Genomic DNA, 55,559 nt, shown 5'->3' with positions numbered 1-55,559 from the left:
CCTAGCTGAGCCGTCCCCCCGATATTCGGGGGCTCGAAACCTCCCCGGACGACCGATACGACTCGAGGGCCTACGCCGATGATCGATCGCTCCCGCTACCGTGCCGACGTCGCCACGCTCTCGCTGTGGAGACGGGGCACCGCAGGCCTGGAACTGCTGGTCGTCGTCGCGCTCGTCGGCCTCGAGGCGCTGTGGGTCGACGGCCCGCCCGTACCGTTCCTGATCGCGGTCGGCGCGACCGTCGGTCTGGTAGAATCGTGATACTCGGAACGGCCGCTCGAGCGCGTCAGGCAGCCGGAAAACGACGTCTTACACTCGCGACATGGGTGACCGTGACACGGGGTGCCGCACTGGCCGTGCTCGCGGGGTTCGTCCCCCTCGGCGCGTCGCCGGCGGGTGTCGACCTCGACGTCATCCCCTGGCACCCTCCAGTTCTGTTCGCGCTCGCTGCCGGCCTGGACGCGGTCGACGGTCCCATCGCGCGGGCGACCGACGCGGAGACGGAACTCGGGGCCCGGCTCGACCTCGAGATGGACGGGCTCGTCGTCCTCGTCGGGACGCTGGCCGCCATCGGGGCGAACCTCTGCCGGTCGCCTTCCTCGCGGCGGCTCTGGCGCGACACGCGTTCGTCGCGGGAACTGGATCCGGACCGGCCGGGGGCGGTCCGTGTTCGAACTTCCGCCCAACCGGTTCCGGCGGCCGCTGGGCGCGCTGGCGATGGTCGCGGTGTTGTTCGCGCTCGTTCCGGCCGTCGAGTCGGCCTCGTCCCGGCTCGTTGGAGCCGCCGTGCTGGTGCCGTTCCTGCTGACCTTCGGCTGGGACTGGCTCGCGGTCTCGGGCCGCATCGACCCCGATTCGGCCCGGTAGCCGCCGTCACTGCGTGCCGTCGCGGAAACCGATCGAGGTCTGTTTCCCCGACAGACGGTACCGTGACCGACTCCGACCGGAAACGGCGACTCGAGCGGTGACGAGCCACGACGAAAGGCAACGGGAGGCGACGGTCGCTGGAACCGACGCGTCGCTCGAGGGCCATTCGAAACGACGAAGCAGGAATAGAGTCGATCGGGATTCGACTCGGGGAGTCGCGGTCGTCGATTACGCTTCCACTTCGTCCGCGAGTACGTCGTCGTACTCGCCGGCGTCGACCTTCTCCTTGAACTCTCGAGCGTCGTCGCCCTCGATGGTGACGCCCATCGAGGCGCAGGTACCGACGATCTCCTTCGCGGCGTTTTTCGTGTCGTACGCGAGCAGGTCGGGGTGTTTCTGCTCGGCGATCTGCTTGACCTGATCGATCGAGAGGTCGGCGACGAAGTCCTCCTGGGGTTCGCCGCTGCCCGTCTCGAAGCCGGCCTCGTCTTTGATCAGTTCGGCCGTCGGCGGGACGCCGACCTCGATCTCGAACGAGCCGTCGTCCTCGTAGTCGACCGTGACGGGGACCTCGGTCCCGTCGAAGGCCTCGGTCTGATCGTTGATCTCCTGTACGACCGCCTGCACGTCGACGGGCGTCGGTCCGAGCTCGGGACCGAGCGGCGGGCCGGGGTCGGCCTGGCCTCCCGGAACGAGCACTTCGATGGTTCCAGCCATACCCGTGACAACCCGTGCGCGAGTTTTAAGGGTTGCTTTTTCGGGCAGTCGACGTCTGTGATACACTGACGCGGATCCCCGGCCGGTTCCTCCCGACCGACTACTCCACGCTCCCGTCGCGCCAGTCGGCGAACGACTCGAGGACGTGGGCCTCGTCGAACCGCTCGATACACGGGACGTCGTAGGGATGCAGTTCTTCGACCCGGTCGACGAGGTCGTCGTACGCGTCGGCGGAGGTCTTCGCGAGCAGCGCGACCTCCTCGTCGCGGTGGACCTCGCCGTCCCAGCGGTACGTCGACGTGATCGGGAACCGATTGACACAGGCGGCAAGTCGCTCCTCGACCAGTCGTTCGGCGATCGCGTCTGCGTCATCGGCGGGGGCCGTGATGTACGCGGTCGGCATCGCCGGGAGCTACGGTCGAGCGGACAAAAAGAGCCGCGGGTCGGCTTCGGGCAGGGCTCGGGCAGGGAAAGCCGCCTGTGCGACTGGACGCGAACGTCGGTCAGGGGTCCCGGCGCTCAGGAGTCGTTCTCGGCGACCGGATTGAACGTCCCGTTGATGTCCCACTCGTGGAGACAGTGGGGGTTGCCGATCAGTTTCTCGCCATCGTCCCGGTCGAGTTGCCAGGCCTCGAGGTCGTCGTCCCATCGTTCGGCTCGGCCGCACCGTTCGCAGACGCGAGCGGTCGGCGTTCGTACGCGTGGAGTCATTGCCGGACCTGGGAACTGGACGCATATAACGGTACGCACCCGCGGCAAAGTATGCGGACCATTCACAAAATCCGGGGGTGCGGGTTGCCCGTCTCGGGCCCCGTGGACGTTCAGTACACCGCGTCCGTGATCTCGTCCCGGAGATCCTCGAACGTCTCGAGGTACTCGCGGCGTTCCGCGCGCAGGTCGGCAAGGGCTTCGTCGTAGTCCTCGACGTGGTCGGGAACGTAGTAGTCCTCGATCTCGAGGCCGGGGATCGACTCGGGAATCGTCAGCCCGGTTCGGTCGTCCTCGGTCCACTCGATCCGGCCGCGGGCGGCTTCCGTGAGGATCGTGACCGACTCCTCGACGCCGACGTCTTTCGATTGCTCGCCCAGGTAGCCCGTGTTGATGACGTAACAGTCGACGTCCAGTGAGGCGACGAGGTCGCGGAAGGCGTTCCCCTCCTCTCCCTCGGAGCCGACGATGAACGGGTTGGTCCCGACGACGCGGATCGATTCGCCCGCTCGAGAGGGGTCGCCCGCGCTGGTCTCGATCGACTCGCCGAGCATGAACGCGACCGCCGCCTGCTCCTCGGTGAGTTTCGCGACCGGCGGCATCAGGGGGTTTCGCGTGATGAAAAAGACCTGGTCTATCCGCGCCAAGTCGATCTCCTCGTCGGCGCTCTCGAGTTCGTCGCGCTGAACGATCGCCCGCGAGTTGGCAGTGTGGCGGTCGTCGTCGAAGTCGACGGTCCCGTCCTCATCGACGGCGACGTTCTCCAGGATCGCCGACTCGTCGGTCGCCGCGGCGTAGAGTTCGGGCTGTTCGTCCTCGTCCAGCCCGATCGTCTTGATGAACAGCCCCTTCCCCTCGCTGCCGGCGACGGAGCCGTCCGGGAGGAGCCCGCAGACGTCGTCCTGCAACATCGCGGCATTCTCGGGGTCCTCGAGCCAGCAGCCGTGGGAAGTCAGCGTCGACTTGCCGGTCGCGGACAGGCCCATGAACACCTGGCCGACCGTCCGCAGGTCGCCGTCGGCGTCGCGGACCCGGACGCGCTTGCTCCCGGCGTGGAGCCCGAGTCCGCCGCGTTGCTTGATCCGGTACATGAACAGCCGGAGGAACGATTTCTTGGCTTCACCGGTGTAGTCGCTGCCTAGTACGGCGGTAAAGCCCTCGTCCGGAAGCACGCGGATCGCGGTCTCGTCGTAGTCCGGATCCTGAACGGTGTAGAGGTCGGGCTCGGCCTCGGGGTCCTCGACGGGTTCGAACAGGTTCGCCCAGGCGAGGGCGATTCGCGCGTGATCGACCGGCACGAACAGGCGACAGCGGAACGTCGCCTCCGGGTGGCGGCCCATCCGCCGGTCGACACAGAGCATCTCCCGTTCGTCCGCTCGGGTAACGGCGTCGTCGACTAGCTCGCGGTCGCGACCGTCGAACTCGTGATCGACGGCGTTTTTCGTCCGATCGGCGCTGCGAGAACGGAACTCGCTGACGTAGGACGGGGAGCCGAACTCGGTGGTCGTCTCCTCGTGGGCGGCGAGTTCACGCAGTTCCTCGAGCGAGGGGTTGTACCGAACGTTCGACGCGGCGAGTGGGTCGGGAAGCTCCCGTGTGAGCGGGCGGGGCTCCGTCCCGGTTTCGGACATATACCTAATCCACCATCATCCTGATGTATAAACGTGGAGGATTTTGATCGGAGTGTGTCACTACCTACCCAGACACTAACGAGTATGTCGGGTTCAAAAGCACTTCGAGGGTCCGAATAGTCGATTCCTTCTCTGACGAAGAATGGTCATAATTCGTAGCATTGTAGGAATGTACTCGTATAAGAAATAATTTTATTCCCGGGTATGGGAGCCGTGTACGTCGATCCGACGGGGAGCAATTTTCAGTTCTGGTATTCGGAACCAAAGCTCCAAGACCGGGGTCTCCCTCTTCGAGCGCATGGTACGCGGTCTCGACATCGGACCGGACGCGATCAGGTCGGCGACCGGTGAGACGGACGCCCCGACGATCGACTCGGAACCGGCCGTCGTCGTCCCGGTCGACGACGCAGCCCTCGAGTCGATCGACCACGACGTTCGGACGATCGACCGAGAAGACGAGAACGACGAGGTGTACGCGGTGGGCTCGAGCGCAGCGACCGTCGCCGACGCGCTCGGCGAGGACCTCGAGCGGCAATCGATCCTCTCGAATGGGGTTCTCGAGAAGTCGACCGACGCGGAAGCGGCGCTGACGGCGACGCTCGAGTCGGTCTTCGGGGACGAAACGGTCGACCGGGTCCGGTACGCGACTCCGGAACCGCGGCCGTCGGATCCTGCCGCGGTCGCGGACCACCGGGAGACCGTCGAGTCCGTCCTCGCCCAGCGGGGAATCGAGGCCGCGCCGATCGGCAAGGGATTCGCCGTCGTCTACGACCAGCTTCGATCGGACAACTACACCGGGATCGGGATCTGTCTCGGACGCGGGCACACCAGCTTCTCGCTCGCGTACTACGGCGTCCCGTCGCTTTCGGTGTCGATCCCGCGAGGCAGAGACTGGGTCTGCGAGCGCGCGGCGTCGGAAACCGACCGTTCGCCGTCGGCCGTTGGGGACGTCCTCGAGACGTTCGAACTCGATCCCGAGACGACGGGCGAGATCGAGAGCGCGATCGCCGGCGCGTACGACGACCTGATCGGCGACCTGATCGACGCGGTCGTCGTGAGGGCTGACGGCGGAGCCGTCCAGGATGGCGTCGCGGTCCCGATCGCGATCGCGGGCCCCGGCGCGGTCGATGGCCTCGAGTTCCTCGTGGGCGGGCGATTCGACGCCGGCGGACTGGGTGCCTCGATCCGCGGCGTTCGGCTGGCCGACGAGCCGACGGAAAGCGTCGTCAGGGGCGCGCTCGCGGCCGCGTGCGACGACGATTTCGCCGACGGGGACGAGGCCGGGATCCGGGATGCCGACGTCGACGTGGAATCCGACGAACGACGCGTCCCCGCGGCCGATGAGGACGACGGGGAGACCCGCCTCTCGTTCGACGCGATGGCCGACGACGGCGGGAACGAGGCCGGGGGATCGACCCGCGGCGATCCCGCGACGGACCTCCTCGAGACCCTCTCCGAACGGTTCCCGGACGACGACGAACTCCGCGCGGTCGAAGCCGAACTGGACGACGTTCGCGACGAACTCGAGGGGATCGAGGAACGGACCGCGACGCGGGAACGCGTCGTCGCCCTCGAGGATCGGGTCGACGCCCTCGCCGACGAGGTCGCCGATCTCGAGGAGCGGCGGGAGTCGGACGAGGACGACGCGCTCGCGGACGACCTGGCGGACGACCTGGCGGACGACCTCGCGGCGGCGTCGGCGGCGGTCGAAACCCTCGAGAAAGACGTCGATGAACTCTCCGCACGGATAGCGGCGGTCGACGGGCTTCCGTCGGCCGTCGAATCGCTCGAGGACGACGCCGACGAGCTAGCGGACGACCTGGCTGACCTCGCCGAGGAAACGGCCGACGAACGGGACCGTATCCGGGACGACCTCGATTCGGTCCGCGAGGACTGCAAGTCGGCGACGGCCGAACTCGACGCACTCGAGGATCGCCTCGAGACGCTGGCCGCCGACCTCGACGACGTCCGGGCGGAGCAGGACGACCACGCCCTCACGAGCGATCTCGACGCGCTCGAGGACCGACTCGATTCGGCCGCGAGCGACCACGAATCGCTCGCGACGGAGGTCGACCGACTGACCGACCGGACGGACGGAATAGACGCGCTCGAGGATCGACTGGACGATCTCACGGAGCGGGTCGACAGAGTAGACGATCTCACGGAGCGGGTCGACGGGCTCGGCGATCGAATCGAACGTGTCGACGACCTCGAACGGCGGATCGACGAACTGGAACCGCTGGAGGACCGGATCGACGAACTCGAGGCCGTGGAAACGGAACTCGCGGCGCTCGAGGACCGCCTCGACGAGCAGGGTGATGACGTCGACGCACTCGAGCGCCGCCTCGAGGATCTCGAACGCGTCGAAGAGCGCCTCGAGGAGATCGCGGAAGTACGGGATCGTCTGGAGGAACTCGAAGAGCAAACTGCTCGTACCGACGACCTCGCGGACGTCGAGGAGCGGTTGGCCGACGTGGCCGATCTGGCGTCGACCGCGGCGGACCGCGAGGCCGTCGAGGAACTCGCGGACGAGATCGACGCTATCCGCGCAGTCGAGCAGCGGATCGACGAACTCGAGGCTCTCGAACAGCGCGTCGATACCCTCGCCGATCTCGAGGATCGGACGGTCGACTCCGGAACCGTCGACGGACTCGAGGATCGGCTCCTCGCGCTCGAGGATCGCGACCCGACCGTCGACGACCTGGCTGATCGGCTCGAGACCCAGAACGCCCGCCTCGACGGCGTTTCGGGCCGCACCGAGGAGGTCGCCGAGCGCCTGGACGCTCTCGATCGCGACCTCGACCCCGGCCTCGAGTTCGACCCGGCGCGCTCCGAGGACGTGGACGGGCTGGCCGACCGCCTCGACGGCCTCGAGTCCTCCCTCGAGACCGTCGAGACGCGCCTCCGGGCGCTCGAACCGGACGACGAAAGCGAGGCCGACGGCTCCATCGTCGAATCCGAACTCGCAACCGCGACGCTCGCGGGCGGCGGGGGTGCCGGGCTCGTCGCCGGAGCCGTCGTCGCGCTCGCCGGCGACGGGACGGTCGGAGCGGGTGCGGCGGCGCTGGGCCTGGTTCTCCTGGGCGTCGCGGTCGTCGCGGGTCGCTGACCGACGACGGACCTATCGGTCCTCGAGGATCGCGTCGTCGGCGACGTTCGGCGCACCGACGACGAGCACTCGACTCTCCTCGATCGCCCGGATCTGTCGCCACGATTCGGGCGACACGACGAGGACGTCCCCGGAGGTGAGTTCGACCACGTCGCGGTCGTCTCCGTGTTCGATCGTCACGTCGACGGTCCCCTCGAGGACGACGTACAGTTCCTCCTGTTCGTCCTGTCGGTGGTAGGTGTTCTCCTCGCCGGCGTCGTACTCCCAGACGCTCGGCCGCATCCGCTCGGGCCGGAGTTCGGGTCCGATCGGGAGCAGCGTCGGTTCGATGTCGTCGAGTTCGTGGGGCTCGACGTTCTCGAGGTCGACCATCGAGTACATAGCAGGGGGTTCCACGATCGGCAGCAAAAAGCCGCGGCGCTCGTGTTCGTGGTCTTCCCGTCGTCAGCGTGGGCCGGCCATCGGCTCCCGCACCGGATGGACTGCGGAGACACGAGATACAGTAGCTGGGACCGAACGTGACGCGCCGAAAGGTGGCCCTACTCCCGGCCCAACTCGGGGTTTCGGTTCCGTCACCACGCGGCCGACGGGTGCTGTCGAGCGCGTCGTCGATCGGTTTCCGCCGACCGTAGTGGATCTCTCCGTACTCGAGCCGTTCGCGGGTGGCGTAGTCCCCGTTACTCCTCGGCCGCAATCGACCCGTCTCCAGTCAGCCGTCGTCCGTAACCAGCAGGAGGAGGGCGAGCAGGGCACCCAGCGCGATCGAGGCGGCGAGCAGCCGGAACGAGGTCCGAAATCCGGCGACGTCCGAGAGCGCGCCGACGATCGCCGGCGCGACGGCCCCGCCGCCCATCAACAGCGTGCGGACGACGCCGAGCCCGCCGCCGGCCACGTCGTCCGGGATCGCCGACATCAGGTACGCACTCCTGACGGGCCTGAACCCGTGCAGACCGAGGCCCGAAGCGACGAGCGCGCCACCGAGCGCGATTGGACCTGCGGAGCCGGTCAGTGAAACAAAGGCGACCAGCGCGGCCGCCGCGAGCCCGAGCGTGCCGACGACGATCGGAAGCCGGCCGATCCGGTCGCTGAGTTCCCCGGTGACGAGCTGGACCAGGCTCGCCAGAAAGAGCGCGCTGTAGAGCAGGCCGGCCGTCGCCTCCGAGACCCCCGCGGTCTCGGTCAGGTACAGTGGGGCGAACGCGACCAGCCCGTTGTAGGTGAACGAAAACAGCAGAGTCACGGCCACGAACGTCGTGAGCCGGCGATCACGAAACAGTCCAGCGTACCGGCGGACCTCGTCGGCGTCGATCCCGGTCGCCCCGGTGCCGTCGGCGTCGGCGGCCGCTTCCCCGGGCACTCGATCGGGGACTCGAGCCAGGAACGCGCCAGCGAGGGCGAGCCCCGCGACTCCCGCAAGGAGGAAGATCACGCGCCAGCTCTCGCCGAACGCGTAGGCGACCCCGCCCGCGGCGACGATGGCAGCCGGGGCGACGACCCCGCCGAACGCGCCGAAAGTATCGAGCACGCCCAGCGCCCGGCCCGTCCGTGCCGGGTACGCTCGAGAGAGCAACCTGACGGCGACGGTCTTGTGGGCGCCGGTGCCGGCACCCATGACGAGCATCGCCACGATCAGGATCGGGAACGGCGAGGCGACGACCAGCGAGAGGGCGGCAGCCGCGGCGACGACGGCACCGACGGCGATGACGGTGATCGATCCGATCCGATCGGCGAGGACGCCGGACGGAAACTGCACGGCGGCGTAGATCAGCATGAATCCGGTGAACGCCGACCCGAGAACGGCGTTCGAGACGCCGTAGCTCGCCTGGAACGGCCCGAAAAGCGGCGGAAAGGCATACCGGAGGAACTTGGCGAGAAACCAGATGCCGGCGGTCAGGAGCAACACGTCGAGTTCGGCGACGCGTCGTCTCGTTCCGGACGGGGACATTCTCGTTCGGGGGACTGGGTCGGCGCACCGAGAACCCTCCGATTACATCGTCGTAATCCTAGTATGCCATTTAATGCCACATGAGTGTATAGTTACTTAATCGAGAGAATTTATATTCGGGTTCGTCGCAGTACACGGTATGGCAGTGAACACGACCGCCGACTGGAGCGATCCGGCAACGTGCCCGTACTGCGGCGACGACCTCGAGTCAGCCGGGGCGGGCTTCGTCGACCACGTCGACGACAACGACCCCTGCAAACGCGAGTTCGACCACTGGCGGAACAACATCGCGGGCGACCTCGCCGGCGAGTGGGGCGGCTAACGCTCGTATCGAAGCACACGGCGAGGTAGTCGACGGTGGCCGTCCTCCGAACGAGTACGGAGATGCGGTCGCTCGGAGTTGGGACCCGTCGGTCACGGTCGGAAAAAAGCGAACGCAACGGTTCGTCTCGAGAGCGGACGGGACGCCCCAGAAACGGGAGCGAAACGTGGTCTTTCAGTCGAAATCCGGGAGGTCTTCCGGCGGTTCGTACTCGGCTTCCCAGTCGATGTACTCCTCTTTGAGCACCTCCGAGACGACCTGGCCGAACTCGGTCAGTTCGGCGTTGATCGACGAGACCGTCCCCCAGGTGTCGAGTTCGGGGTGGTACTCCCGTGCCTGCCAGTCTTCCGGAATGCCGGGTGCGTGATAGCCGACGCGGTCGGCGAAGTCGTCCCAGAAGAAGTCGAACTCCGAGAAGAGTTCGAGGTCCCGGGCGATCTCGTACTCCCGTTTCTCGAGGTCGGTGTCCTCGCGCCAGGCCTCGAACGATTCCTCCCAGGCTCCCTCCTCGAGGAACGTCTGGAGCTCCTCTCGGCGGTAGTCGACGTCGGTCCCGTCGGCGCTGATCGTCGCGTCCTCGTACTCGTTCGGATCGACGAACTCCAGTTCCGGCGGCGCGGGGGGTTCGACCTCGAGTGCCATGGGCATGGCTACGGCCGGTTCGGGGATAAGAATTCCCACCTCGGGTGCGCGCGAGGCCGAACGGCTACGGTCCGGCCCCGGGGCATCGTGACCCGCAGCGACACCGCGGGGTGGCCGATCTGCGTTCGTAGTCGCCGAGAAAATATCTACCCACTGACCATTAGGTGAGGCCAGACTGCGGAGCAAAGAGCGACTCTCTGGTTCGAACGTCGAACGCGTTCGACAAAAGTACCAAATAGCGTTTACAACGTCCCTGCGTCCATCCCCGTATGGAACAGCGCTTCCATCGGTACGGACGGCGTCGCGTACTCGGCGCGATCGGTGTCGGCACCGCGCTCGGACTGGCGGGGTGTCTCGGGGACGACTCGACCGACGACGACTCGAACGGCGGAGAGGAGTCGAACGAGGGGGCAGACGGAACCGACGAGACGTCCGACGGGGAGTCGGACTCGAGTGACTCAGGTGCCGACGACGATACCGACGACACCGCCTCGGTCGAAGAGGCCGTGGCGTTCCCGGAGGGACGGGACTGTACCGTCTGTAACATGGTCGCCGCCGACCATCCCGACTGGAACGCCCAGCTGGTACACGAGGACGGACATCGCGAGTTTTTCTGCTCGACAGGCTGTCTGGCCGCCTACTACGCGGTTCCGGAAACGTTCGACGGCCCGGAGACGGAGATCGCGGGCGTCTGGGTGACCGACTACGAGAGCGGCGACCTCGTCGACGCGTCCGAAGCGTCTTTCGTCCGGGTGTCCGATCCCGATCACGTCGACGACGTCATGACGCGCAACCCAACTCCGTTCGCCGATCGGGACGATGCCGAATCGTTCGTCGCCGAGTTCGACGCGTACGACGAGGACGACATCATCGAGCTCTCGGCGTTCGACCGGGACCTCGCGGAGTACTACCGTGGGAACATCCTCGAGGGGAACGACGGCGGCGATACCGAACACGGTCACTGACCGGACAGATCGATCTGCGGCGACCGTTACCCGGGTGTGTGACAGTGTTTCCCAACGTCGGCACACGCAACTCACCGCTCGATCCGCGGCAATCGGACGTGATAGCCGACGCGTCCGCGCTTCCGGTCGGTGACTGGCTGCCGCCGTCGATCGCGCCGCTGTTGCTCGCGATCGTCGCGGTCGCCGCGGTCGGGACCCTGACGCTTTTCGTCGTCGGCCTGATCGGGTACGCGCGGCGCTCGACGTTCCGCTATCGCGTGCTGACGATCGTCCTCGGGGCACTGGTCGTTCGTTCGATCGTCGGCGCGGGCACCGCGTTCGGACTCGTGCCGATGGTGGTCCATCACCTCGTCGGGCACGGGGCCGACCTCCTCGTCGCGTGGCTCTTGCTGTATCTGCTCTACTGCGAGCGGGGACCGGCCGTTAGAGAAACCGATATCGATGCGGCGACCGAACTCGAGACGAGCGAGACGAGTGAACCGTACAGTTATTCCGACGACGACCCTAAACCCGCTATGGGCAGCGACGGCGGCAGGGACTACAGCCCCACCGAGATCTTCGCGATCAAGTTCGTGCTGGCCGACGTCATCATCATCGCGGCGTTGGTGCTGGCCGGTCCGTGGGTCGCGGTCGCCATCACCGGCCTGTTCGTCCTCAGTTTCCTGCTCCTGTGGTATCTGATTCAGGCGGAGCCGTTCGCCGACGATGAGCCGACGGGAGAGCGGGAAGTCGCGAGCGAAGACGCCGGCGTCGACCCCGTCACGAAACTCCAGGAGCGATACGCCGCCGGCGAACTCTCCGACGCCGAGTTCGAGGCAAAACTCGAGCGCCTGATCGAGGCCAACGAACGGGCCGAGAGCGCGGGGATCGACACCGAGGAACTGGAACTTGAACTCGAGTTCGAGCGCTCAGGCCCCGAGTGAAGTTCTCGACCCGGGCCGTCGCCGCGAACCAAACACTCAATCGCCGTCCGGCCCTAATACCGCGTAATGACCGACTACGAGGGCGCGATCCTCGACGTGGACGGAACGATCGTCCGGGGCGACCAGTTGATTCCGGGGGCGAGCGATGGCCTCCGGGCACTCGAGGACGCGGGCGTCTCCCGGCTGCTGTTTTCGAACAATCCGACCCGGGGGAGCGACCATTACCGGGAGAAACTCGCGCCCCACGGCGTCGACATCGGACCCGACCGCGTGCTGACCTCCGCGACGGTGAGCGCGTCGTATCTCGCGCGGAACCACCCCGACGCGCGCGTCTACCTCGTCGGCGGAAGCCGGCTCAGGTCGATCCTCGAGGACGCGGCGGTCAGCGTGACCGACGATCCCGAGGCCGCGGACGTCGTGTTGGGGTCGTTCGACCGGGAGTTCTCCTACGGCACGCTCGGGGACGCGCTGCGGGCCTTCGAGAGCGAGCGGGTCGGCGAAAACGAGGGCCAGGCGGCGAGTTCGGAGCGTCGAGCGAACGGGGGTACCGACACCGACGCCGACGTCGACACCGACGCCGACGCCGACGCCGACACCGCTGACGGCCCCGTCCCCTTCTACGGCACCGATCCCGACGCGACGATACCCGTCGAGAACGGAACGATCCCGGGATCGGGGGCGATCCTCGCCGCGATAGAGGCCGTCGCGGGCCGCGAACCCGATGCCGTCCTCGGCAAGCCCTCCGACGTCGCCGCCGACGCCGCGCTGGATCGGCTCGGCGTCGCTCCCGAATCGGTCCTCGTCGTCGGCGACCGACTGGACACGGACATCGCGCTCGGCAACCGGGCCGGGATGACGACCGCGGTGGTCCTCTCGGGGGTGACCGACCGTACGACCCTCGAGGAATCGCCGATCCAGCCGGATTACGTCCTCGAGTCGCTCGGGGAGATCGAGCGGTTGCTCTGATACGGCTTGCTGTACCGATGTACCGGCGCAACCGTGATCCGGGCGGCGGTTGCGCCGGACCCGACGGACAGTAACCCGTATGAACCGGGCCGAATTCCGTCGTTTTCGGGAAAACGTATTTGCCGAACGGGTTGCTATGTTCACATATGAGGGACCGAATCACCAACGTGCTTCGACGGGCCCGCTACGCAGCGATCGGGGCAGCCGTCGGAGCCGCAATCGGGGCACTGTTCAGTCGAAACGCCGCGAGTACCGGGGGCGCGATCGGGGGCCTCGTCGGCGCCGTCGTCGCGGAGACGAGGGAAACGGCCGACGAACTGCTCGAGGAAGCCAAAGAACGAACCGGGAAGACGGACTGACGGGCCGACCGCCGCCGTTCCTTTTATTACACGGCCGGCCGACCGAGGGATGGATGAGCGACTTCGTTACCCCGCCGCCACTCGAGCGCGGCGATCGGATCGCGGTCGTGGCACCGGCGTCGAACCCCCGGTCGGAGTTCCCGCACGTCTACGACCTCGGTCTCGAGCGGCTCCGCGAGGTGTTCGACCTCGAGCCCATCGAGTACCCGACGGTCTCGATGACCGACGAGGAGCTATCGGGCGCGGAGGGTCCCGAAGCGCGTGCGAAAGACCTGATGGACGCCGTCGAGGATCCCCGCGTCGACGGCGTCATGGCGGTCATCGGCGGTAACGACCAGATCCGCGTCCTCGACCACCTCGATCCGGACGTCTTCCGGGAGAATCCGACCCGGTTCTACGGCTACAGCGACAACACGAACCTCGCGCTGTACCTCTGGAACCTCGGGATCGTCTCCTACCAGGGGCCGATGGTCTTCACCGAACTGGGGATGGACGGCTCGATGTTCGAGTACGGTATCGAGTACGCCGAACGCGCCTTCTTCGAGGAGTCGCTGGGCGAACTCCGGCCAGCCGACCGCTTCACCGACGAGCCCGGCGACTGGACCGATCCGAACGATATCGAGGAGCCCCGGAACACCGAATCAAACCCGGGCTGGCAGTGGGCCGGCGGCGACGACCCCGTTTCGGGGCGCGTCTGGGGCGGCTGCCTCGAGATACTCGACCAGGGGTTCCTCGCCGGTCGCTACCTCCCCGACGAGGACGACCTCGAGGGAACGATCCTCGCGCTCGAGACCTCGGAGGAACTCCCGGAACCGACCTGGGTTGCAGGGGCGCTCCGGGCGCTCGGCGAACGGGGACTGCTCGAGCGGTTCGACGGCGTCCTCGTCGGGCGGCCGCCGGCCCGCTCGCACCTCGAGGATCGGCCGCCCGAGCGCCGCGAGACCTACCGGGAGAACCAGCGAGCGGCGATCGCGGACGTGTTCGCGACGTACAACCCGTCGGCACCGATCGTCTTCGACGTCGACTTCGGCCACACGTACCCGACCGCGCCGATCCCGATCGGCGGGCGCGTCGAGATCGATCCCGGGACAGAACGGATCCGCTTCGAGTAACAGCGACGATCAGTTCCCGTTCTCGCCGTCGATCGCTTCCCGTCGCAGCCGTTCTTCCTCCTCCGTGGAGACCGTCAGTTCGGGCACCGTCGTCGGCTCGTTGTTCTCGTCGATCGCGACGTAGACGAAGTACGATTCGGTCGTCTTCTCTCGCTCCCGGGTCCGCAGGTCCTCGCGCTCGGCGATCAGCCGCACCTTCACGCTCGAGGTGCCCGCCTCGTAGACGTAGGCGGTGATGTAGGCGGTGTCGCCGACGGGAATCGGCCGCTCGAAGTTCATGCTGTTGACGCGTGCGGTGACGCAGGTCTCGCCGGAGAATCGCATCGCGGACATCGCCCCGACCTCGTCCATCCACTTCATCACGTTCCCCCCGTGGGCGACCTCGAGCATGTTGGCGTGGTTGGGCTGGACCATCTCCCGGTTCTCCACTACCGTCTCGATCAGATCGGTCATCGGTCTACGTTCCGCCAGGACGGTTTTGATTCTTTCACTCCGCGCCCGCGCACCGACCGGTTCGACACTGGTAAAAGTCGCGGCCGAGTTGAACCGCTAATGAGCGATGGAGGTGGCGTCGACGTGCCGGAGCCGCCCGACCGGCCGGAATCCGAACCGGGCGGGGACGGGAACGGGAACGGGAACGGGAACCGCGGTACCGGCTCCGTCGACGTCCTCGGGACTGCACACGTCTCGCAAGCGAGCGTCGACGAAGTTCACGAGACCGTCGATCGCGACCGGCCCGACGTCGTCGCCGTCGAACTCGACGAGGGTCGCTACCGCCAGATGCAGGGCGGCACGCCCGACGACCTCGAGGCCGAGGACCTGCTGTCGGGCAACACCGTCTTCCAGTTCCTGGCCTACTGGATGCTGTCGTACGTCCAGTCACGGCTCGGCGACCAGTTCGACGTCGAACCCGGCGCCGACATGCAGGCCGCGATCGAGGCCGCGGAGCGAAACGGCAGCGGCGTCGCCCTGGTCGATCGCGACATCCAGGTGACGATCCAGCGATTCTGGCGGCGGCTCTCGTTCACCGAGAAACTGAAGATGATCGGCGGGCTCGCGCTCGGGATCACCGACCCGCGCACGATCGGACTGGCCCTCGGCGCGGCCGCCGGCGTCCTCGCCGGGATCGCCCTCACCGTCTTCGTCGGGCCCTTCCTGGGGTACGGCGAGGCCCTGCTGCTCGGAATCGACGACCCGACGACCCTGCAGTACGTCGGCGCGGTCGGCGCCGGTGCCGTCGGCGGCGTCTTGCTCGGGCTCTTCTTCCTGCCCTCGCTGGAGACCGTCGCGGACGACGACGGTCGACTCGACGGGTTCACGGTACGCCTGCTGGGCGGTGCAGCGATCGGCGTCGCCGCCTGTCTGGGACTCGTCGCTACCGGCACGTTCGTCGGCCCGTTCTCGGCGGCGAACCTCGAGGGGGCCGGCGTCTACTCGATCCGGGGCGCGCTCGGGGCCGTCGCCGGCCTCGGGTTCGGCGTCGCCCTCGGCGGGATCCTCGGCCTCCTGCTCGACGCCCTCGGCGGGGACGTCGAGGAGGTCGAGGAGATCGACATCGAGGAGATGACCGACGGCGACGTGGTCGGGGCGATGATGGAGGAGTTCCGCCAGTTCAGCCCGCGGGGGGCCAACGCTCTCATCGACGAACGGGACGCCTACATCGCCCACAACCTCCACCAACTGCGACAGCAGGGGTACGACGTCCTCGCCGTCGTCGGCGCGGGCCACCGGGCCGGCATCGAACGCTATCTCGCAAACCCCGAGGAACTGCCGCCGATGGAGTCGCTGACGGGCACCGCGTCGGGACGGCGGTTCTCGCCCGTGAAGCTGTTCGGCTATCTGGTGATGCTGGCGTTCTTCGGCTTCTTCTTCCTGCTGATCATGGCCGGCGTCCGGAACACGTTCCTGCTCCAGCTGTTTGGCGCCTGGTTCCTGTTCAACGGCATCTTCGCGTTCACGCTGGCCCGCCTGGCCGGCGCCCGCTGGTCGAGCGCCGGCGTCGGCGGTCTGGTCGCCTGGCTGACGAGCATCAACCCGATGCTCGCGCCGGGCTGGTTCGCCGGCTACGTCGAACTCAAACACCGGCCGGTCAACGTCCGCGACATCCAGACGCTCAACGAGATCGTCGGCGACACCGAACGGCCGATCGGCGAGGCCGTCGAGGACATGTTCGACGTTCCGCTGTTCCGGCTGATCATGATCGTCGCGCTGACGAACATCGGGAGCCTGATCGCGACCGTACTGTTCCCGCTCGTCGTGTTGCCGTACCTGGCACCCGACATCGGCGGCGTCGATGCCCTGATGAACGAACTGCTGCGCGGAGCCGAGAACAGCCTCGAGTTGCTCCGGGAGGCGCTCCGATGAGCGTACGCGCCGACCGCCGGTCCCAGCCAGGGCCGGAACTGACCTTCAGCGACAAGGAACTGTTCGATCTGGCGGTCTCCTGGCTCGTCCTGAGCGTCGCGTTCGCGCTGTTGCTCAGGCCGATCCATCGGGTCGACGGGATCTCCCTCGGCTCGTTCGTGACGATGGTCGGGCTGAGTTTCGTGACGGTCGGGGTCGCCTTCCTGTTGCACGAACTCGCGCACAAGGTCGTCGCGATCGAGTACGGCCAGATCGCCGAGTTCCGCGCCGACTATCAGATGTTGTTCCTGGCGATCATGAGCGCGCTGATCGGCTTCCTGTTTGCCGCGCCGGGGGCCGTCTACCACCGCGGCCGGATCACCAAGCGGGAAAACGCCATGGTGGCGGTCGCCGGACCCGTGACAAACCACCTGCTCGCCGTGCTCTTCCTCCCGCTCATGGTGTTCGGGGGGTACCTCGGCGTCATCGGCCACATGGGCGTGCTCATCAACCTCTTCCTGGCAGCGTTCAACATGCTGCCGTTCGGCCCGCTGGACGGGAAGACCGTCCTCGAGTGGAACACGGTCGTCTTCGGAGCAGTCTTCGCTCTCAGCGTAGCGTTGCTCGCCGGGTTCGTCGTGCTGTTCGGGTTCTGGTGACGGAGCCGTCGGGGCCACGATAGTATTTCGACGCCCGCACCAGACCGTTGATGGCCGTTCCGCCCGACGATTTCAGTATGCACATCGGCGACGGTGACGGAGTACGGGCGTCGAACGGCGAGCACGAGGGAGTCATCGTCTGCGAGATCGACGAGCGCCACGACGTCGGGTGGCTCACCGACACGCTCCCGCGGTTGGTTCGGCTCCCCGGCGTGGAGTCGATCGATGTCGACCGTGACGCGTTCGCGGACGCCGAGTACCTCCAGCTCGTCGTCACCTTCTCGTCGGAACGCGCGTGGGCGCGGTTTGCGTCCGGCGACGGGTGTCGACTCGTCTCCGTGCTCGAGTCCCGGCTGGACCGACCGGAAACGTAACGATAGGGCGCGACCCCGAGACGGCTCCGGTCGCAAACCGCGAGGACCGGTGATCTTTTGCTCACCCCGGTCAGTCGTTCGAACATGACCGAGTCCGCGGACGACAGCGAACAGCAGGAGCGACTCACCTACGCCGACACCGGGGTCGACATCGAGGCAAGCGAGGACGCGACGGCGGCGCTGCTCGCGGCCTTCGGGAGCGACCTCACCACGGAGTACGCCGGCCTGCTCGACATCGGCGACCGCTACCTGGCGCTTGCGACCGACGGCGTCGGCACCAAACTGCTCGTCGCCGAGGCGATCGAGGACTACTCGACGGTCGGCATCGACTGCATCGCGATGAACGCCAACGATCTCGTCGCCGCGGGCGTCGAACCCGTCGCCTTCGTCGACTACCTCGCGATCGACGAACCGGACGAGGACGTGACGAATGGGATCGGCGAGGGCCTGGCCGTCGGTCTCGAGGAGGCCGATCTGACGATGCTCGGCGGCGAGACCGCGGTCATGCCCGACGTCGTTTCCGGGTTCGACCTCGCCGGGACCTGTGCGGGCCTGGCGGCGAAAGACGACGTGCTCGAGGGCGAGGCCGCGGTCGGCGACGCCCTCGTCGGCTTCCCCTCGAACGGGATTCACTCGAACGGGCTCACGCTGGCCCGCGAGGCCGTCACGCGCGACCACGAGTACACGGACCCGTTCCCGTACGGCGAGGGGACGATCGGCGAGGAACTCCTGCGACCGACCCGGATCTACACGGACCTGCTCGAGCCGATGGGCGAGCACGGCGTTCGGGCAGCGGCCCACGTGACGGGCGGCGGCTGGACGAACCTCCTGCGGATGGGCGAGCACGAATACGTCATCGACGATCCGTTGCCCGCGGGGCCGGTCTTCGAGTTCGTTCAGGAGGAAGGCAACGTGACCGACGAGGAGATGCACCGGACGTTCAACATGGGCACCGGGTTCGTCGTCGCGCTTCCCGAGGACCGGGCCGCGGACCTCGTCGCCGAGACCGACGGACAGGTCATCGGCCGGGTCGAGGACGGCGACTCGGTCGAGATTCGGGGGCTCTCGCTGTCCTAATCGGCTGCGCTCGAGTTCCAGCTCGGGCCGCCACCGATCACCGGCCGGCCGTCGCGTCTCCGCTCGTCCGCAAGGCGTCCAGTTCCGCGAGCAGGTCGTCGACGGCCGGGCGGTCGAACGTCGATCGTCCCTGGTGGACGTACGCGACTTCGGGATCTGCCCCGCGACGGTCGACGATGACGACTTCCGGCATTCGACCGAAAAAGTCGCTCACGCTCCCGAGAACGCCAAACCGGACGGGCTGGTCGTAGGCGTCGCCGACCGCGGCGTCCGGATCCGCGAGCAACGGATACGGGAGGTCGTACGTCTCCTGCCACTCCGCGACTCGTTCGCGCGGTTCCGGAAGGATCGAGGCGACCGCCGCGTTCCGTTCCCGAAAGTCGCCGATCCTGTCGGCCAGTTCCCGAACCTGGCTTCGGCAGTTCGTACAGTAGTAGTCGCGCTGGAAGAACAGGACGGCAAACGCCACCTCGTCCGGCAGGTCCGCGAGCGAGAACGGGTCGGGTCCCGGGCCGACGTTCGGCAGCGAGAAGTCGGTCGGCTCCGTCGGTTCGGTGGTCATACCCAGTTTTCGGCCTCGGCCGGAAAAGCTCCACCCCTCCTCGTCTGATCCTCGAGGATCAGCCGCCGTCGAACCGCCGTTCGATCTCGGCTTTCGTGTCCGCGATCACCTGCCGCTCGGCGCGTCGCATCGCCCGGATCGCCTCGTCGGTGTAGTCGATCGACGCGCTCGGGAGAGCGCCAGCGAACGGCCCGCCGAGTACGTCGCCCGGGTCGATCTCGGTCGCGAAGACGAACGCCTCCCGGTGTCGCTCGATCGGGCCGGTAAACGGGAAGACCTCCTCGGCGAGTTCGATCGCTTCCGGCGGGTCGAACGCCGCGCGGGCCGCCGGCCAGAATCGGTCCTCCGGTCGGTCGACGATCGGCGCGATCCCGTCGCCGAGACGCCGTAACCGCTCGAGGACGGCCTCCTCGATGGCCCGCCGTTTCGCCGCCGAGACCCGTGGATCGAGCGCCTGGACGTACCCGTCGCGTTCGAGCAACTCGTCCGCGAAGGCGTCGATCGGCTCGTCGCCGTCGACGTACTCGAGGACGATCCGGAACTGCTCGAGCGAGCCCCGTCGGTAGGCGTTCAGTTCCGGTTCGACGACGGCCCGCTCGAGCGCGTCGGCGTTTTTCCGGAGTCTGTCGACGACGACTCCGCCGGGGCCGAGTCCCGTCCCCTGAAGCGCGCGGGCGACGCTGAACTCCCGTCTGGTCGCCTCGATCGTGTCGTCGAGGAACCGCTCGAACCCGCTCCTCGCGGCCGCTCGCGTCATGTGGAAATTCTCAGGACGGAACCGTATTGAAGCTTCGCGGGGGGTATCGATCGATAGACATACCTTTCGACGCTCCAACCTCGCATCGACTCGTGTCCGTCGCGGAACTTCGCTCGGCGGCCGTCGACCGCGCGCCGCGACTCTGGTGTCTGTGGGCCGCGAGTCGACCGAGTCAGGTCGCGCTCGTCGTGCTCGTCTACCTCCTGGGGGTCGGTCTTTCGACTGCGGGGCCGCCGGTAGCCGCCGCGGAGAGCGCGACGGGCCCGGGCGAGGTGACCACCGAGGTTCTCGGACCGGTACTTGCCGGCGCGCTCGCGTTGCTCCCGGTCACGGTCGCGATCCACTACGCGAACGAGTACGCCGACGTCGAGACGGACGCGCTGACGGAGCGGACGCCGTTTTCGGGCGGGAGCGGCGCGCTCGAGGCGACCGGCCTCCCGCCCGCTTTCCTCCGGCGGGCGACGATCGTCGCGGTCGGTCTCTCGGCGGCCGCGATCGTCGCCGGTCTCGTCGCCGGGGCGTTGCCGCTCGAGGCCGTCGGACTGTTGGTCGCCATTTTGATTCCGGGGCTGGCTTACTCCCTGCCGCCGTTGGCGTTGATCCGCCGGGGTATCGGCGAGTTCGTCAACGTGGCGCTCGGCGGACTGCTGCTCCCGCTGTACGGCGTTGCGACCGCCTCGCGACCGACCGGAATCGCCGTGCTCGCGATCGTCCCCTTCGCGCTCGCGGTCGGCTGTAACCTGCTCGCGACCCACTGGCCGGACCGGGAGGCCGACGCCGCGGTCGGGAAACGGACCCTCGTCGTGCGGTGGTCGCCCGACCGGGTCCGGCGCGTCTACGCCGTGCTGGCCGGAGCGGCCGCGGCGGTCACCGTCGGGTTGTGGGGGGTCGACCTCCTGCCGACGGAGGTGGCGCTTGCCACCCTCGGGCCCCTGGCTCTGCTCGGTCGGGGCTGGTGGGTGTTGACCCGCCAGCGAAGCCCGTTTCCATCGGTGCTGGCGATGGTGGGCGTCGCCGCGGCGTCGACCGCCGCGTGGTGGTGGGTCGGGGTCTTTTCCTGACGGACGCGGTTCCGTACGGATCACATCCGACCGCGGACGGTTTTTACCTCGAGCGGCCGAAGGACCGACCGATGACAGACCCGCTCGACGGCCGCGACGACGGGGTCGGGAGGCGCTCGCGGGCCGGGGATCGACCGCCGTCGACCGATCCGACGACGCTGGCCCGGGAGCTCCTCGAACGCGTGGGGCGCGGGGAGCCGGCGGACGACCACCTGCGGACGCTGGCCGACCTCTCGAGGGCGGCCCTCGAGCCGCTCCGAAGCGACCGGCGGGCGGCGCTCGCGTTCTGGCTCAACGCCTACAACGCGGCCGCGCAGTTGCTGCTCGAGCGGAACCCGGAGCTATTCGACTCCCGCTGGCGGTTCTTCCGTGCGGAGGCGCTGACGGTCGCCGGCGTCGGACTGAGCCTGGACGACATCGAGCACGGCGTCCTCCGGAGCGGGCGGTCGAAGTACGGGCTGGGCTACCTCCCCCGGCTGTCGCGGTCCGGCCTCCCGAAAGCCCACCGGCTCGAGCCCGATCCCCGGATCCACTTCGCGCTCAACTGCGGGGCCGCGAGCTGTCCCCTGATTCGATCCTACGGGCCCGAAACGGTCGATGCGGCGCTCGACGAGGCGACCCGGACCCATCTCGAGGCGACGGTCGACTACGATCCCGACCGCGACCGAGTGCGGGTGCCGCGATACTGTCTGTGGTTCCTCGGCGACTTCGGCGGCCGCTCGGGACTGTACGCGTTCCTCCGGGAGTTCGACCAGCTTCCGGAGGGTGTAAAGCCCTCGCTGCGGTTTCGCAGTTACGACTGGACGAAGACGCCGCGGCTGTTCGCCTAACTCCGTTCTACCGATCGACCTCGGCGTCGGACCCCTCTACTTCCCCGTCGCCGACCGTATCGCGTCGTACTCCTCGTCGCTGTAGGCGATGAATCGGACGTCCTCGAGGGTCGCCGGGTCGTACTCCTCGATCTCTTCGCCGATTATCTCCGCCCCCTCGCGCAGGTCGAACCCGGCGACGCCACAGCCAAGCGCCGGGAGCACGAGCGACTCGCAGCCGAGTTCGTCCGCCGCCTCGAGCGCGTTTCGGGTGGCGTCCCGAATGCTGTCTTCGGTCGCCTGGCCGTCGCCGTAGTGGGGCATCGCGGCCGCGTGGATCACGTGATCGGCGTCCAGGTCGTAGGCGTCGGTGACGGCGACCTCGCCCAGTTCGACCGGCCCCTTCTCCATGGCCTCCTCGTTGATCCCTTCGCCTGCGCCACGTCGGAGCGCCCCGGCGACGCCCGACCCCATCCGGAGGCTGGTGCCGGCGGCGTTGACGAGCGCGTCGGCGGACTGTGCGGCGATGTCGCCCTGGACGACCTCGAACTCCATACGCGTGTGTACGACTGCGACCAGTTTGAAAGTGACCGCCCGCCGACCCGTCCGGCTTCGTCGGCTCGCCGACGGTCGGCGAGCACCGTGGCGCGTTCGTTTCGCTTCCCAGAGAGTTAGGTCGACCAAAACCCTTTTAGATTTAGGCCCACCTAACTCCTCGTGATGGACGTACCCGCCCGCAGGCAGGACACCGATGCCGACGAAGAACTCGAGGAGCCGGCAACGATCGTGACCAGCCACGAGACGCGCCCCGGCAAGATCGTGTTCACCGAGCGCGACAACGCCGACGGCTGGATCGCGACCGATCTCACCGTCGACCTCGAGCGGTAGCGGCGGTCCTCCCGTTCCCCGCTGACTCCCTCCACCAGCCCCCGCCCCATCCGTCTGCGCATCGTCGCCCCTCACTTTCCCCTCATCCGGTCTGTGCACCGCCGTCACCAACGCTCTGTTCTCCGTCTCCGACCAGTCGTGATAGTCGGGACCAGTCGGTCCTGTCGGGGGATACGATCGGCTCTGGACCTGAACTGAACGAGTATCGATGACGGGGCACTCTCCAGGTGCAACCGCGGCAAAAAGCGAGTCCGATCCCGTCCCGACCGATCGGGACGACACCGTTCGCCGGAAGGCGCCGAACGTCGTCGACGTTACCGGTCTTTCGTCGCTTCTTCGAGCACCAGCGTGTCGTCCTCGAGGTAGTGCTCGAAGTGATGGCCGTCCTCCTCGAGCGTGACGAGGATCTGGCGCAGGAGTTCGGCGGTGGCGTGGTCGCCGAGGTTCTCCGCGAGTTCGATGCTGTCGCGCATCGACTCGATCATGTCGCCGTACATCTCGAGGTCGTTGCGGAACATCGTGCGGACGTCGTAGACGTCCTCACCCTCGAACTCGACGGTTGCGCGGTCCTCGAGGTTCGTCGGGCCCGAAACGGGGACACCGCCCAGCGCCTGGGCGCGCTCGGCGATCTCGTCTGCGCCTTCCTCGACGTGTTCGTATGCTTCCTCGAGGAACTCGTGGAGCGGGAGGAACTCCGCACCCTCGACGACCCAGTGGTGTTTCTTGAGCTGGTGGTACAGTACGTACGCGTTGGCCAGTTCCGTGTTCAGTGCGTCGACGATCTGCTCGGCTTTTTCCTGGTCGAGGCGGAGTTCGTTCTCCTCGACGGTGTCGGCCGATTGACGGACGGTCTTCTGGGTGCTCATCGTATTCGAACAGTACACCCGCATCCAACTTAAGTGTTTCCCATCACAAAACAATTTTTCCTATTTGGAAAATTTCGAATAGTGATTCGGGCCATTTCTGTTCCGGAATGGGAAATAGTCCGGTGGGGACTATCCCTGGACGGGCCGATACTCTTCCGTTCGTACGACCACGTCGGCGACGACGCCATTACGGATTGTCCCTGCGCTCGCCGCGGGCGATGTCGTGGTGTTCGAGTCCGCGGGCGAGACCCCCGATGCCCGCGGGATACACCGGAAGAGCATTACTCCGTTAGCGTCGCCAGGGTCGTTTCTCCGTCTCTCTACCTGTTCCCTGCTCCACTTGAGGACCGCCTCCCACGATGTCGACCCGGGCGTTCCGTGCGAGCGGTAATCGCAAGCACACCACATAACATCGTCCGGTCCTCGGTTCTGCGTATGTCGACCGACGTCCGCGACGGACTCTCGTTCGCCAGGACCGTCGTCAACGGGATTCAGGACCGGAACGTCCCGTTCATGGCCGCGAGCATCGCGTACCAGGCGTTTATCTCGCTGTTGCCACTGCTCGTGCTCCTGTTTTTCCTCGTCACGCTGGTCGGGGACGAGACGTTCGCGACGCAGGTCACCGAGACGACCGAGGGCTTCCTCCCCGAGAGCGGCCAGTTGCTCGTCGAGGACGCGCTCGAGGACTCGCCCGCGACGGCAGGGTCGACGCTGATCGGCCTCGTCGTACTGCTGTGGGGGTCGCTGAAGATCTTCCGGGGACTCGACACCGCGTTTTCGGAGATCTACGGCACCTCGAGGTCGAACTCGTTCGTCAACCAGTTGCGGGACGCGGCGCTGGTCTTCGGCGCGATCGGCGGGGCATTGTTCGCGGCCGCCGCGATGGGGATCGTGTTCGCGTTCCTGCCGAACGTGCCGGGCTTTGGCCTGTTGCAGTCGCTGTTGCTGGTCGTCGTGCTCGTCCTCGCGTTCTACCCGATGTACTACTACTTCCCCGACGTCGACGTTTCCCGGCGGGAAGTGATCCCCGGGGTCGTCCTCGCCGCCGTGGGGTGGATGGCTCTGCAGTCGCTGTTTCGCGTGTACGTCTCCGTTGCCGCCGACTCCGAGGGCGCAGGGCCGCTCGGGGCGATCCTTCTATTGTTGACCTGGCTCTACTTCGGCGGCCTGGTGTTGCTCTCCGGCGCGGTCGTCAACGCGATCGGTACGGGCTACCTCGAGCCGGGGGTCGACGAGGAAGCCGAAACGGAGACCGACGAGGACGGGGCCACCGTACCGGCCGTCGGGGAGTCGATCGCCGACTCCGATCGCGACCCGTTCGTCGACGACCGCGCGCGCGAACGTGAACGACTCGCCGACCGCGCGGCGGCGCTCGAGCGCGAACGCGACCAGTTGCGCAACGACCTCGCGGCCCAGCGCCGACGGCGCTACCGGCTCGAGGACCGGGTCGACGACCTCGAGGAACGGACCCGCGAACTCGAGGCCGAGAACGGGCGATTGCGCCGGGAACTCGAAGCACAACGTGATCCCACCTGGCAGCAAGCCCTGCGGCAGGCCCTGGAACGCGTCGGCGACGTTCGGATCGGCGTCCTCGAGCGGAGATGAGGGGTGTTACGAGTTCGGAGGGGAGGATGAGGGAGTGACGAGCGACGACCGACGAGCGACGAGTGATGAGTGACGAGCGACGAGCGACGAATCACGGCCGGACGCATGCACCCGGAAGCGCGGGGTTGTAGTAGCTCGCGCGCGCATCGCCGGTCGTGTCGCACCCGATACGGGACGTGCGCCGCCGGCTGCTCGCGGACCACAGCTCCGTCGTCGCCGAGGTCGACCGCTGTGCCGACGCCGTGGCCGATCCCTGGGACACCGCCCGGACCGCGGACCGGGCGGCGCTCGTCGACGGCCTCCGTACGGCTCTCGAGAGCGAGGGCGTGCTCGAGCGGCTGCCGACCGTACTCGCCGACGCCGTCGATGCGACCGGCCACGACCTGGAGGCGAGACCGGTCCCCGGACCGCCCTACGTCGTCGTGACGAGCCGCGGCCCGTTACTCCGGGCGACGATCGACCCCGGACGGCTGGTGATCCGGTTCGACGTCTTCGAGGTGATCCGCAACGCCGAGCCGGGGCGGCGGGTCACGTACCGGCGTCGGGACGGCGTCGAACTGGCGATCGGTCTCGAGTGAACGTTTTGTCGGCGGCCGTGGAACCGCTCGATATGCACCCTCGAGCAGCCGCCTTCGCACGGCGGGCACGCGAGCGGTACGACTTCGACCCGGAGGTCCGTGAGTTTCCCGAAGGAACGAAGACCGCGGAAGCCGCCGCCGACGCGATCGGTTGCGAGGTGGCCCAGATCGCCAGTTCGCTCGCGTTCGACGCCGACGGATCGCTCGTCGTCGCGGTGACCAGCGGGGCGAACCGGGTTGACGAGGCCGCACTGGGCGATACGGTCGGCGTGCCGGAACGCGCGGTGTCGATGGCCGACGCCGAGCGCGTCAGGGACGACCTCGGCTGGTCGATCGGCGGCGTCCCCCCGTTCTGTCACGACCTGTCGGTTCCGGTCGTCCTCGACGAAACGCTGCGGTCGTTCGAGACGGTCTGGGCGGCCGCCGGGACGCCGAACGCAGTTTTTCCCGTCTCACCGGAGACGATCCTCGAGTACGCCGATGCGGACCCGGCGTCGATCGCGGAGTGAACGGTCGGCCGGGAATCGGGAGTCCCCTCGAGAGCGACACGGGCGAGTACTCCCAGCGTCACTTCCTCGCCGCGCCGCTTGGTGTTCGCTGCCCTCGCCCGGACACGTGTTGCTAACGACCCGGTCTCGAGTGCCACGAGTTATTAACTAGGTCCAATAACATAATAACACTTTTAACCGGGAGTGCGTATGCTCACACATGGAACTACCACGCCGTTCGCTGCTCCGTTCGGGGGCCGGTGCACTGGCCCTCGGAACCGTCGCTGGGTGTCTGAGCGAGCCGGGAGACGACGAAACCGCCGGTGAGCGGGAAGGATACGCCGCGTTCTTCGCGCTCTGGGACTGGGCGGACGAGGTCTCGGGCGACGCGATGGCGTTTACGAACCCGGTCGACGTCGGCGAGATGGGCCACGGGTGGGAACCGCCCGCGGACCTCCAGCGAAACATCGCCGGGGCGGACGCCTTCGTCTACCTGGATACGCCGGAGTTCTCCTGGGCACAGAGCATGGCCGACGACCTCGCGGCTGACAACACGGACGTCACAGTGATCGACGCGCTCGAGGGGGTCGAGGGGCAGTTGCTTCCGCCGGGCGGTAATCACGATCACGACCACGATCACGAGGACGAAGACGAACACGATCACGAGGACGAAGAGGACGAACACGACCACGAGGAGGAAGACGAGCACGACCACGAGGACGAAGAGGACGAGCACGATCACGAGGAGGAAGAGGACGAACACGACCACGAGGACGACGACACCGCACCCGAGTTCTACGACCCTCACGTCTGGACCGACCCCATCCTGGCCCAGGAAATGGTCGGAACCATCGCCGCCGAACTCGGCGAGATCGATCCCGACAACGCCGAGGTCTACGAGGACAACGCCGCGGCGTACGTCGAGCGGCTCGAGAACGTCCACGAGCAGTTCGAGAACCTCGTCGCCGACGCCGACCGCGACGTGGCGGTCTTCGCCGGTCACGACTCGTTCCGGTACCTCGAGGAGCGGTACGGGTTCGAACTCCACACGCCGGTCGGCGTCTCGCCGAACGCCGCGGAGACGCAGTCGGACATCTCCGAGTCGATCGCGGTCGTCGAGGAACACGACATCGACACGATCCTCTATGACCCCTTCGAAGCGCCGAGCGAGGACGACCTCCCGCAGATGGTCGATTTGCTGCTCGAGAACACGGGGGCCGACGACTACGAGCCGATCACCTCCACGGAGGGAACCACCGCGGAGTGGAACGACCGTGGCTGGGGCTGGGTAGAGCAGATGGAAGAAGTGACCATCCCCGGACTCCGGCAGGCGCTGGGGGCGGACTAACCGGGACCGACGAAATGGAAGAACTAAACCGCTCAGTAACGGAAGTGTGTCTATAGTGACGCCGGTCGTCGACGTTCGAAACGTATCGTTCGCCTACGGGGACTCGCTCGCGCTCGACGACGTGAGTCTGACCGTCGAGCAGGGCGATTTCCTCGGGCTGGTCGGCCCGAACGGCTCCGGGAAGACGACGCTGTTGCACGTCATGCTCGGCCTGCTGTCCCCGGACAGCGGCTCCGTCGAGCTGTTCGGACAGCCGGTCTCGGAATTCGAGGCGGGCGAACGGATCGGCTACGTTTCCCAGAAGGCGACCGACCGGGGCGGAACGATGCCCGTCACCGTCCGGGAGTGCGTGCGTATGGGTCGGTTCGCCCACGTCGGCCACGGACGGCTGACCGACGACGACCGCCGGATCGCCGACGAGGCACTCGAGACGGTCGGCATCGGCGACATCGCGGACCAGCAGATGAACCAGCTGTCGGGTGGCCAGCGCCAGCGTGCCTACATCGCGCGGGCGCTTGCGTCGGAGGCCGACCTGCTCGCGCTCGACGAGCCGACCGTCGGCGTCGACGCCGAGTCGCGCGACGAGTTCTATCGGCTGCTCGAGGCGCTGAACCAGTCGGGGATCACGATCATCCTGATCGAACACGACATCGGCGTCGTCACGGACCGGGCGAACCGCATCGCGTGTATCAACACGGAACTGTACCACCACGGAGACACCGAGTCGTTCGTCGAGAGCGAGGCCCTGAGCGAGGCCTACGGCAAGACGGGCGAGGTCGTTCACCACCACCACTGACGATGACGGGAACGGACACGGACACGGGCGCGACGGGGACGACGGCGGACGAGGCGCAGACGGCGACCGACGGCGGCACCGTCGAGGGCGACCCGGACGTTGAGGTCGGCGAGAACGTCGACGGGGCGCAGATAGAGTCGAACCCCGTCGATCGACGCCGGCGGATCGAACGGATCGGCGTGGCCCTCGTCGGACTACTGGCGGCCGGGATGGTCGTGTTCATCGCCCTCGACTGGCTCCGCCGGTACCCCTACGCCGACGCTTCGCCGCTGCTCGAGACGCTCTATACGGCGACGGGGATCGATCCGGCGGCCGGCGTGGCGTTCGACCAGTTCCTGATCGCCGGCGCGTGGCTCGATTACTTCCTGGGAACCGAGGTGTTCCGGTACGCGTTTATGTGGCGCTCGATCGCGACGGGCGTGCTCATCGGTGTCGTCGCGCCGCTGGTCGGCACCTACCTCGTCCACAGGCAGATGGCGCTGATCGGCGAGACGCTCGCGCACACGGCCTTCGCGGGCGTCGCGATCGGACTGCTGTTCAATGCCGCGACCGGGTGGGAGGGTTCGCTGCTGATCGTCGCGCTGCTCGTCAGTATCGTCGGCGCGCTCGCCGTCCAGTGGCTCACGGAGCGGACGCGAACCTTCGGCGACGTGCCGATCGCGATCATGCTGAGTGGGAGCTTCGCGGTCGCGACGCTGCTGATCAGCTGGGGGCGGGGTTCGATGTCGATCGCGGTGGACATCGAGGGCTTTCTCTTCGGGAGCCTTTCGGTCGTCACCGCCGGCGGCGCGCGACTGATGGCGCTTCTCAGCGTCGCGGTCGTCGCTATCGTCGCGCTCACCTACAAGCAGTTGCTGTTCATCACCTTCGACGAGCAGGCGGCCCGCGTCGCCCGCCTCAACGTCACGGCGTACAACACCCTGTTGATCGTGATGACCGCCGTGGTGGTCGTCGGCGCGATGCAGGTACTCGGCGTGATCCTCGTCGCCGGAATGCTCGTGATCCCCGTTGCGGCCGCCTCGCAGATCGCTCGCAGCTTCCGGGAAACGCTTTACCTCTCGGTCCTGTTCGGCCAGGCATCGATCCTCGGCGGGTTCACCTTCGCGATCAGCCAGAGCCTCCCCTCCGGCGGCTCGATCATCGTCGTCGCGATCGCGATCTACCTGATCGCGGTCGCACTCTCGGGCCGCTCCGGGACCGCGATTTCGGTTCATTGAGACCCAGCCGCTGGGAGCAGAGTAGCGGTTTTAACCCGTTCCGGAACGACCTCCCGAACGATGGGACGGCTAGCCGAACTATTCAGACCCGAGACCGTCGGCGTGATCGGTGCGACCGATCGCGAAGGCGCAGTCGGTCGGGCGATCGTCGAGAACCTGCGAGACGACTTCGCGGGCGAGATCGTCCCGGTCAATCCGAAACGCGACGAAGTACTCGGGCTCGAGTGTTACGAAGACGTGGAGAGCGCGCCGTCGATCGATCTGGCGGTGGTCGTCGTACCGCCGCCGATCGTTCTCGACTCGGTGCGAGAGTTGGGCAAAGCGGGAACGAAGAACGTGGTCGTCATCACCGCCGGCTTCTCGGAGACCGGCGGCGAGGGGGCCGAACGCGAGCGGAAGCTCCGGGAACTCGCCGAGGAGTACGACCTCAACGTCGTCGGCCCCAACAGCCTCGGGGTCATGTCGACGCCCGTCGGCATGAACGCCACGTTCGGCCCCGAGAACGCCGAGGAGGGCTCGATATCCTTTATGAGCCAGTCGGGTGCGTTCATCACCGCCGTCCTCGACTGGGCGAACGAACAGGGGATCGGCTTCCGTGACGTCGTCTCGCTCGGCAACAAGTCGGTGCTCGACGAGACCGACTTCGTCGACGAGTGGGGGGAAGACCCCGACACCGACGTCGTCATCGGCTACCTCGAGGACATCGACGACGGCCGCGAGTTCGTCGAGACGGCCCGCGAGGTGACCGAGGACACGCCGATCGTCCTCGTCAAGTCCGGGCGAACGGACGCTGGCGCGCAGGCCGCCTCCTCGCATACGGGGGCGATCGCCGGCAGCGAACGCGCCTACGAGGCCGGCCTCGAGCAGGCCGGCGTGATCCGTGCGGAGTCGGTCCAGGAGCTGTTCGACTCCGCGCGGGCCCTCTCGGGGCTGCCGGAACCCGAGTCCGACGGCGTCGCCATCGTCACGAACGCCGGCGGCCCCGGCGTGCTGACGACCGACGCCGTCGGCGATTCGACGCTGCAGATGGCCGACTTCACCGACGAGACGATCGAGCGACTGAACGAGGCGATGCCCGACGAGGCCAACGTCTACAACCCGATCGACGCGATCGGCGACGCGGACGTGGATCGGTTCGCGGAGGCCCTAGAGATCGCACTCGCCGATCCGAACGTCGGGAGCGCGGTGGTCGTCAGCGCGCCGACGGCGGTGTTGCCCTACGACGAACTCTCGGAGGTCGTCATCGAGAAAAGCGAGACCCACGACAAGCCGGTCGTTACCTGCCTGATGGGCGGTGATCGGGCTCGTGACGCCGAGGACGTCCTGCGGGAGTCCGGCATCCCGAACTACTTCGACCCCTCGCGGGCCGTCCAGGGGCTCGACGCGCTCGCGCGCTACCGCGACGTCCGCCAGCGGGCGGTCGACGAACCCACCGAGTTCGACGTCGACAGGGAGCGGGCCCGCGAGATCCTCGAACGGACGAAAGACCGCGACGACAACCGTCTCGGCGTCGAATCGATGGAACTGCTCGAGGCCTACGGCATCCCGACCCCGACGGGCGAGATCGTCGACGACCCCGATCGGGCGCGGGAGGTCGCCGAGTCGATCGAGGGCGACGTCGTCATGAAGATCGTCAGCCCCGAGATCTCCCACAAGTCCGACATCGGCGGGGTCAAGGTCGGCGTCTCGGACGACGAGGTCTACGACGCCTACGAGGAGATCGTCACCCGGGCGCGCAACTACCAGCCCGACGCGACGATCGTCGGCGTCCAGGTCCAGGAGATGGTCGACCTCGACGCCGGCACCGAGACGATCGTCGGGATGAACCGCGATCCCCAGTTCGGCCCGCTGCTTTTGTTCGGGCTGGGTGGCATCTTCGTCGAGATCCTCGAGGACACCTCCGTCCGGGTCGCCCCGATCGGCGAGGGCGAGGCCCGGGAGATGATCGACGAGATCCAGTCGGCGCCACTGTTGCGCGGGGCTCGCGGCCGCGAGCCGGCCGACATCGACGGGATCGTCGAGACGATCCAGCGGCTCTCACAGCTGGTGACTGACTTCCCGTCGATCCTCGAACTCGACGTGAACCCGCTCGTCGCGGGGCCGGACGGCGTACAGGCGATCGACCTGCGACTCACCGTGGACACGGAGGAACTATGAGCGACACCGATACCGAGACTGACACTGCCACTGACACCGAATCGGAACCCGAGACCGAACCGGAACCGGAACCCGAACCCGAACTCGACTCCCCCGAAAGCGACACCGACCGCCGGGCCAAACCGGACGGCGGGGCCGACACGGACACCATCCTCGTCGCTTCCCTCGAGGAGAGCACCGGCAAGACCGCCATCACGCTCGCACTGGGTCGGCTCGCCGCCGAGGAAGGCGACAGCGTCGGCTACATGAAACCCAAGGGGACCCGGCTCCAGAGCAACGTCGGCAAGACCTTAGACGAGGACCCGATGCTCGCCCGCGACCTGCTCGACCTCGACGCGGAGATGCACGACCTCGAGCCGGTCGTCTACTCGCCGACGTTCATCGAGCAGGCCATCCGCGGCCGCGAGGACCCCGACGACCTCCGCGAGCGGGTCCGTGAAGCCTACGACAGCCTCGCCGCGGATCACGACCGGATGTTCATCGAAGGTGGCGGCGAATACGACATCGGCGGCATCGTCGAACTCACCGACGCCGACCTCGCCGAACTGCTCGATGCCCGCGTCATCGTCGTCGCTCACTACGAACGGCCCGCCGACGTCGACGACCTGCTGACCGCAGCGCGGGCCTTCGGCGACCGGTTCGCCGGCGTCGTCTTCAACGACGTCCCCGACGCCGCTTACGACCAGCTCGAGACCGATGTCGTCCCCTTCCTCGAGGGCCGAGGCCTGCCCGTCCACGGCGTCGTCCCCAACGAGCGGGACCTCTCGGGCGTGACCGTCGCCGACCTCGCCGAGGAGGTCGGCGCGTCCGTCCTGGTCGAGGAAGGCACCGACGCCTACGTCGAGCGGTTCATGGTCGGGGCGATGGGTGCCGACAGCGCACTGCGACACTTCCGGCGGACCAAAGACGCCGCCGTGATCACCGGCGGCGACCGCGCGGAGATCCACACTGCGGCCCTCGAGGCACCGGGCGTCCGGTGTCTCATCCTGACCGGCGGCCACCGACCCTCGGGTGCGATCCTGGGTCAGGCCGCCGAGAAAGGTGTCCCGATCCTCTCGGTACAGACGGACACGCTGACGACCGTCGAACGCGCCGAGGACGTCGTCCGTACCGGGCGGACGCGTGACCTCGAGACGGTCGAACGGATGGGCGAGTTGCTGAACGACCACGCGGCCGTCGACGCGATCCTCGAGGGCCAGGGCGGCGACTGAGGCCCCCTCCCCCTCGTTTCTCGCTGGTCTCCTCACCGGCTCTTCTTCGATCGCTTCGATCACTTCGATCCTCACGTATCGCGATTCCGGACTGTCCCGTGACCAAGAGTTAAGAGCCAGCCACACATGGAGCCAGACATGGTAGAGCTGGACGACACTCCACAGGAGATCACGTCCCTCGTCGGCCGCGAGGTGTACTCGAACAGCGGCGTCTTCGTCGGGGAAGTCGAGGATCTACAGCTAAACGTCGACGGCGAAGCCGTCACCGGGCTCGCGCTCGGCAGCCTGAACGCCGAACTGTTCCAGGCGGAAGCCGAAACTGGGCAGGGCGTCATCGTGCCCTACCGGTGGGTTCGAGCCGTCGGTGACGTTATTCTCGTCAACGACGTCGTCGAGCGCGTCCGGGATCCGGACGAGCAGGAAAGCGAACTCGTCGCCTGAACGTTTAGTTCCCGTTCGAACCTTCCGTTCCTTCCACGCCCATCGCATCGAACAGCGTTCGCTTGACCGCCTCCTCGGTCAACTCGAGCAGCGTCTCCCGTGTGTCCTCCGAGATCTCGATGCCGGTGAAGATCCCCAGCGGAATCTCCGCGCTGGCCTGCGTCGAGTGGCCTGCGGTCTCGCCGATCTCGCCGTAGGCGTCGTCTAACACCTTGCCGATGTTGATACGGATGTCCTTCGAACGGCCGGCGAGGAAGATCGTCTCGTCGGCGATGCCGAAGACGGCCGTCGTCGTGACCCCCTCGAGGTTCAGCAGGTGGCTTGCCGCCTGAGCGAGAGCCTCGCGGTCGCGGACGAACCCTGCGTTCGAGACCAGGTGGCTTCCCTGGACGTCGCGGTTGGCGATCGCCTCCGCGAGGACGTCGAGCGTTTCGGGGGACATCGACGGCGACTCGACCTGCTCCAGGGTGTCGTGGTTCGCGAACGGGTAGAGGTAGGCTGCCGCGGTGAGGTCGGCGGGGGTAGTGTCGCGTTTGAAATCCAGGGTCTCCGCGCGGATGCCGTAGAGCAAAGCGGTGGCGACCTCCTCGGAGACGTTCATGTCGAACTCCTGGATGTACTTCGTCATGATCGTCGAAGACGAGGACATGTTCGGGCGGATGTCGACGAACTCGGGTTCGTACTCCTGTTCGGGTTCGTGGTGGTCGATGAGGATGTCGACCTCGAGGTCCAACTCCCCGGAGGTCGCGGAATCGACCAGCGTCACCGTGTCGTAGACCGAATAGTCCTCGATCTCGTCCCACTGGACGAGGTCGATCCCGAGCAGGTTGACGAACGCGCGGTTCTCCTGGTGGCCGACGTCTCCGAGGTAGATGATGTCGGAGTCGACGCCGAGGTGGTCGGCGACCGCCTGCATCGCCGCCGCGGACGCGATCGAGTCCGGATCCGGGCTGTCCTGAGTGATGATCGCGAGTCGCTCGTCGGTTTCCTCGATCAGGTCGGCGAGTTTGCTGGCGTTGTACTCGAGTTCGCCCGACTCGAGCGCCCGCAGGGCCGACTCGGCGATCACCGAGGACGGATTGATGACGACGTCCGCGCCGAGTTCCTCGAGTTCGTCGCCCGAGACCGGGTCGCTCGCTCGCGCGACGACGAACTGGCCGTCGTTTTGCTCGCGAATGTGTTCGACGGCCCGTTTGTTGGACTCGACGTCCGAGGCCAGGATGAGGACGACGTCGCGCTCGGCGACGAGGTCTGCGGCCTCGGGTTCGCGGATGTCGGCGGTTCGCGCGTCGAGGTCCTGGTCGCGCAGCGACTCGACGCGACTCTCGTCGCGGTCGATGATGAGGACGTCTTTCCCCTGTTCGACCAGTTCCTCGGCGACGGCGTAGCCGACGCTCCCACAGCCCAAGATAGCGTAGTCAGAGATCGACGAGATCGTAACCCCCGTACTCATTGAGCGTGTGGTCGGACCGACCGCACTTAACCCTCCCGAAGATTGGTACGTTTTGCAACTCGTGCCGGCCGAGCGCGGAAGTGCGGGTCTCCCGGGGGCCGTCTCGAGCCGCCGTCACGGGCCGACGGCGGGACCGGTCGCGTGTCCTTGACTGTCACGACGCCTTCCAAGGGAAACGTATTTTAACGCCCGACGAAAACTCGGAGGTGTAGGGCCGGTAGCTCAGTCCGGCAGAGCGTCTGACTCTTAATCAGACGGTCGCGTGTTCAAATCGCGCCCGGCCCGCTTTTGCCACGAACAAATCCGTGAGTGGCAAAACGGCCCTGCGATTTGAACGCAGGGAGGGCGTGCACAACGGAGTGAGCACGTCCGACCGTGTGTTCAAATCGCGCCCGGCCCGCTTTCTGACGGCGAACAAACTCGTGAGTCGTCAGTAACGGAACCGGCGGGATTTGAAGTAGACGAGTCACAGCCCGCGCAACGAAGTGAGCAGAACCGTCTCGGCGTAGTTCAACTCGCTCCCGGCCCGCTTTCCCCTCGAGAACGAACCCGCAAACGACAGGTAACGCGGCCCGCTTTTGCGACGACGATTCGGTAAGCGACGGCCCTCTCGAGTCGTTGCCCTCGAGAGTTCCTCTCCGACGATCGTGACAGCTCTCCTGACGTTTTATGTGACCGCCGCTGTTCATTCGACCCAATGGTCGAGAAAGACGTCGTCCGTCGAGGGTACGACGAGATCGCCGACATCTACGCGTCGGAGCGTACCGTCTCCGATCACGGGGTGGAGATGCTCGAGGAGTTCCTGGCGGAGTTGGATGACTCGGCGCGGGTCCTGGACGCCGGATGTGGCCAGGGAACGCCGGTTCTCCGACGGGCCGACGAAGCCGGTCTGAACGGACTCGGCGTCGACTTCTCCCGCGAACAGCTCGGCCTCGCCGGGGAGAACGCACCCGGGGCAAACCGCGTACAGGGGGACATGACGCGGTTACCGATAGCCGACGGGACCTGCGACGGCGTCGCGGCGTTTCACTCGCTGATCCACGTCCCGCTGGAGGACCACCAGACAGTTATCGACGAGTTCGCGCGCGTACTGCGCCCGGGCGGCCGACTGCTCGTCTCCGAGGGGGCAGAGGAGTGGAGCGGGACGAACCCGGACTGGCTCGAGACAGACGTCGAGATGCAGTGGCACATCGCGGGCGCGGAGCGGACCCGAGAGCAGTTGCGCAACGCGGGCTTCACCATCACCGACGAGCGCGGCATCGACATGCAGTTCGCGGACCACGAGGAACACTGGGGGTTCTTTTCAGCGCAACTGTAACGGGCGTCGAGGGAGTCGACCGATCGGCGTTTCGCAGCCGCGCCGGTCGAACGGATCTTGGTGTTCCGGACGAAAGACGACGGCTATGGGAGCCTCGTCGAATCCGACACCGAGCGGGATCCGCGTCGTCTGTCTCGCCGGACCGAGCGACTCGGGGAAGACCACCCTCGTCGAGCAACTGGTCCCGCGACTTGCCGATCGCGGCGACCGCGTCGCGACGATCAAATCGATCCACCACGATATCGAGATCGACACCCCGGGCGCGGACACCCACCGGCATCGAACCGCCGGCGCCGAGACCGTCGTCGGCATCACGCCCGAACTCACCTTCGATATCACCGCTCGAGGAAAGCGGGAGCCGCCGGAGCTACCCGCGGGGTCGAGCCCCGGCCCGCTCGAGGCGGGCGACAGCGACGACGGAGACGACCGCGACCGTCGCGAGCGCCTGGCCCTCGCCAGCACCCTCGCCCGCCTCGAGCGGCGTGGGTACGACGTCGTCCTGGTCGAGGGGTTTTCGGCCGCGCCGCTCCCGACGGTCCTCGTCGGCGACCGGGAGTCAGACGCCGTGACCGGCGATATCGTCGGCCACGGGGACGACGACCCGGCGGCACTCGTCGAGACGATCGGATCGCTCGAGCCGATTTCGTTTCGCACCGAGGGGGAGAGTTCCGACCACGATAGTCGGGACGACGTCGCAGGCCCGTCGACGAGCACCGACCGCCGGGAGTAACCCCCGCATTCCGAAAACGCAGTGACGTGCGGGTTTGGAAGGGGAAACCGTGCTTCTACTCCGATACCGTAACCGAGAGAAATCACAGGGGCCCAGCCCCAAGCGCTCCTATCCCCGCTGCTGTGGGTGACCGCGTCGAGAGTTCGTCTCGGCCGCCGGCGCGGTGTTGCTGCTTGTCCTCGGGCGATTCATCCCTCTGGGTCGGCTGCGCCCGCCGCCGGCAGCCGTTGACCGACAGCCCTCGGCGTCGTCCTCAGCCTGACGTTCGTCGCTGGGCCGTTTCTCGTCACCGCGAAGGTCGGCTTCGACGACGTCGACCCACGACTCGAGACGGTCGTTCCCATCGAGTCGCGCCGTACAGATACCTATTCGAATCCCGAAACGTATCCGATCGTTCCGATCATATTTCCCGTCATTTTACGGCGAACGAATATCCCAGATCGTGGACTATCAGGCCTATCGGTGCTAATCTCTTTGGAAGTGAGGTTAATGCGGTCCCCGTCGTATCGGTGAGTGAGACATATGACATCCATCGCAGACATCGAGCTTCCGGCCGAGGGGACCGGACTGGCGGAGCTGTTCGAGGCGGTACCGTCGCTAACCTGTGAGATGGAGCGCGTGATCGCCTCGAGCGGCCACGGACTCTGGCTCTCCGGTCCCTCCCGCGAGGAGGTCGAGGGCGCACTCGCCGAGGCGTCGGCGATCAGCGGTTACTCGCTCATCAACGGCGAGGACGACCGCTGGCTGTACGACATCGAGTTCGATCCGGACACCGTCGACCCGTTCGAGGCCGTCCTCGAGGAGAACGGGACGGTCCTCAGCGCGTCCGCGTCGAACGGCACCTGGCTGCTGAGCATCCGCGTCGTCGAGCGCGAGCACGTGAGTTCGCTGTACGACCGTTTCGTCGATCACGACGTTTCGCCGACGATCGTCCGTCTGTACGACCTGGAACAGGAGACCCACTCCCAGTGTGGGCTCACCACCCGCCAGTACGAGACGCTCGTTGCCGCGATCGACCACGGCTACTTCGAGATCCCGCGCGAGGTCTCGATGCAGGAACTCTCGGACGAGCTCGACATCTCGCACCAGGCGCTGTCCGAGCGACTCCGCCGTGCCTACCGGGCGCTCGTCACCTCGGAACTCAACGTCACCGAGGAGGAGGCAAATCCGCCGCCGATGGCCTCGACGAACTCGGACTGAGCGACCAGGCAGCCGTAACCGGGTTCTCGTCCCGGTCCAGCCGCAGTCCGGCGTCGACGGGGCTACCCGCCCTTCCTCTCCTCCGGCCTCGGCCGTTTGTCCGCGGACGCCGTTTTCGCCGATCGTCATCCGTGCGACACCTACAATTAAGAGTCGTCCACGCGACCCTCGAGGCATGCACGTCGACACGGACGACGGCGTACTCGAGATCACGTTCGATCGACCGGGGGTCCTCAACGCGATCACGCGCGAGACCGCCGTCACCCTCGCGGAGACGATCGAAGATGCCTCGCCCGAGGAGTATCACGCGATCGTCCTCTCGGGGGAAGGCGACGCGTTCAGCGCCGGCGGCGACGTCGAAGCGATGGCCGAAGAACCCGTCGCGCCCCGGGCGGAATACGAGGAGGTCGAGGAAACGTTCGGTCGCGTCGTCGAGGCGATGCTCGAGTGTCCGGTGCCGATCGTCGCGAAGGTAAACGGCGACGCCGTTGGAGCGGGACTGGCGATCGTCGCGCTGTCGGACATCGCCTACGCCGCCGCGGACGCGACCTTCTCCTGTGCGTTCGTCAAGGTCGGGTTGATCCCCGACACCGGCGGGACCTTCATGCTCCCCGAGATCGTCGGCCTGCGGACGGCGAAGAAACTCGCGTTCACCGGGGAGTTCTTCGACGCCGAGCGTGCGGCAGACCTCGACCTCGTCAACGAGGCCGTCCCGGCCGACGAACTCGAGACGCGGGTAACCGAGACGGTCGATCGACTCGGCCGCCGCCCCACGGACGTGATCGGCATGATGAAACAGGCGATGCACGAGAACCTGGGGCGACGCTGGGACGAGGCGCTCGATTACGAGAACATGCTGCAGGTCCAGGCGCGGGCGACGGAGTCCCACGAGGAGGGCGTGGCCGCGTTCCTCGAGGGGCGGGAACCGGCGTTCAACGAGTACGACGACTGAGAGCGGGCGCGAGTATCGGCCGCTCGGGACTCGAACCGGGGGGAGACGCTCGAACGGAGCCGATCGAACGGAGCCGATCGAACGGCGGTGGGACGGCGATGGTTCGCTTTGCCCGAAAGTCGGCCGAGCCCGAAACACGCCGCGGAACCGCCAGCCACAGCAAGCACCACCGTCTTTGGCGCGGTTGCCGTTAGTGGGAGCGCAATGTCACCACAGTTCACTGACGACGACATCGGCAAGACCGTCGTCAACGCGAACGGAGACGAGGTCGGTATCGTCGCGGACGTCGAGCACGGTACAGCACACGTCGAACCGGATCCGGGGATCACGGACACGATCAAGGCGAAACTCGGCTGGGGCGGGACCGACGAGCACGCCTACCCGCTCCAGGAGCAGGCGGTGTCACAGGTGACGTCGGACGCGATCCACCTCGAGAGCGACCTCTCGGGGACCGGAACGGGAACGAGCGGCCGGGAAACGACCGGAACCGGGACAGGGGCCGACACCCGAACCGAATCCGGGACCCCGGGGACCGGCTCGGGGCGAGACATGGGCACCGATCGAGGGAGCGACGTCGGCGACGACCAGGGCCTGATGGACGACGATGACGACGACCTCATCGGTGACGACGATAACGAAGGCATGATTCGCGACGATGACGACGACGACCTCATCGGCGACGACGATAACGAAGGCATGATTCGCGACGATGACGACGACGACCTCATCGGCGACGACGATGACGATGACGGGCTGATGAGCGATGACGACGACGACCTCATCGGCGACGACGATGACGACGACGGGCTGATGAGCGACGACGACCGGACGCGCGACGACGACACTATCTGAATCGTCAGTGGGTCACGTGTCGTCCTCGAGCCGCTCCGTTCGCCCGCGGACCCCCTACTCCTCGTCCCGATAGTCGCCGGTCGCGATTCCGGCCCGGCCCTGCACGGGAGCTCAATTTCTCCCTCGAGCGACTGCTTTAGGACGAAGTGGACGACGACTCGAGCGGACCAACGGAAAAACACGGTGACAGGAGCGGGCCGTTTCGACCCCGCCAGCCGGAGTAATACGCGATACTAACCGTCGGCGTCGGAGCCACCCGTTCGGAAAGACGCGATTACGGCCATACCGGGCGGCCAGTGTCCGAGGCGAGCCGTCACCGCTCACTCCGTCGATCCCGGTTCGCCGAACGACTCGCCCTCCCGCTGATCGGCCCGGCGTCGACGCAGCGCCGCCCGCGCGTTCGAAGCCTCGTACCCGAACAGGACGCTCTCCCCGTACTCCTCGGCGACCTCGAGGGCGTGAATCAGGTTGTCGACGTCGACGTTGACCGCGTAGAGTTCGATGCTGAACGGCGTCTCGAGGGCGCTGTCGAAGCCGCGCGCGATCGTCTCGAGCCAGTAGGTCGTCTCGTAGGCAGTATCGTACAGCGGGACGACGAACTCGTCGACGTACTCCGCCAGCGCCTCGAGGTCGAGGCCGGCCCGCTCGTAGAGGTGGCCCGGATACGGATCGGGGTACAGCGTCAGGTAGACCCGGCCGGGAATCCTGTCGGCGGCCGCTTCGACGAACTCCGTGATGACCTCGGCCCGCCAGTCGAAGCGGTCGTCGTGGTCGCTCTCCTCGAATCGCTGCTCGCAGACGCCACACCGGCAGTACTCCGCCCGCGGGAAGCCGACGTCGTCGAGGCGGACGTCCTCGTTCGCGTCGACGCAATCGTCGATGACGTCGAACAGCCCGTCCCGGTAGTCCTCCCGCGAGGGGCAGATGTAGTCCCAGTCGAAGTACGTTCGATCCCGTGTCGCGGGCCGGCCCATGTCGTCGACGGGGACCAGCGAAGGGTCCGCGTCGGAGGCCGCGTTGTCCCCGAAACAGGAGACCATGTTGACCCCGTCCTCGATTGGTTCGGCGGACCTGCCGGTCACGTCTTTGACTTCGTAGAAGCCGCGGTCGAACTCCGGCCACCGGACCTCCTCAGCGTTGCGGGTGACGACGCCGTACATAGCTCAGAGTACGGCGCGGTCGCCGTAAGCCGTTCGGAATCCCGAGTCCGGCCCCGGTAGTCCAAAGGAAGCGGGCCGGGGCTGGACGAGGGACCGATCAGGGCGGACGGACGGTTCGTGAACTATTCGGTCGGTTCGTACTCGATCTCCTCGACGTCGGCGTCCGAGCCGCTGAAGACGACTTTCCAGAGGACGACGACGGCGACCAGGGCGAGCAGGATTTTGATAGTACGTGACATGTACGTGTGGACGAACGGTCGAGACGCACTTAGCTATTCTGGATAGTTCTCAGGACGAGAACGTCCACGGTGTCGCCAGGGGCCCTCCCCCGCGTCAGGTCGCGTCGATCAGCGATGCAATCTCGTCACGAACGATGGTTCCGCAGTACACACAGCGCACGCCGTCCTCGAGCACCTCGATTCTTGAATCCCCTCGTTCTCCGTTTCCGAATCCCCGATCCGATCCACACTCGAGGGACCACAGCGACCGGTCGGGTGCGGTGATTTTCCGGCCGCGGTGACTGCGATAATTGGCGGCCGAACCGAAGGCAAAGAATTATGCAGACAGTCCAGCAAACACTCACAATCGCATGGTGGATCGGCTGGAAACCGGGATCGACGTGTTGGATCGGAAGCTCGACGGCGGGTTGCCTCCGGGGTATATCGTCGCGTACACTGCCGATCCGGCGAGCCAGTCGGAACTGCTCCTGTACGAACTGACGGCCGCCCGCGGGACCCTCTACCTGACCACCGAGCGTTCCGACGGCGTCGTCCGCCACACGCTCGAGTGCTCGCCGTCCGCCGTCGGGAGTCCGACGGTCAGACACGTCTCGAGCGACGCCCCGCTCGAGGAGGCGACGCGCCTCGTCGAGGCGCTTCCCGACGGGGCGAACCTCGTCGTCGACACGATGAACGTTCTCGAGCGAAGCGACCGCGAGGAGTACGTCACCTTCCTCAACGAACTCAAAGAGAAGATGACCGAGACGGGCAGCATCGCGATGTTACACTGCCTGCGGGAACGGGAGACGCCCGACAACCGGTCGCACACGTATCACGCCGCCGACGCCGTGTTCGATTTACAGACCGACGTGTCGGGGACCGAGATCGAGAACCACCTCACCATTCCGAAGTTCCGCCACGGCGGGCAACCCGTCGAGTCGATCAAACTCGAGTTGACCGAGGAAGTGGCCATCGACACGAGTCGGGACATCGCCTAGGCGCGACCGGCGCGGACCGAAGCGACGAACGGGAGAGAAAAATCAGCGGTTCCCGTTAGAAGTCAAACGAGAACAGGCCTCCCGAGCTATCGGCTCCACTGTCGCCGCTGTCCGCACTGCTTATCGTCGTCCCCTGCTGGACGTTCGTGTTCGACTGGTTGATGTCCGTCGACGTAGTGGCGTCACCGGACTCGAGGTCCTGGTCGCCGACCTCGACGTTGATGTCAACCAGGTCCTCATCTACCGGCTCTTCGGGCGGTTCAGGTTCTGGCGGTTCAGGTTCCGGCGGTTCAGGTTCTGGCGGTTCAGGTGCAGGAGTACAGTCGATCGAGACAATTTCGGTCTCAGTTCGAGTGGCGGCACCTGGTGGTTGTCTTGCCGAGAACGTAACAGTGGTATTTGTCTCATTTTGTAGTCCGGAAACTTCCACAATTTGACATGGGTTTCCAGTCGGTAGGTTGAAATTACTTGGATCTGCCGACCCAGATGGGGCAACTACTGTATCAACGCGAATATTATCCGAATCAGCTGCCTGACGGCAGACCTCAATTTGGGCAGTGCCTGCTTCGCAGTCGAATGCGACGAGGTTAGTACTAATTAGGTTTGTCTCCTGTTGTGCTGAAGCACTCGTTGCGAACGCTCCCCCTCCAACGACTGTCGCCGCACTTGCTTTCAATACGCTACGCCGTGATACCGTCGATGAATCCTTTGTCATAGTTATCACTCCTGTCGCAATCCGCTCTGAGAGGGGTCCTCTCCCCAGGGAACGGATACCCCTCGAGAACGACTACCACCGACGAGGGAAGTATAATCGAACTATCGTTGCAAACGCAACTCGGGTATTAACGTACGAAAAACGGACACTATCTCGAGCGAAATCGACTCAAGACCGCCGTACACCGAAACGGTCGGTCGAACGACGCGAAACAATCACGAGTTCGACCGCCGGACGGAAACCGTTTCAGCCGATAATCCGACGTTCTCGAGCACGACATGGCATGGTTGCCGGAGGGAAACGACCGGAACGTCGCAGGGACGCCTAGCAGGGCTGTGATTCCACTCGGGGGACGAAAGACGAAGAAAACGAGAAGACGACGGGAACCGAAACGAAACCAGACGGTCGGTGCGGTTATTCCTTACCGAACATCTGGCGCATGTTAGGATTGGTTCTATACTAAATCTATAAATCTTTATTAGACTGGTTCACCTGGACTACGGCATGCCTCGAAATGGCCGGGACCAGATCAACATCGCGGTGGACCCGGATCTCAAAGCCGACTGGGAACGGGCCATCGAAGAAACTGGCCGATACGATTCGATGACCCAGCTCATCAGACAATCCGTGGAAAACGAGCTGATCCGAATCGGGTTTCGAGAGGGAATCGACGTTGACATCCCAGACCAGAATTCACAGCCCGCGGATGTCGATCTCTCCGGCGTCGAAGCCGAACTTTCCGAAGTCAAGGAGGAGCTCCGAGGTGTCAGTCAACGGATCGAGCGAATCAGTCTCGCTACTGACGCGCAGCAGGATACCGAACTGATGGAGTTGGCGAGCCAGCTGCACGATGAACTACCGAGAGTGAGTGATCCGGAGACTCTCTCCGAACAGTCACCGACCGAATCCGGCGCATGGGAGGGACAACCGTGGAGACTGGCCAAGAGCGTCGATGAATCCGAGTACGACGTCACCCGAGCGTTGGCGTTACTCGAACAGCAGATGAGCCGAGTGAAGAGTACGACCGTCGTCGTCGATGGCTCCCCGCACAACGTATACTATGTCCAACAGTAAGGAGTCAGAAGCCGATTCAGAGGTCCTTACAGGAGTTCATAAAGAACTCCACGAGAAGTACTGCGCATTTCTCAAGCGGAGCGGGAAAGCCACGACGCTTCAAACCCGACGGTCGTGTCTCCGTCAGTGGATGATCCACTGCCAAGAACGGGGAGTCGATCCGACTACGGCGAAAGAAAGCGATGTCCGCGAATTTGTCGATCTGAACCTGCACAAGGCGGATACGATGGTGGCTTCCCTGCTGTCTACCGTCTCTGTGTTCTACATCTGGGCTTGCAATCGGGATTATTGCGAACGGAACCCGGCGGAGAACGTATCGCTGGACGATACGGACTACAATCACATTGACCCCCAAACCTCACAAAAGGTAAAGGTCCTCCAGCAACGCGGCGATACGGACGACGCCGTCGTCGCTATCCCTCCCGAAGACGTCCAGAAAATCTTCGAACATCCTGGATCGCCGGCGATACGGAACGAGTTGGTGATGCGGTTGCTGTATCAAACCGGCGTTCGATCGGTCGAACTGGCCAACGTGCGGATTTCAGATATCGACTTCGGAAAGCGGGAGATCCGTATCACGTCGGCGAAGGCGGATCCCGGTGACGAGAACTACATCCGGTACGTGTACTACCACGAAAATTTGGACTATCTGATGCGAGAGTGGGTACAGAAACAACGCCAATCGTACACGACGGCAGCCGATTCCGAATACCTCTTTCTCACTCAACAGAAGCCACAGATGAGACCGAGCTACATCAGTCGGATCGTGAAGGAACAAGCGAAAGAAGCGGGAGTCAACGAGCCGATCAGCGAGGACGCGAACGGAAACACGAGGTGGTTGGTGACAGCGCACACTCTTCGTCACTCGATGGCTTCGCACTCAGCCAACGGAACACATCCCGCCGATCCCGACGGAAGCGGAATTCCCGTCCACATGTTAGCCAAAGTTCTCGGACACCGAAAGCTCGATACGACGATGAAATACGTCTCGACGGACTGGGAACAGATCGGGAAGGTATTTCGGGAACGAGGGCCGCGGTAGATAACCTCGCTTGTGTTGTTCACAGTTCCGGCCGTGACCTTACAGTTCGTTTGAACCTAAAAAGTTCAGATCAGTTGTGCAGTCTACTCAGATTCGCTGGATGGATCGTAATTCTTCACCATTTCAATCAGCTCTGACGGTGGGATCCCGGTTTTCCCTGCCCAATTTTTGACTGCTTTATTTTCTGGATGAAGGTGTTCTTCGGGAATATCCTGAAGTACTTGAAGAGCCTGTTCAACTGTCGGATCGCGCCTTTCATCGTGTTCCTCGATGAGGCTCTGGATTTCATCTCGTTCCTCCTTGAGTTGTTCGAGTCGTTTCTCCTTCTGTTCGATCTCGTTATCGATTCGATCGAGACGCACAGTGAGTGCGGTCTTCATTTTGTTAGCCGTAACCCCACCAGAGAGATAGCTCTCGATAAGATCGTTCACCAATCCTGAGAAATTAATCTCGTCCCTACGATCGACCTCGTCTGCAAGATGTTCATCGATCGTAACCGACTTGCGTCTTTTACTCACGCTCGCCACCCCCAATTGAGTTGCTGCTGATTGGCCAGTGTTACCGTAATACTGATTCTGCACAGAACCGGGCTCAGAGGATGAGAGATCAGCGGGGAGAGTAGCTGTACGTACGTACTTACTATACTACTACAAATAATACAATAATAATATATCATACCGAGGGGGGTCCCCACTTTTGCGCTCATTCGTCATCCTCCAGTTGAGCGATCAAACAGCGAAGCTCCTCGATCTCAGCTTCGAATTCTCGCTGGCGAGTCTCCATCTCAGCTACCCGGCTCTCCAGATCGGGAATTACCCCTTGGTAGAGTCCGTTCACGTTCTCATCAACTCGATCGAGTTCTTCGTGAAGAGTGGATCCATCAATACTCATACCGACCACCCGTGACACAGACGAACGTCGAATTCACGCTCAACGAGGATCATGCACTGCGTTTGAGCGACTGGTCGTCGCTCAGTTTCGGAACGATTCTTCGGTGAGGTTCGTGTGATTTGTAACATCACACGCATTCGTAGCTCGGTTCAAGTCTCCGGCGCTGAGGCCACACCCCTTTTGAGGATAGATTTATATGTCTTCGATGATGGAGCCAGAAGATTGGAACGTCGATGATACTAAACTCGCGTCACAGTACGTATTGTCTGGAAGCGAACGGAGATACATTCTGACTGGAGACTGCGGAGGCCCTTCCGAAGCATACCTGAATCGGCAGATCAACGGAAAGGTGGATCTGTTGACCGAGCGAATTCAGGATTTCCTCGATGATATTTCCCTCTATCACCTTGGGGACTATTGGAACGAAAATGCCGTAGATCCCGATAGTCTCGTGTATCGTACGCAGTTAGTACGGGATCAAGAGATCAGTCGCACACCGCGTCAGAACGCGGGACCGGAAGCAGATCTCGCCTTCGAGATCGGGAGTCTGTTCGGAATGGCTCACTCTGATACCGATCCTACGAACCTCATCTGGGACTTTTTGCTGGGAGTAGTCGGTCGTCCGGGTGAAGAAATCGAGCAGGAGAGAGTTCACGTCCAAAGGATCATCGGTCAGATCGAAAAGCGATACGACCAACGCCTCTTCGAACTCGGCGCTAGCCTCGTTTTAGATGGTGAAGACGGGGTCGAAGAAATGTATGAGATCACCAGAGACGTCCTACGGGCTGAAGGAATTACCTCAACTGTGCCACTCATAACTTCGATCGTTCAGTATCAAATTGATCCTGAATTATCCAGTCTCGACCTCAACGAGTCAGCACACGAAGAGGTGATTGAGGATTTCCTATCATCAACCGGTGATCATCCAGAGAGACCGCAAGATTTCTCGAATGAGGATGATTGGGACGAAACGGGTATTCGATCCATCGTACATCGATTACTCGCAGAAACCCCCCTCCAGGAGTTAGAGGATTTGAAGTCTTCTCTCGAAGCGGATACACACCAGATCTACACGCGAAAGCAATTCGGAGCACAAGCCGAAGAAGTAATTCGGTGCCTTCCCATTGATGATACCAGTATCGGTCGAGATGCCATTCATTCCGAAATCCCCTCATCGAGAGCCATGGTGACCGCGGTTCTTTCGAGATTCTCTTCCCAGGAAGACACCCCACTGTGGGCCATGCAACCCGTCACCGAGGAAACGTCCGACGCGACGTGGAAACTCACTCCGTACGGTCGTCTGCTGTATAAAACGGTCTACGAGTACGAAGGATCGCCGACGTGGATATTTCGATTCGTGGCGAACCACGATACGCTAACCGATCAAGAGAGAACCATTATTTCTGATGTCTTAAGAGATCGTGATTGAGCCGTTATTGAAGGCTGTAGTCGGGTGATTTTGATTCGTAATTATAACGGCCAATGAGTTAAACTCGTGTCTATGAATATGGTGATATGGACATCGACGAGTCTACTAATCTTCCGCCGTTGAACGAAGAAACGCCACCACCTGATACACCCGTCGCCGTAGAATGGTGGCACGGTTTCACCGACGTTGGGGAACCAGAACTGGACACGCATCACGGATTCCACGACGCTGAACTCGTCTCCGACGGATCACCGCCGCCAGTACAAGATGGCGAGCTCGTGACCGCGTCTGGCGAACGAGTTTCTTCCGACAACGAACCCGACGATATGCGGGAATCACGGTACCTTTATCTCACGCACAGGGAGGCACTCTCGCGCGATATTTCACCGTGCGTCGAGTGCTTTCCGAGATACGCTACAGAGCGCCGACTCACTGAAGCACGAGAGGATGGGATTCTCACCGAATCGGGTGTAGAGGGAGCGGTGTTTCCGGTGTGGACACGATACGACCGCGATTCGGGATGGGATCTCGACTCCGTCCACGATTCGTACACGTCTCTCCTCTATCGGACTCGTGCGATCCGCGAGTACGCGGGATCAGCCGCCAGTAGACTTCGGTACTCGCTGGGACCGATTCGAAGGTGTGAGTATTCATCGTTCGAGGAAGCCGCTGCTGTCGATCCCACGATGGCACACGTCGAGGACCTCCGAACGATTCAACCGGACGAACTGCCTGACGCTCGGGATCAACTTGGTGATGAGATTCTCGGGATTCCCATCGAACACGAGCACAGACACACGGACACGGCAGACAAGCGTGCCTCGCTCGTACACCGCGCCGAGAATCCACCGTGCGGCTTCGAACGCGAGACGCGTCTCGGTCTCCTGGATGACGCCGACGAAGAGCTCCAAGACATTCTCGATTCGGAGCGACAGACGGTCGCCGACGTGATTGAGCGCGGAAACGTCGTCGAGTTCTGTGATGTTTGTTTCCCCGAACTCGCTGTCTGGGATTCGGAATCGGGCCGTTAGTCATCCTGGCGTCGGCAAGATACCAGTACTGCACCCTCAGAACAGTATTAGCTGCTGTCGTACTGTGGAGAGGTTCACCGATCAGAATTAAAAGCTGCCATCTGGCTGATTCCCGTGGACTGTGAGTGATACCGTAGGAGGAAGCCAATGGCTCGTCATTCACCGGAACTGATAACCTGTGCCAGTCTACAACACAGAGACATGAAACGGTTCCTTCGCTACTTCCTCTACCGCGAAGCGTATCGAGTCATTCGAAAGTCGATGCGTGACTCCGGATCGGATTCAACGTCCAACTCTCAGCCGATCGAACCCGGAAAGGCGATCGAAGAAGGACGATATCCAGTCGGAAATGCACCGAACTTTCCGGCTGATGGTGGTCGGATCGAATCACCGGAGCAGCTCAAATCCGTCCTCCAGCGGATGGATGCCTACGATTTCGAGCACTTCATCGGCGATCTCTGGGAACGGATGGGTTGGAAGACGGAGGTCTCGACGGCCGCTGCGGATAAGGGAGTAGACGTCGTCGCGCAGAAATCTACTCCGTACGAGCAGACGCTACTGATCCAAGCGAAGCGATACGGCCCGAACACGACCGTTGGGTCACCCGAGGTGCAACAGTACGCGAGTCTGCGACACCAGTACCACGGCGTCGATAAGGTGTTGCTCGTCACGACCAACGGCTACAGTCGTCAGGCGAAGGAACTCGCCGACCAGTTGAACGTCAAACTCATCAACGGCGACGAGCTCGTCCAACTCGTCCTGGAACACGACGCTCTCGACCTGGTCGTTGAGTATCTCGACTTTGTCGAAGCTATCCCCGAAGAGGACACCTCGCAGGCAGCGGGACAATCGGCCGATCGACCGGAAACCTCGTCCGAAGCAGGAGTATCGTCGTCGGAATCGGACGCATCGGCAACCCAACCGACTCAGATGGGCAGTCCGCCCTCGACGCGCTGGCACAAGGCGGTGATGGGGGCGACAATCGGCTGGGTCGTCGTCTTCTTCAGCGTGGTGGCGATCCCGGAGGCACTCTGGGGCCTACTGTTTCTGGTGACGTGGGTCGCGCTTCCGGCGGCGATGTTCCTCGATGCGCGTGAGATCGGCGACGTCACCGACTGGCCGAAGTACACGTGGGCCTACGTCCTCACGTCTTTGCTCTGGTTCGTCGCCGTCATTCCCGGCCTCGTCTATCTCTGGCGACGTCGATCTGTCCCGGTCAGGGAGTCACAGGAGGATTCGGAATCTGGCGAGCAAGCGTCGTCGTTCGATACGCCACGCACCAGTGAAGTCGAGGAGGACACGACTACGACAGGCGCGACGGACTCACGAGGCGACGGAGAGGAATCAGCGTCGGCATCCCGGTCATCACGCGAAGATTCCGACGATAGAGATTTCGCTCGCGTCATCGGCTACGAAGAGAAACGCTACACGTGTCAGGTGAATCGATCGGCGAACGGGGAGTGGCTCGTCGCGTACGGTCGTGGCACCGACCCCGACGACGCGCGTATGTTCATCTACGACGATACCGGGTTGCGAATTACGGAGACGATAGCTGAACCGGCGACCGCGTCGGTCGCCGATTCCGGACGAACCGTCGTTATCGATGCGCTCGATCCGGACGAACACTCGGCGAAACTCATTGTATTTGAACCGGACGGCACACAGCTCCTGACGCACTACTTCAACGCCGACGTCGCCGACTGCTGCGTGACGTCGGATGGTGAGTACGCGATCGTAACCACGTATCCGCCGGACGACAGCGCGTACGTATTCGACCTGGAGTCCGGTGACCGACGGACGAAGCACGAGTTACGCCACGAGAAAGCGAGACAGGTCACGCTTCGGACGGAAAATGGTGTGCGGGAGATCCAGTTCAGTACGGATACGGAGGCAGATCCGGCGTACGCTATCGATCTGGATGGCGAGGTCGTTTGGGAGGAAACTGATGATCGGGAGGAAACCGTGCAGGAGGATGTGGAGGAACGCGACGATCCACAGCACCTCCGCGAGATGATCGAGTCCCTCCGCGAGGCGTACGACGCTGCCGAGACCCAGCCGGAACGAAACGACGTCACGAAGTCGTTAGCAGACACCCATTGGTCGTTGGCGAACGCTCTCGAAGGTGACGATCCTGAAGCCATGCAGGATCACCTCGAACAAGCCAAGGAGCAGTACTTCGAACTGCTGCCCTGGTACGAGGGTAAGTCGGGAGCCGCGAAGGTGCTGCGGAAGCAGGGGACCTACTATATCGAACGCGGCGAGGGAGAACGAGCAGCGGAGTGTTTCCGACAGATCAAACAGCTCGAAGACGAGTACAGCGTCCAGTTGCTCACGGAAGAGGATGAGCGGCATTTAGAGTCGATCACATAGAGGACGTATGCGGCTACAGATAAGGCGCGTGAGTCTCAATCACTCCATCTCCTCCCACAAAAGCAGTTACGAGTTGGATTCTTACCAGTACGAAGACTTGGGCCCAGCCCAAACTTCGCTTGCTTTCTCTGCGAGCCACTTTCCCCTCTCAGCGATCGTATTTTCGTTCCACTCGTCCGACCAGTTCGTGACCAAGTAACGATTCACACGAAGGACGGTGTGTTCCTCGATCGCTTCGCGTTTAACGTCCCATGCTGCATTCGAAACGGAGGGGTTCAGTTTATCGGTGAGAATGGTCAGGTTGCCGATCTTGTTTTTCGCCTCGTCCCGCTCAATCCGCTCGACTTCTCGGGGCTTTTCTCCAGGCAGTTCCCAGTGATGGGACCACTCCTGAGGAAGAATGTGTTCGATCTCCAGATCCTGCGTGAATTCTAACGTCTCGCTGTAACCGGTATCCCGGAGTTCGCGTTCGATCGCCGAAAACACCATTTTCAACCGACGTTGGTTGACTCTCGCCCAATATTGGCGCTCCATCATCGTGTTCATCAAGTCATCGTCGGTGGGCCAGTAATCGCTCTCTCCTTCCTTGTCGTGAAGGAACTCTACGACCTTATCACCCACTCGATCGTCGTCACTGCGTTTTAATTCCTCTAATAGATCGATGAAGATCTTGTTGTAGTTCTTTGACGTCAGACGACAGAGCATACGCCGCATTAACCAACTTTCGATCGCCTCGATAGCTTTGACCCGCTGCGCTGGCGGGATATCCTGTTGGCCAAATATCCAGAGAAGAACCGGATAGGGTGTCGTAGTGTCGAGAACGTCCAGACGGTGGAAGAATACACCTTCACGCGTGTCCCGATCGGGCTCCGAGATGTCCTCGTAAATCGACGAATAGTAGTCGATATTTTGGAGGATCTCTTCCGTACTTAGATCGGTTCGATCGAGGAATTTCCTGAAGGCGGGGAAGAGCTTCTTCGCGCGGACCTGCTGCCCCATCTGCATCGTCAGCCAGTGCATGATGAAGACGTCTATCTTCGGCCGATCTAACCGGCCCTGCGACACTTCTTCGCGCCATTCGTCCTGGTCGAACTGCTTCCAGTATTCGTCGTGCAATTCACCCGGATCGTTCTGTTCGATCGTGGCTTCTCGGAACAAGTAATTCTTAATCAGGTCTGCCGCGAGAAGGGGCGTTCCTCGGGCGTTCAGCGTTTCGAAGATCACTTGCGCGTCGTCGTTCGATTCGAGGTCGATCACGACGATTCGGAGTAAGTGCCACAGTGTCGTAACCAACGCATCGAGGTGTTCTTCGGGCGGTTGGTCGTCTTCTTCTGCCCAGTCTCGAATTTGCTCTCGGAAGTATCTAAAACACTCATGGAGGTTCTCATCACCATCGAGCTCAGATACCTCTGACTCTGGGTCAGATAGCGCCATCACGTCGGTGAACGCGTCCTGATCTGCTTCGATAGGCCAGACCTTCAGACGGTCAGTTTCCGTGCTGGTCAGGTCCTTGTCGTTGTACATCAACTTCTCAAGCATGGACGCCGACTCCCCGTGGTCAAGATCAATGGACGCCTTATGAGCAGCTGAGAGGAGTACCTGTAACGTGATCAGACGCTGCTGACCGTCGATGATCTCACGAGTCTCCAGTTTCCGGGTCGGATTCGATTGCTGATCGAGAACGATCGCACCCAAGAAGTGGGGAGAGGTTTCGAGTTGTGCTTCGTCTCGTTCGAAGCGATCGGATGCTTCCGCTCGCCGTTCCATCAACTCGTCAACGACAAGTCGAAGATCCTCCCACAGGAGTTGCCAGTGTTCTTCCTCACTCCACACGTACGGCCGCTGGAACCTCGGAACGACGTACCGCGTATCCTTCCGAAAGATGTCTTTGAGATCGAGGGTGTCCGCCTTCATCGATGATCGGATGTTCTGCTGACATCGACATAAATGGTTCCCAGTTCTCGGAACGAAATATTAGCCAAGGAAGTCTGTATTGCTATTAAATTGATTTGCAGCTTGGATACTAATTTTCTGTGTACTCCTCGCTCCGCCTCGTTCTCCGAACCGTCAGAAATCTGCAGACAACAGGTCGCTGACTGCTAGTTCACCGAGATTGATTACCTAGACCAGCTTTTGAACCTTCGATTTGAGATGTTCGAATGCAGCATTAGCAGCCTCCCAATCGTTAGATCCGGTAACAACAATTTTTCCATTAGCGAATGTCAGAAGCACTGCATCCATACTTGAAGGACGGTAGATCAATCCGGGAAACTGTTCAGGCTCATACTCGACCGATTCTAATCCTAGACCAATCGACAACACGTTCAAATCGACGTCCTCACCGAGAGACGCAGTACAAACAATATTTTGCACCGCGAATTGCGTATCGGCCCCCTCATTAATCACTCCGAGTTCGGCTAACCTCCTCAAGAACATCTCATTCGTATCGTTTAGCTCGTCGTAGCTCGAACAGCCGCTAATGATGTACTTTCCACTCCGATACACGGTAATCAGGGGACCGTCCTTCTCAACACGAACGTACAGCCCGTGGTAATTGGATGGGTCATATTCGAGATATGGTGTGGACAGGTCTTCCTCAAGCGCCTCCAGATCTAACTCTGCGTGGAGGTCTCCCGATCCGACCACATTCGCAATTTCGACGTTCATCCGTTTTTAGGATGCGTATCCAGTACCAGTGAGGCCGTCACCAATTCGGGCTCTTCGGGTGTAACGTGCTTTTCTTCATCTAAACGAGCCAGTTCTTCGTCGCGTTCGCGTCGGAGCGACTCCAGCTGACGCTTCGCGTTCCCGATGGGTGCGGACATGTCTTTCCCTTGTTCGTCACGCTCCTTGTACGTCTCCAAGCGCTCCTCCCACTCGCTAATTTGCTCATCGAAGTGACGTTCCGCGTGCTGGCGCTTGATTTCCACCTCGCGTTCCCGTTCTTCCCTCGCTTCCCCTGCGAAGGATTCGACCTGGTCCCACGCTTCCATCTCCGCGATCTTGTGTAAGTCCGACGCCATCGACGTCAACCGGTCCAGTATCCCGTTGGAGACGACCTTTTCTGGCGGTAGCGTATCGATGATCTCGGGTTTGCTCGTCGAAACAGTCCTGTCTGGCGTGACGTATAACGGGACCAGTTTTTCGGTTACCGCCTCTCCCGCACCGGAGACGTACCCGAGCCGATAGTTGAAGAGAATCCCTGGGGCAGATTCGCCCTCCTCGGCGACTTTGACGGCGACATGTCCTCGAATGCGATCCGAATCTAAGCAGAACTCGATGAGCGATTGGACGAGCGGATGATCGAGGGCGATGAATTCGACGTCTTCGCGTTCCATCGCTACGCTCCGGGAGAAGGTTGCTGCCTCGTATCGAGATTTGACCTGGTCGCCCGAGAGTACGTCCGGTACGTCGAACTGGAAGACGTCGCCTTCAGCCCGGGCTGGTCCCGGCCGTATCCCGCGGATATCGCCCCCGAATTCGTCGAAGAAGACCCGGACGAGTACTTCGATGTCGTCCTCGCTAACGTCACCGTGCTGGCTCCGTTCGATGACCTCCAAGATCTCTTTGTCCTCGTCGGAGAGGTCGAACCGATCGCGGATAAGAAACTCATTTTCCACCGTCTGAAGCGCCTCCCGACGCTCTTCGATGGTTGCTTCGACGTCAGCCACAACCTCGTCCGTGGGTCGGTTCTCGGCGATTGCAGCCATGATCGTGTCGTCAAGGTCTACGTCCTCCAATATGCGGCCGAGAACGTCCGATCGCATTCCGAGATCGGATTCGATCTGATTCGTCTTCTCGATTAGCAGATTGAGGATCTCGCTTTCGCGGGTGTTCTTGAAGAAAAGATTTCGAATCTCGACGGTTCGCTCCTGTCCGTAGCGGTGAAGCCGCCCCATCCGCTGATCGATCCGAATCGGATTCCACGGAAGGTCGTAGTTCACCATGATGTGGGCGAATTGGAGGTTGAGCCCTTCCTGAGCCGCGTCAGTCGCAAGCATCAGGTTCGCTTCCTCCTCGAACTTCGCCATCTCCTGTCGGCGGCGGTCTTGGTCGAGATCGCCGTACACTTGCGCGACGTCGTGTTCCGGAAACACTTGATCGCGGAGGTATTCGAGCGTGTCAGTGTACTCGGTGAAGATGAGAATTTTCTCATCGGGATCGTTCGACAGAATCGTATCGACGAACTCCTTGAGGAGCTGTGCTTTCGAATCGGTCTCGATGTTCTTAGCCTGTTGCCAGAGCTGTTTGACTCGGTTCAGTTCCTCCTGGATCTGCGAGCGGTTCAGCGTAATCGTAACCGTCTCCAGTTCCTCCTCGACTCGCTGTCTCTCCGCGTCCGTCAACGTTTCTGGCTCGGTGCTGTACCGTGGGATGAGTTCTTGGACATCGTCGGAGATGTCCTCGGCAACGGCGTCGTTCTGGATGGCCCGCATCCGATTTTCGAGAGACATGCGGATGGCGTGGATGCTGGAGACCAGCCGCTTCTGGTAGATGACCATCGTGAAGCCAGCAGCCTTGTTCTCTTTGCTCTGTTGAATAGCGATCTAATCCGCCGATATCACTAGCTTAGAAGGATGAAGCCGAGGAATTCGATTCTGTCTATGGAAATCGATATCCTCG

At 63.9% G+C, this 55,559-nt stretch carries 55 protein-coding genes, 1 tRNA gene and 4 pseudogenes; 39 read left to right on the top strand and 21 right to left on the bottom strand.

Annotation, left to right across the window (positions count from 1 at the left end):
• Positions 1 to 78: 78 nt before the first annotated feature.
• From BM113_RS22660 to BM113_RS22655, 3 genes and pseudogenes are all read left to right on the top strand, one after another.
• On the top strand, positions 79 to 261 hold the full coding sequence (locus BM113_RS22660) for a hypothetical protein (RefSeq protein ID WP_245758059.1): 183 nt from the start codon (positions 79 to 81) through the stop codon (positions 259 to 261).
• A pseudogene (locus tag BM113_RS22945) lies at positions 192 to 512 on the top strand (hypothetical protein); the annotation flags it as partial. The gene BM113_RS22660 and the pseudogene BM113_RS22945, both read left to right, overlap by 70 nt.
• 154 nt (positions 513 to 666) lie before the next feature.
• Positions 667 to 867, top strand: a complete 201-nt coding sequence (locus BM113_RS22655; protein WP_245758058.1) for a hypothetical protein — start codon at positions 667 to 669, stop codon at positions 865 to 867.
• A gap of 228 nt (positions 868 to 1,095) precedes the next feature.
• Here BM113_RS22655 and BM113_RS13860 read toward each other — a convergent pair whose 3' ends face one another.
• The 4 genes from BM113_RS13860 to BM113_RS13845 all read right to left on the bottom strand — a co-directional run bounded on the left by BM113_RS13860 (position 1,096) and on the right by BM113_RS13845 (position 3,923).
• Entirely contained in the window at positions 1,096 to 1,584 is a 489-nt protein-coding gene (locus BM113_RS13860; protein WP_089788665.1) for a 50S ribosomal protein L11, read from the bottom strand.
• Positions 1,585 to 1,684: 100 nt separating this feature from the next.
• Complete coding sequence (cutA, locus tag BM113_RS13855) at positions 1,685 to 1,987, bottom strand: divalent-cation tolerance protein CutA (RefSeq protein ID WP_089788664.1); 303 nt, start codon at positions 1,985 to 1,987, stop codon at positions 1,685 to 1,687.
• A 116-nt stretch (positions 1,988 to 2,103) separates the two neighbouring features.
• Complete coding sequence (locus tag BM113_RS13850) at positions 2,104 to 2,295, bottom strand: HEWD family protein (RefSeq protein WP_089788663.1); 192 nt, start codon at positions 2,293 to 2,295, stop codon at positions 2,104 to 2,106.
• A gap of 110 nt (positions 2,296 to 2,405) precedes the next feature.
• The gene (locus BM113_RS13845) at positions 2,406 to 3,923 is read right to left on the bottom strand and encodes a phosphoenolpyruvate carboxykinase (ATP) (RefSeq protein WP_089788662.1); all 1,518 of its coding nucleotides are present in this window, start codon (positions 3,921 to 3,923) and stop codon (positions 2,406 to 2,408) included.
• Between the two features lie 298 nt (positions 3,924 to 4,221).
• Between BM113_RS13845 and BM113_RS13840 the strand changes: the two genes are divergently transcribed.
• Positions 4,222 to 7,032, top strand: coding sequence for a disk-shape morphogenesis protein volactin (locus BM113_RS13840; RefSeq protein WP_089788661.1), 2,811 nt, complete (start codon positions 4,222 to 4,224; stop codon positions 7,030 to 7,032).
• Between the two features lie 12 nt (positions 7,033 to 7,044).
• Here BM113_RS13840 and BM113_RS13835 read toward each other — a convergent pair whose 3' ends face one another.
• Positions 7,045 to 7,413, bottom strand: coding sequence for a cupin domain-containing protein (locus BM113_RS13835; protein ID WP_089788660.1), 369 nt, complete (start codon positions 7,411 to 7,413; stop codon positions 7,045 to 7,047).
• A 328-nt stretch (positions 7,414 to 7,741) separates the two neighbouring features.
• Positions 7,742 to 8,977, bottom strand: a complete 1,236-nt coding sequence (locus BM113_RS13830) for an MFS transporter (RefSeq protein ID WP_089788659.1) — start codon at positions 8,975 to 8,977, stop codon at positions 7,742 to 7,744.
• A gap of 139 nt (positions 8,978 to 9,116) precedes the next feature.
• On the opposite strand from BM113_RS13830, the gene BM113_RS13825 reads away from it, so the two are divergent.
• The gene (locus tag BM113_RS13825) at positions 9,117 to 9,299 is read left to right on the top strand and encodes a DUF7501 family protein (protein WP_007141909.1); all 183 of its coding nucleotides are present in this window, start codon (positions 9,117 to 9,119) and stop codon (positions 9,297 to 9,299) included.
• 174 nt (positions 9,300 to 9,473) lie between these two features.
• Here the strand turns inward: BM113_RS13825 and BM113_RS13820 are convergent, their stop codons facing one another.
• A complete protein-coding gene (locus BM113_RS13820; RefSeq protein WP_089788658.1) occupies positions 9,474 to 9,941 on the bottom strand; it encodes a DUF7992 family protein in 468 nt (155 codons plus the stop codon).
• A 269-nt stretch (positions 9,942 to 10,210) separates the two neighbouring features.
• Between BM113_RS13820 and BM113_RS13815 the strand changes: the two genes are divergently transcribed.
• From BM113_RS13815 to BM113_RS13790, 6 genes and pseudogenes are all read left to right on the top strand, one after another.
• A complete protein-coding gene (locus BM113_RS13815; protein ID WP_089788657.1) occupies positions 10,211 to 10,906 on the top strand; it encodes a nitrous oxide reductase accessory protein NosL in 696 nt (231 codons plus the stop codon).
• Between the two features lie 38 nt (positions 10,907 to 10,944).
• A pseudogene (locus BM113_RS23110) lies at positions 10,945 to 11,307 on the top strand (DUF7471 family protein); the annotation flags it as partial.
• A 114-nt stretch (positions 11,308 to 11,421) separates the two neighbouring features.
• Positions 11,422 to 11,829: an SHOCT domain-containing protein gene (locus BM113_RS13805; RefSeq protein ID WP_089788853.1), complete on the top strand. Its 408-nt coding sequence runs from the start codon at positions 11,422 to 11,424 to the stop codon at positions 11,827 to 11,829.
• 66 nt (positions 11,830 to 11,895) lie between these two features.
• Entirely contained in the window at positions 11,896 to 12,795 is a 900-nt protein-coding gene (locus BM113_RS13800) for an HAD-IIA family hydrolase (protein WP_089788656.1), read from the top strand.
• 146 nt (positions 12,796 to 12,941) lie between these two features.
• Positions 12,942 to 13,154: a YMGG-like glycine zipper-containing protein gene (locus tag BM113_RS13795; protein WP_089788655.1), complete on the top strand. Its 213-nt coding sequence runs from the start codon at positions 12,942 to 12,944 to the stop codon at positions 13,152 to 13,154.
• A 53-nt stretch (positions 13,155 to 13,207) separates the two neighbouring features.
• Positions 13,208 to 14,266: a S66 family peptidase gene (locus BM113_RS13790; protein WP_089788654.1), complete on the top strand. Its 1,059-nt coding sequence runs from the start codon at positions 13,208 to 13,210 to the stop codon at positions 14,264 to 14,266.
• A 9-nt stretch (positions 14,267 to 14,275) separates the two neighbouring features.
• Here the strand turns inward: BM113_RS13790 and BM113_RS13785 are convergent, their stop codons facing one another.
• A complete protein-coding gene (locus BM113_RS13785; RefSeq protein WP_089788653.1) occupies positions 14,276 to 14,719 on the bottom strand; it encodes an acyl-CoA thioesterase in 444 nt (147 codons plus the stop codon).
• 99 nt (positions 14,720 to 14,818) lie between these two features.
• On the opposite strand from BM113_RS13785, the gene BM113_RS13780 reads away from it, so the two are divergent.
• The 4 genes from BM113_RS13780 (at position 14,819) to purM (ending at position 18,719) form a co-directional block, all read left to right on the top strand.
• Positions 14,819 to 16,630: a TraB/GumN family protein gene (locus tag BM113_RS13780; RefSeq protein WP_089788652.1), complete on the top strand. Its 1,812-nt coding sequence runs from the start codon at positions 14,819 to 14,821 to the stop codon at positions 16,628 to 16,630.
• Positions 16,627 to 17,268: a zinc metalloprotease gene (locus BM113_RS13775; protein ID WP_089788651.1), complete on the top strand. Its 642-nt coding sequence runs from the start codon at positions 16,627 to 16,629 to the stop codon at positions 17,266 to 17,268. Before BM113_RS13780 ends, BM113_RS13775 begins: the two co-directional genes overlap by 4 nt.
• Before the next feature lie 77 nt (positions 17,269 to 17,345).
• Positions 17,346 to 17,642 carry a hypothetical protein gene (locus tag BM113_RS13770; protein ID WP_245758057.1) on the top strand — a complete coding sequence of 99 codons (297 nt, stop codon included), beginning with the start codon at positions 17,346 to 17,348 and terminating at the stop codon, positions 17,640 to 17,642.
• A gap of 84 nt (positions 17,643 to 17,726) precedes the next feature.
• A complete protein-coding gene (purM, locus tag BM113_RS13765; protein ID WP_089788649.1) occupies positions 17,727 to 18,719 on the top strand; it encodes a phosphoribosylformylglycinamidine cyclo-ligase in 993 nt (330 codons plus the stop codon).
• Positions 18,720 to 18,756: 37 nt separating this feature from the next.
• Here purM and BM113_RS13760 read toward each other — a convergent pair whose 3' ends face one another.
• Together BM113_RS13760 and BM113_RS13755 are read right to left on the bottom strand one after the other, a co-directional pair.
• A complete protein-coding gene (locus tag BM113_RS13760; protein ID WP_089788648.1) occupies positions 18,757 to 19,281 on the bottom strand; it encodes a peroxiredoxin family protein in 525 nt (174 codons plus the stop codon).
• 58 nt (positions 19,282 to 19,339) lie between these two features.
• The gene (locus tag BM113_RS13755) at positions 19,340 to 20,038 is read right to left on the bottom strand and encodes a hypothetical protein (RefSeq protein WP_089788647.1); all 699 of its coding nucleotides are present in this window, start codon (positions 20,036 to 20,038) and stop codon (positions 19,340 to 19,342) included.
• Between the two features lie 92 nt (positions 20,039 to 20,130).
• Between BM113_RS13755 and BM113_RS13750 the strand changes: the two genes are divergently transcribed.
• Complete coding sequence (locus BM113_RS13750) at positions 20,131 to 21,099, top strand: prenyltransferase (RefSeq protein WP_089788646.1); 969 nt, start codon at positions 20,131 to 20,133, stop codon at positions 21,097 to 21,099.
• A gap of 71 nt (positions 21,100 to 21,170) precedes the next feature.
• Positions 21,171 to 21,929: a DUF547 domain-containing protein gene (locus tag BM113_RS13745; protein ID WP_089788852.1), complete on the top strand. Its 759-nt coding sequence runs from the start codon at positions 21,171 to 21,173 to the stop codon at positions 21,927 to 21,929.
• 36 nt (positions 21,930 to 21,965) lie between these two features.
• Here BM113_RS13745 and BM113_RS13740 read toward each other — a convergent pair whose 3' ends face one another.
• A complete protein-coding gene (locus BM113_RS13740; protein ID WP_089788645.1) occupies positions 21,966 to 22,463 on the bottom strand; it encodes a macro domain-containing protein in 498 nt (165 codons plus the stop codon).
• A 165-nt stretch (positions 22,464 to 22,628) separates the two neighbouring features.
• Here BM113_RS13740 and BM113_RS22350 point away from each other — a divergent pair, with 165 nt between their 5' ends.
• Complete coding sequence (locus BM113_RS22350) at positions 22,629 to 22,796, top strand: hypothetical protein (protein WP_007141928.1); 168 nt, start codon at positions 22,629 to 22,631, stop codon at positions 22,794 to 22,796.
• A gap of 314 nt (positions 22,797 to 23,110) precedes the next feature.
• On the opposite strand, the gene dpsA is transcribed toward BM113_RS22350, so the two are convergent.
• A complete protein-coding gene (gene dpsA, locus BM113_RS13735; protein WP_089788644.1) occupies positions 23,111 to 23,662 on the bottom strand; it encodes a DNA starvation/stationary phase protection protein DpsA in 552 nt (183 codons plus the stop codon).
• Positions 23,663 to 24,097: 435 nt separating this feature from the next.
• On the opposite strand from dpsA, the gene BM113_RS13730 reads away from it, so the two are divergent.
• From BM113_RS13730 to BM113_RS13690, 9 genes are all read left to right on the top strand, one after another.
• Entirely contained in the window at positions 24,098 to 25,267 is a 1,170-nt protein-coding gene (locus BM113_RS13730; protein WP_089788643.1) for a YhjD/YihY/BrkB family envelope integrity protein, read from the top strand.
• Positions 25,268 to 25,422: 155 nt separating this feature from the next.
• The gene (locus BM113_RS13725) at positions 25,423 to 25,845 is read left to right on the top strand and encodes a DUF7988 family protein (protein ID WP_177209174.1); all 423 of its coding nucleotides are present in this window, start codon (positions 25,423 to 25,425) and stop codon (positions 25,843 to 25,845) included.
• A gap of 32 nt (positions 25,846 to 25,877) precedes the next feature.
• The gene (locus BM113_RS13720; RefSeq protein WP_089788851.1) at positions 25,878 to 26,354 is read left to right on the top strand and encodes a YbaK/EbsC family protein; all 477 of its coding nucleotides are present in this window, start codon (positions 25,878 to 25,880) and stop codon (positions 26,352 to 26,354) included.
• Positions 26,355 to 26,553: 199 nt separating this feature from the next.
• On the top strand, positions 26,554 to 27,681 hold the full coding sequence (locus BM113_RS13715) for a metal ABC transporter substrate-binding protein (RefSeq protein ID WP_089788641.1): 1,128 nt from the start codon (positions 26,554 to 26,556) through the stop codon (positions 27,679 to 27,681).
• Between the two features lie 55 nt (positions 27,682 to 27,736).
• Entirely contained in the window at positions 27,737 to 28,477 is a 741-nt protein-coding gene (locus BM113_RS13710; protein ID WP_089788640.1) for a metal ABC transporter ATP-binding protein, read from the top strand.
• A 2-nt stretch (positions 28,478 to 28,479) separates the two neighbouring features.
• Positions 28,480 to 29,694: a metal ABC transporter permease gene (locus BM113_RS13705; RefSeq protein ID WP_089788639.1), complete on the top strand. Its 1,215-nt coding sequence runs from the start codon at positions 28,480 to 28,482 to the stop codon at positions 29,692 to 29,694.
• A 60-nt stretch (positions 29,695 to 29,754) separates the two neighbouring features.
• Positions 29,755 to 31,851 (top strand): acetate--CoA ligase alpha subunit, encoded by a 2,097-nt coding sequence (gene acs, locus BM113_RS13700; RefSeq protein WP_089788638.1) that lies wholly within the window; start codon positions 29,755 to 29,757, stop codon positions 31,849 to 31,851.
• Positions 31,848 to 33,062 carry a phosphotransacetylase family protein gene (locus tag BM113_RS13695; RefSeq protein WP_089788637.1) on the top strand — a complete coding sequence of 405 codons (1,215 nt, stop codon included), beginning with the start codon at positions 31,848 to 31,850 and terminating at the stop codon, positions 33,060 to 33,062. The genes acs and BM113_RS13695 overlap by 4 nt, the downstream gene beginning before the upstream one ends.
• Before the next feature lie 126 nt (positions 33,063 to 33,188).
• Positions 33,189 to 33,503 (top strand): PRC-barrel domain-containing protein, encoded by a 315-nt coding sequence (locus tag BM113_RS13690; protein ID WP_177209173.1) that lies wholly within the window; start codon positions 33,189 to 33,191, stop codon positions 33,501 to 33,503.
• Between the two features lie 4 nt (positions 33,504 to 33,507).
• Here BM113_RS13690 and BM113_RS13685 read toward each other — a convergent pair whose 3' ends face one another.
• Entirely contained in the window at positions 33,508 to 34,956 is a 1,449-nt protein-coding gene (locus tag BM113_RS13685) for a DHH family phosphoesterase (protein WP_089788636.1), read from the bottom strand.
• Between the two features lie 211 nt (positions 34,957 to 35,167).
• Here BM113_RS13685 and BM113_RS13680 point away from each other — a divergent pair.
• From BM113_RS13680 to BM113_RS13655, 6 genes are all read left to right on the top strand, one after another.
• Positions 35,168 to 35,241, top strand: a tRNA-Lys gene (locus BM113_RS13680).
• A 412-nt stretch (positions 35,242 to 35,653) separates the two neighbouring features.
• Positions 35,654 to 36,274, top strand: a complete 621-nt coding sequence (locus BM113_RS13675) for a class I SAM-dependent methyltransferase (RefSeq protein ID WP_089788635.1) — start codon at positions 35,654 to 35,656, stop codon at positions 36,272 to 36,274.
• 85 nt (positions 36,275 to 36,359) lie between these two features.
• Complete coding sequence (gene mobB, locus BM113_RS13670; RefSeq protein WP_089788634.1) at positions 36,360 to 37,004, top strand: molybdopterin-guanine dinucleotide biosynthesis protein B; 645 nt, start codon at positions 36,360 to 36,362, stop codon at positions 37,002 to 37,004.
• Positions 37,005 to 37,526: 522 nt separating this feature from the next.
• Positions 37,527 to 38,204, top strand: coding sequence for a helix-turn-helix domain-containing protein (locus BM113_RS13665; protein ID WP_089788633.1), 678 nt, complete (start codon positions 37,527 to 37,529; stop codon positions 38,202 to 38,204).
• 175 nt (positions 38,205 to 38,379) lie between these two features.
• On the top strand, positions 38,380 to 39,156 hold the full coding sequence (locus tag BM113_RS13660) for an enoyl-CoA hydratase/isomerase family protein (RefSeq protein WP_089788632.1): 777 nt from the start codon (positions 38,380 to 38,382) through the stop codon (positions 39,154 to 39,156).
• A gap of 204 nt (positions 39,157 to 39,360) precedes the next feature.
• Complete coding sequence (locus BM113_RS13655) at positions 39,361 to 40,008, top strand: hypothetical protein (protein WP_089788631.1); 648 nt, start codon at positions 39,361 to 39,363, stop codon at positions 40,006 to 40,008.
• A gap of 320 nt (positions 40,009 to 40,328) precedes the next feature.
• Here BM113_RS13655 and BM113_RS13650 read toward each other — a convergent pair whose 3' ends face one another.
• Both BM113_RS13650 and BM113_RS22650 read right to left on the bottom strand, forming a co-directional pair.
• Positions 40,329 to 41,168 (bottom strand): hypothetical protein, encoded by an 840-nt coding sequence (locus BM113_RS13650; protein ID WP_089788630.1) that lies wholly within the window; start codon positions 41,166 to 41,168, stop codon positions 40,329 to 40,331.
• Between the two features lie 333 nt (positions 41,169 to 41,501).
• Positions 41,502 to 41,594, bottom strand: a pseudogene (locus BM113_RS22650) (aspartate carbamoyltransferase regulatory subunit); the annotation flags it as partial.
• Between the two features lie 163 nt (positions 41,595 to 41,757).
• Here BM113_RS22650 and BM113_RS13640 point away from each other — a divergent pair.
• The gene (locus BM113_RS13640; RefSeq protein ID WP_089788629.1) at positions 41,758 to 42,384 is read left to right on the top strand and encodes an RAD55 family ATPase; all 627 of its coding nucleotides are present in this window, start codon (positions 41,758 to 41,760) and stop codon (positions 42,382 to 42,384) included.
• Positions 42,385 to 42,439: 55 nt separating this feature from the next.
• On the opposite strand, the gene BM113_RS22345 is transcribed toward BM113_RS13640, so the two are convergent.
• Positions 42,440 to 43,099 (bottom strand): hypothetical protein, encoded by a 660-nt coding sequence (locus BM113_RS22345; RefSeq protein ID WP_177209172.1) that lies wholly within the window; start codon positions 43,097 to 43,099, stop codon positions 42,440 to 42,442.
• Positions 43,100 to 43,603: 504 nt separating this feature from the next.
• On the opposite strand from BM113_RS22345, the gene BM113_RS13635 reads away from it, so the two are divergent.
• Together BM113_RS13635 and BM113_RS13630 are read left to right on the top strand one after the other, a co-directional pair.
• The gene (locus tag BM113_RS13635) at positions 43,604 to 44,173 is read left to right on the top strand and encodes a hypothetical protein (protein ID WP_089788628.1); all 570 of its coding nucleotides are present in this window, start codon (positions 43,604 to 43,606) and stop codon (positions 44,171 to 44,173) included.
• Positions 44,160 to 45,215: a tyrosine-type recombinase/integrase gene (locus BM113_RS13630; RefSeq protein WP_177209171.1), complete on the top strand. Its 1,056-nt coding sequence runs from the start codon at positions 44,160 to 44,162 to the stop codon at positions 45,213 to 45,215. The genes BM113_RS13635 and BM113_RS13630 overlap by 14 nt, the downstream gene beginning before the upstream one ends.
• 83 nt (positions 45,216 to 45,298) lie before the next feature.
• Here BM113_RS13630 and BM113_RS21925 read toward each other — a convergent pair whose 3' ends face one another.
• Both BM113_RS21925 and BM113_RS21920 read right to left on the bottom strand, forming a co-directional pair.
• The gene (locus BM113_RS21925) at positions 45,299 to 45,733 is read right to left on the bottom strand and encodes a hypothetical protein (RefSeq protein WP_143095843.1); all 435 of its coding nucleotides are present in this window, start codon (positions 45,731 to 45,733) and stop codon (positions 45,299 to 45,301) included.
• Between the two features lie 184 nt (positions 45,734 to 45,917).
• On the bottom strand, positions 45,918 to 46,106 hold the full coding sequence (locus BM113_RS21920; RefSeq protein ID WP_143095842.1) for a hypothetical protein: 189 nt from the start codon (positions 46,104 to 46,106) through the stop codon (positions 45,918 to 45,920).
• Between the two features lie 208 nt (positions 46,107 to 46,314).
• Between BM113_RS21920 and BM113_RS13615 the strand changes: the two genes are divergently transcribed.
• The 3 genes from BM113_RS13615 to BM113_RS13605 all read left to right on the top strand — a co-directional run bounded on the left by BM113_RS13615 (position 46,315) and on the right by BM113_RS13605 (position 50,936).
• Positions 46,315 to 47,535: a hypothetical protein gene (locus tag BM113_RS13615; protein WP_089788624.1), complete on the top strand. Its 1,221-nt coding sequence runs from the start codon at positions 46,315 to 46,317 to the stop codon at positions 47,533 to 47,535.
• Positions 47,536 to 47,621: 86 nt separating this feature from the next.
• Positions 47,622 to 48,566: a hypothetical protein gene (locus tag BM113_RS13610; protein ID WP_089788623.1), complete on the top strand. Its 945-nt coding sequence runs from the start codon at positions 47,622 to 47,624 to the stop codon at positions 48,564 to 48,566.
• 420 nt (positions 48,567 to 48,986) lie between these two features.
• Positions 48,987 to 50,936 carry a restriction endonuclease gene (locus BM113_RS13605; protein ID WP_089788850.1) on the top strand — a complete coding sequence of 650 codons (1,950 nt, stop codon included), beginning with the start codon at positions 48,987 to 48,989 and terminating at the stop codon, positions 50,934 to 50,936.
• 81 nt (positions 50,937 to 51,017) lie between these two features.
• Here BM113_RS13605 and BM113_RS13600 read toward each other — a convergent pair whose 3' ends face one another.
• The 3 genes and pseudogenes from BM113_RS13600 to BM113_RS13590 all read right to left on the bottom strand — a co-directional run.
• Positions 51,018 to 52,850, bottom strand: coding sequence for a DUF262 domain-containing protein (locus tag BM113_RS13600; RefSeq protein ID WP_089788622.1), 1,833 nt, complete (start codon positions 52,848 to 52,850; stop codon positions 51,018 to 51,020).
• A gap of 207 nt (positions 52,851 to 53,057) precedes the next feature.
• A complete protein-coding gene (locus BM113_RS13595; protein ID WP_089788621.1) occupies positions 53,058 to 53,603 on the bottom strand; it encodes a TATA-box-binding protein in 546 nt (181 codons plus the stop codon).
• Positions 53,600 to 55,477 (bottom strand): annotated as a pseudogene (locus BM113_RS13590) (helicase-related protein); the annotation flags it as partial. The gene BM113_RS13595 and the pseudogene BM113_RS13590, both read right to left, overlap by 4 nt.
• Positions 55,478 to 55,559: the final 82 nt, after the last annotated feature.

Source organism: Natronobacterium haloterrestre (genome assembly GCF_900112205.1).
GTDB classification, from domain to species: domain Archaea; phylum Halobacteriota; class Halobacteria; order Halobacteriales; family Natrialbaceae; genus Natronobacterium; species Natronobacterium haloterrestre.
Note: the sequence above shows the minus strand (reverse complement) of the source record. Positions and strands in the feature narration are given on the sequence as shown.

Excerpts from the sequence above, each read along its gene's own strand:
- BM113_RS22660 (WP_245758059.1), top strand. The coding sequence starts at position 79 with ATGATCGATCGCTCCCGCTACCGTGCCGACGTCGCCACGCTCTCGCTG.
- BM113_RS13860 (WP_089788665.1), bottom strand. The coding sequence starts at position 1,584 with ATGGCTGGAACCATCGAAGTGCTCGTTCCGGGAGGCCAGGCCGACCCC.
- cutA (WP_089788664.1), bottom strand. The coding sequence starts at position 1,987 with ATGCCGACCGCGTACATCACGGCCCCCGCCGATGACGCAGACGCGATC.
- BM113_RS13850 (WP_089788663.1), bottom strand. The coding sequence starts at position 2,295 with ATGACTCCACGCGTACGAACGCCGACCGCTCGCGTCTGCGAACGGTGC.
- BM113_RS13845 (WP_089788662.1), bottom strand. The coding sequence starts at position 3,923 with ATGTCCGAAACCGGGACGGAGCCCCGCCCGCTCACACGGGAGCTTCCC.
- BM113_RS13840 (WP_089788661.1), top strand. The coding sequence starts at position 4,222 with ATGGTACGCGGTCTCGACATCGGACCGGACGCGATCAGGTCGGCGACC.
- BM113_RS13835 (WP_089788660.1), bottom strand. The coding sequence starts at position 7,413 with ATGTACTCGATGGTCGACCTCGAGAACGTCGAGCCCCACGAACTCGAC.
- BM113_RS13830 (WP_089788659.1), bottom strand. The coding sequence starts at position 8,977 with ATGTCCCCGTCCGGAACGAGACGACGCGTCGCCGAACTCGACGTGTTG.
- BM113_RS13825 (WP_007141909.1), top strand. The coding sequence starts at position 9,117 with ATGGCAGTGAACACGACCGCCGACTGGAGCGATCCGGCAACGTGCCCG.
- BM113_RS13820 (WP_089788658.1), bottom strand. The coding sequence starts at position 9,941 with ATGGCACTCGAGGTCGAACCCCCCGCGCCGCCGGAACTGGAGTTCGTC.
- BM113_RS13815 (WP_089788657.1), top strand. The coding sequence starts at position 10,211 with ATGGAACAGCGCTTCCATCGGTACGGACGGCGTCGCGTACTCGGCGCG.
- BM113_RS13805 (WP_089788853.1), top strand. The coding sequence starts at position 11,422 with ATGGGCAGCGACGGCGGCAGGGACTACAGCCCCACCGAGATCTTCGCG.
- BM113_RS13800 (WP_089788656.1), top strand. The coding sequence starts at position 11,896 with ATGACCGACTACGAGGGCGCGATCCTCGACGTGGACGGAACGATCGTC.
- BM113_RS13795 (WP_089788655.1), top strand. The coding sequence starts at position 12,942 with ATGAGGGACCGAATCACCAACGTGCTTCGACGGGCCCGCTACGCAGCG.
- BM113_RS13790 (WP_089788654.1), top strand. The coding sequence starts at position 13,208 with ATGAGCGACTTCGTTACCCCGCCGCCACTCGAGCGCGGCGATCGGATC.
- BM113_RS13785 (WP_089788653.1), bottom strand. The coding sequence starts at position 14,719 with ATGACCGATCTGATCGAGACGGTAGTGGAGAACCGGGAGATGGTCCAG.
- BM113_RS13780 (WP_089788652.1), top strand. The coding sequence starts at position 14,819 with ATGAGCGATGGAGGTGGCGTCGACGTGCCGGAGCCGCCCGACCGGCCG.
- BM113_RS13775 (WP_089788651.1), top strand. The coding sequence starts at position 16,627 with ATGAGCGTACGCGCCGACCGCCGGTCCCAGCCAGGGCCGGAACTGACC.
- BM113_RS13770 (WP_245758057.1), top strand. The coding sequence starts at position 17,346 with ATGCACATCGGCGACGGTGACGGAGTACGGGCGTCGAACGGCGAGCAC.
- purM (WP_089788649.1), top strand. The coding sequence starts at position 17,727 with ATGACCGAGTCCGCGGACGACAGCGAACAGCAGGAGCGACTCACCTAC.
- BM113_RS13760 (WP_089788648.1), bottom strand. The coding sequence starts at position 19,281 with ATGACCACCGAACCGACGGAGCCGACCGACTTCTCGCTGCCGAACGTC.
- BM113_RS13755 (WP_089788647.1), bottom strand. The coding sequence starts at position 20,038 with ATGACGCGAGCGGCCGCGAGGAGCGGGTTCGAGCGGTTCCTCGACGAC.
- BM113_RS13745 (WP_089788852.1), top strand. The coding sequence starts at position 21,171 with ATGACAGACCCGCTCGACGGCCGCGACGACGGGGTCGGGAGGCGCTCG.
- BM113_RS13740 (WP_089788645.1), bottom strand. The coding sequence starts at position 22,463 with ATGGAGTTCGAGGTCGTCCAGGGCGACATCGCCGCACAGTCCGCCGAC.
- BM113_RS22350 (WP_007141928.1), top strand. The coding sequence starts at position 22,629 with ATGGACGTACCCGCCCGCAGGCAGGACACCGATGCCGACGAAGAACTC.
- dpsA (WP_089788644.1), bottom strand. The coding sequence starts at position 23,662 with ATGAGCACCCAGAAGACCGTCCGTCAATCGGCCGACACCGTCGAGGAG.
- BM113_RS13730 (WP_089788643.1), top strand. The coding sequence starts at position 24,098 with ATGTCGACCGACGTCCGCGACGGACTCTCGTTCGCCAGGACCGTCGTC.
- BM113_RS13720 (WP_089788851.1), top strand. The coding sequence starts at position 25,878 with ATGCACCCTCGAGCAGCCGCCTTCGCACGGCGGGCACGCGAGCGGTAC.
- BM113_RS13715 (WP_089788641.1), top strand. The coding sequence starts at position 26,554 with ATGGAACTACCACGCCGTTCGCTGCTCCGTTCGGGGGCCGGTGCACTG.
- BM113_RS13705 (WP_089788639.1), top strand. The coding sequence starts at position 28,480 with ATGACGGGAACGGACACGGACACGGGCGCGACGGGGACGACGGCGGAC.
- acs (WP_089788638.1), top strand. The coding sequence starts at position 29,755 with ATGGGACGGCTAGCCGAACTATTCAGACCCGAGACCGTCGGCGTGATC.
- BM113_RS13695 (WP_089788637.1), top strand. The coding sequence starts at position 31,848 with ATGAGCGACACCGATACCGAGACTGACACTGCCACTGACACCGAATCG.
- BM113_RS13690 (WP_177209173.1), top strand. The coding sequence starts at position 33,189 with ATGGAGCCAGACATGGTAGAGCTGGACGACACTCCACAGGAGATCACG.
- BM113_RS13685 (WP_089788636.1), bottom strand. The coding sequence starts at position 34,956 with ATGAGTACGGGGGTTACGATCTCGTCGATCTCTGACTACGCTATCTTG.
- BM113_RS13675 (WP_089788635.1), top strand. The coding sequence starts at position 35,654 with ATGGTCGAGAAAGACGTCGTCCGTCGAGGGTACGACGAGATCGCCGAC.
- mobB (WP_089788634.1), top strand. The coding sequence starts at position 36,360 with ATGGGAGCCTCGTCGAATCCGACACCGAGCGGGATCCGCGTCGTCTGT.
- BM113_RS13665 (WP_089788633.1), top strand. The coding sequence starts at position 37,527 with ATGACATCCATCGCAGACATCGAGCTTCCGGCCGAGGGGACCGGACTG.
- BM113_RS13660 (WP_089788632.1), top strand. The coding sequence starts at position 38,380 with ATGCACGTCGACACGGACGACGGCGTACTCGAGATCACGTTCGATCGA.
- BM113_RS13655 (WP_089788631.1), top strand. The coding sequence starts at position 39,361 with ATGTCACCACAGTTCACTGACGACGACATCGGCAAGACCGTCGTCAAC.
- BM113_RS13650 (WP_089788630.1), bottom strand. The coding sequence starts at position 41,168 with ATGTACGGCGTCGTCACCCGCAACGCTGAGGAGGTCCGGTGGCCGGAG.
- BM113_RS13640 (WP_089788629.1), top strand. The coding sequence starts at position 41,758 with ATGGTGGATCGGCTGGAAACCGGGATCGACGTGTTGGATCGGAAGCTC.
- BM113_RS22345 (WP_177209172.1), bottom strand. The coding sequence starts at position 43,099 with ATGACAAAGGATTCATCGACGGTATCACGGCGTAGCGTATTGAAAGCA.
- BM113_RS13635 (WP_089788628.1), top strand. The coding sequence starts at position 43,604 with ATGCCTCGAAATGGCCGGGACCAGATCAACATCGCGGTGGACCCGGAT.
- BM113_RS13630 (WP_177209171.1), top strand. The coding sequence starts at position 44,160 with ATGTCCAACAGTAAGGAGTCAGAAGCCGATTCAGAGGTCCTTACAGGA.
- BM113_RS21920 (WP_143095842.1), bottom strand. The coding sequence starts at position 46,106 with ATGAGTATTGATGGATCCACTCTTCACGAAGAACTCGATCGAGTTGAT.
- BM113_RS13615 (WP_089788624.1), top strand. The coding sequence starts at position 46,315 with ATGGAGCCAGAAGATTGGAACGTCGATGATACTAAACTCGCGTCACAG.
- BM113_RS13610 (WP_089788623.1), top strand. The coding sequence starts at position 47,622 with ATGGACATCGACGAGTCTACTAATCTTCCGCCGTTGAACGAAGAAACG.
- BM113_RS13605 (WP_089788850.1), top strand. The coding sequence starts at position 48,987 with ATGGATGCCTACGATTTCGAGCACTTCATCGGCGATCTCTGGGAACGG.
- BM113_RS13600 (WP_089788622.1), bottom strand. The coding sequence starts at position 52,850 with ATGAAGGCGGACACCCTCGATCTCAAAGACATCTTTCGGAAGGATACG.
- BM113_RS13595 (WP_089788621.1), bottom strand. The coding sequence starts at position 53,603 with ATGAACGTCGAAATTGCGAATGTGGTCGGATCGGGAGACCTCCACGCA.